The sequence below is a fragment of the Marisediminicola sp. UYEF4 genome, from assembly GCF_040546025.1.
Taxonomy (GTDB): Bacteria; Actinomycetota; Actinomycetes; order Actinomycetales; family Microbacteriaceae; genus Marisediminicola.
The window spans coordinates 1-46,824 of record NZ_JBEPNA010000020.1 but is presented as its reverse complement, the minus strand read 5'-3'; the positions used below and the strand labels follow the sequence as shown (position 1 = coordinate 46,824).

Sequence of the window (46,824 nt, the reverse complement as noted above, 5' to 3'; positions counted from 1 at the left end):
AACGCCCGGTCACATTCCGAACCCGGAAGCTAAGACTCTCAGCGCCGATGGTACTGCAAGGGGGACCTTGTGGGAGAGTAGGACACCGCCGGACTTAACTTAGCAACACGTGAAATGGCCACCCCGATGGGGTGGCCATTTTGCGTTAACGAGCTGGTGCGCGAGCATAGGCGAGATCACATCTATAGCTAAACAGGAGATCCCAGTGAGCGATTCGGGCGACCGCAACAAGCGGCCAGGCGGCAAGCCAGACGGCGCACGTTCCGACCAGAGCGGCCCCCGTCGGGGACAGCCGGCATCCGGCGGTCCGCGGCGTGATGGCGGTCCCGGCCGCGGTTCGGATTCGCCGAGGGCCGGAGCGGGGGACCGCGGTCGCGTCGACCGCTCCGCCGGGAACCCGTTCCAGACACAGCGCGGCGGCCGGGACACCGAGTGGGAGGATCGTGACCCCTACGGCATCAAGGCGGTGCGCAACCGCCACGACGACCCCGAGATCCCGGATGACGTCAAGGCGGGCGACCTCGACCGCGGCGCACGCACGCAGCTCAAGACCCTCAGCAAGGAGAACGCCGAGGAGGTCGCGAGGCACCTCGCTATGGCCGCCCGTCTCATCGAGGAGGACCCCGCGCTGGCCCACCGGCACGCCGTGTCCGCGGCTCGCCGCGCCGGACGCATAGCCGTCGTGCGCGAGACGCTGGCGATCACCGCCTACCTCACCGGCGACTTCGGCCTCGCCCTGCGCGAGCTGCGCACCTACCGCCGCATCTCCGGCAAGAACGACCAGCTGCCGATGATGGTCGACAGCGAGCGCGGGCTCGGCCGTCCAGATAAGGCACTCGAGCTCGGCCGCTCCGTCGAGCGTTCGACCCTCCCGGTCGACGTGCAGGTCGAACTCGCGATCGCTATGTCCGGCGCGCGGCTCGACCTCGGGCAGCTCGACGCCGCCCTGTCGGAACTCGAGATCCCGCAACTCGACGCCAACGTCGCATTCTCGTGGAGCCCCGCCCTGTTCGACGCCTACGCCGCCGTGCTCGAGGATCTCGGGCGCACCGATGAGGCGGAGGAGTGGTACGAGCGCTCCGACCGCGCGCAGGGCGCGCTCAACTCCAGCGAGCTGGGCGACGACGACGAGACGATGGAGGTCGTCGAGGAGGAGCTCGAGTTCGACGACGAGTTCGAGGACGAGGTTCAGGACGACCGCGTGGGTGGCGACGAAGACGAGGCTGATTCCGTTCCGCGCGTCCACGCTGATGAGCCCGCTGAGGGCGATGGGGCAGACGAGGCGCCCGCCGTCGAGCGCGCCCATGCAGACGCGCCGGCCGAGGGGGCCGACGTCGAGTCTGCTGCCGGCACTGCCGAGCCGTCCCCCTCCCGCTCCGACGAGGCGCCCGCGTGAGCGGCGCGACTCCCCTCGAGGGCGTCGACCTTCTGCTCGCCGATCTCGACGGGGTCGTCTACAAGGGCGCCAAGGCGATCCCATATGCCGTCGAGAGCATAAATGCGGCGGCGAGCCGGATGCGGGTGGGCTACATCACCAACAACGCCGCTCGCACACCGGATTCCGTTGCCGAGCACCTGTCTGGTCTCGGGTTGACCGTGCGGCCGGATGACGTCGTGACCTCGCCCCAGGCCGCGGTGCGCCTGCTGGCCGGCACCGTGCCGGCCGGCGCGACCGTTCTGGTTGTCGGCGGCGAGGGACTCATCTCCGAGGTCGTGCGCGCCGGCTTCGTGCCGACGACGAGCGCAGAGGACTCGCCCGCCGCAGTCATCCAGGGCTTCCACCCGTCCGTCGGCTGGACCCAGCTCGCCGAGGCCGCGTTCGCGCTGCACACCGGCATCCCCTGGATCGCGACGAACACCGACTGGACCATCCCCGTCGCGCGCGGCATCGCCCCCGGAAACGGCACTCTCGTGTCTGCGGTGCACACCGCTGTCGGGCGCCTGCCCGTCGTCGCCGGCAAGCCAGAGGTGCCGATCTTCACCGAGGCGATGAGCCGCTTCGGCGGTACCTCCGCGCTCTTCCTCGGCGACCGGCTCGACACCGACATCCTCGGGGCGAACCGCGCCGGCATCCCCTCCGCTCTTGTTCTCACGGGCATCGATCGCGCCAAGCAGGTGCTCGCGGCCGACGCGAAGAGCCGGCCGACATTCCTGCTCGACGACCTTCGGCAGCTGCACGAGCCGTACCCGCCTGTCCTCGATGAGAGGGATGCCGCCGGTCGCACCGTGAGCGTCGGCGAGGCGGTCGTTCGCGTCGCCGGCAATGTCGTCAGCATCCGGGCCTTCGGGCCGCGCCCGATCGACCTGCTTCGCGCGGGCGCCGCGGCGATCTGGGGCTCTGGCCTCGCAATCTACGGACTGGACGTGCCGGCCGCGCTCTACGAGTAGCCGCAGCTGTCGGCGCGCCCGTCCGCCCGCCCTGGTCTGCGCTACCCCTCACGGCACAACCCCGCGGCCGTCACAGTCTGAACCGCACCAGCCATCCCGCGAGTGGCCAAATTGTGTCGGGTTGTGGGCGGGTGAGGCAGCGTTTGTGGGCGGGTCGCGTGGGTGTGCCCGTGCGATGCCCCGCTCGAGTGAGTCCGCGCTACAGGCGCGCGATGGTGTCGATGTCCTCGAGGAACTCCTGCGCCACCTCGGCGCTCACGGTCATGCGCGTCTCGGCGATCGCGTCGAGATAGTCGTCCGTTGCCGGACCGCGCCTCGTCTGTGCCGCGGCGGGCACGTCGTAGACGGCCTTCTCGAGGGCACGCTGCGAGGCGCTGCGTGCGGCGAACTCGATGTCGGCGGGGGAGAACCCTTCCGAGCGCGTAACGAGGAGGTCGACGTCGACCTGATCGACGACCGCCGCGGGGATGAATCGCCGCCACATCGCGGCGCGCGCCTCGGAGTCGGGTAGCCCGATCGGGATCACGTAGTCGAAGCGCCCGTGGCGGAGGAACGCGGAGTCGAGCGCGCGGACGAAATTGGTCGCACAAACGAGCAGCCGGCCCGGTTGGTCGCGGAACGCGGGGATGATCTTGAGCAGCTCATTCGTGACCCCCTGGAGAGGTGACGGGGCGCCGCCCGAGCGCTGCGAGGCAATCTCCTCGACCTCATCGATGAAGACCACCGCGTGCTCCAGCTCCGCGATCTCGAGGAATGTCTCCCGCAGCGCCCCGGCGAGGCCGTTCGGGTCGGCCGCGAGACGGGACGGGAACACCTCGACGAAGGGCCACTCGAGCCGCGACGCGATCGCCTTCGCGAACGTCGTCTTGCCGGTGCCGGGAGGCCCGAAGAGCACGACGGCCCGCGGCGGCACGACGCCAAACTCCTCGGCGAGCTCGGCCTGGGCCAGTGGAAGCACGAGGCGACGCTCCAGCAGCTCCTTCTCCCGCTTCATGCCGGCCACGAGGTCCCACAGGTCACGCGGCATGAGCCGCCCGCCGAGCTCGCTCAGAGGGCCCAGTTCCTGCCGATGCACCCGGATCTGCCGCTCGAAGTACCGCAGGTTCTTCTTCAGCTCGAACCCGTTGTTGAGGAACGCCTCGACCCTGGTCTCGGTCTCGGGCATGAGCGCCGAGAGCTTGGTAAGCCCGTGCGGAGCCATCCGCTTCTCGATGGCGGCGAGCAGCGCCGCACCGATTCCCTGCCCGCGCCATCCCGGCGAGGTGGCGAGAAACACGACCCAGCCCTGATCGTGGGCGGCGCGGGCGACGGCGGCACCGACGACCTCGTCGCCGTGCATCGCGACAACGGCATGGTCCTTCTCGCACGAGGCGAGCACCTCCGAGAGCGCGTAAACGGGCTCGACGCCGGTTGCCTTGACGATCTCCCACAGGTGCAGGATGCCGTCGAGGTCGGCAGTGTGGAAGTCCCTGATGCGCCAGTTCGTCATGCGCGTTCCCCGTTCGTCGTCGTTGCCGCTCGTGTTCCGAGCATCATCCCACGGCCCGCCCGAACGGATGCCCGCACACCAGGGTGCAACTGGGGCGCTACCTTGCCGCGGCTACCGTCGCCGTGTGATGACAACGTCTCACCGAAGGAGTTAAGACATGACAACCCTGACACCCACCGCCGCCGCCGGCGGATCCGAAGCCCACGAGGGTCGAACCCCCTCCTCCATGCAGGCCGCCGTCGTGCGGGAGTTCGGAGCACACCTCGCCGTCGAGGTCGTTCCGCTGCCCGAGCCGGGCCCGGGCCAGGCCCTTGTACGCCTGATCTCGACGGGCGTCTGCCACACCGACCTGCACGCGGTCGAGGGGGACTGGCCGGTCAAGCCGTCGCCGCCGTTCATCCCCGGACACGAGGGTGTCGGTGAGGTAGTTGCGCTCGGCTCCGGCGTGACCGATCTCGCAGTCGGCGACATCGTCGGGAACGCCTGGCTGTGGTCGGCGTGCAGCTCGTGCGAATACTGCCTCACCGGCTGGGAGACGCTGTGCGAGTCCCAGCAGAACGGCGGCTACAGCGTCGACGGCTCGTTCGGGCAGTACATGCTCGTCGACTCGAGATTCGCCGCCCGCATCCCGGCCGGCGCCGACCCGATCGAGGTTGCCCCGGTGTTGTGCGCGGGAGTCACGGTCTACAAGGGGCTCAAGATGACCGAGGCGCAGCCCGGCGAATGGGTCGTCATCTCGGGAATCGGCGGCCTCGGGCACATCGCGGTGCAGTACGCCGTCGCCATGGGCCTGCGCGTCGTCGCCGTCGACGTCGCGGAGGAGAAGCTCGACCTCGCCCGCCAGCACGGTGCCGAGCTCGCCGTCAACGCCAGTGAGGAGGGCCCGGTCGAGGTGATCCGTCGCGTCACGGGCGGCGCGCACGGCGTGCTCGTGACGGCCGTGCATCCGTCCGCTTTCGGGCAGGCGATCGGGATGGCGCGTCGCGGCGGAACGATCGTGTTCAACGGCCTGCCGCCGGGCGACTTCCCCGCGCCGATCTTCGACATCGTGCTCAAGGGTCTCACCGTGCGCGGATCGATCGTCGGCACACGCCAGGACCTCAAGGAGGCGCTCGACTTCTACGCGCGCGGCGTCATCCACCCGACTGTCTCCGAGCGCCGCCTCGATGAGATCAACGAGATATTCGAGGAGATGAAGCACGGCAAGATCGACGGCCGCGTCGTCATCAAGTACTGACCCGAGCGGCCGGCGACCCGGGCCGGGGCGCCGTCCACTCAGGCGTTGGAGATCAGCAGCTCCGACAGCGGCTTGCGGGTGCGCGGCGCCGACTCGCGCTCGAGCAGCGCGGGATCGAGCGTTGCGATGTCAGCGAGCACGCCGAGAGCGATCACCGAGACGATGGCGTGGTTCTCGGCGAGACCAAACGCGCTCGACAGCACAGTGGCGTCGATTCCGCCCATCTGGTGGCTGTGCAGCCCCTCGTGCTGCGCCTGCACCGACAGGTGCGCGACGGCCTGGCCGAGGTCGTAGCGCGCCCACCGGTTCTCCTTGCCGTCAGTTTCGAGCTCCGCGATGTTCACGATGAGAACGGATGCCGCGGAGGCCCAGGCCTGGTTGAAGCCCATCAGTCCGCTCTCGATGGTGGCGAAGTCGTCCGAGCCGCGACGGGCAACGATGAACCGCGAGGGCTGGCTGTTGGAGGCCGACGGTGCCCACCGCGCGGCCTCGAGCACGGTCGTCAGCACGCGCTCGTCGATGACCGCGGCGGCGTCGAAACCGCGCGGGCTCCACCGCTCGGAGAGCGCGGGAATAAGCGTCTGGTCGGTCTCGGCGGAACGGTCCACGGTGTCGGTGATGAGGTTCACGGTCTGTCTTTCTCTCGAGCGGATGATCGGGACGACGCTGACCCTGATCGCTCCAACGCAGCGGGCCGCCGAGTATTCCGTCGTGACGCGGTCGGCGTCGCGCCCCGGTTCTCGGTCGGGCCACGGCGCGGCTCTATGCAGTAGTCCAGATGAGCCGTAGGTTTTACGCCAACGTCATTGTTGGAAACGATTCCGAAATGTGAGCGTCTGACAATGACATCACGCGCTCAGACCAGGAGGCCCACCGTGACCGTTGTACGTGCAGCACTGACCCAGACCACCTGGACCGGCGACAAGGAATCGATGATCGCCAAGCACGAGAAGTTCGCGCGCGACGCGGCGGCCCAGGGCGCACAGGTCATCTGCTTCCAGGAGCTGTTCTACGGGCCCTACTTCGGCATCATCGAGGATGCCAAATACTACGAGTACGCCGAGTCGATCCCCGGTCCCACCACGACCCGTTTTCAAGCGCTCGCGAAGGAACTCGGCATCGTCATCGTGCTCCCCATCTACGAAGAGGCCATGCCGGGCGTGTACTACAACACCGCCGTCGTGATCGACTCCGACGGCGAGAACCTCGGCAGCTACCGCAAGCACCACATCCCCAACCTCGACCGCTTCTGGGAGAAGTTCTACTTCCGCCCCGGCAACCTCGGCTACCCCGTCTTCAACACCCAGGTCGGCAAGGTCGGCGTTTACATCTGCTACGACCGCCACTTCCCCGAAGGGTGGCGTGAGCTCGGGCTGAACGGCGCCGAGATCGTATTCAACCCCTCGGCGACCAAGCCGGGGCTGTCGAACCGCCTATGGGAGCTCGAGCAACCCGCCGCGGCCGCCGCGAACCAGTACTACATCGGGGCGAACAACCGGGTCGGCACCGAGACCGAGGAGTTCGGCGACAAGGCCGTGACCTTCTACGGGTCGAGCTACTTCGTCGACCCGCGCGGCAACTTCGTCGGCGACATCGCCAGCGAGGACCAGACCGAGATCGTCATCCGCGATCTCGACCTCGACGTCATCCGCGAGGTGCGCAACAACTGGCAGTTCTACCGGGACCGCCGCCCGGACTCCTACACCGCCACCGTCGCCCCGTAACCGCCCGCTGCAAGGGAGCAGTCATGACAACCACCCTCATTCGTGGCGGAACCGTGGTCACCGCGACAGGCCGCAGCCAGGCCGACGTGCTCGTCGACGGCGAGAGCATCGTCGCGGTGCTCGCGCCCGGCTCGGTCGTGCTCGGCACCGACCTCAGCCGCTCGGTGCACACCGTGATCGACGCCACCGGCAAGTACGTGATCCCCGGCGGAATCGACGCGCACACCCACATGGAGCTGCCGTTCGGCGGCACCGCGGCATCCGACACCTTCGAGACCGGCACGAGGGCCGCAGCCTGGGGCGGCACCACGACGATCATCGACTTCGCGGTGCAGACCTACGGGCAGCGCGTCATGGACGGCCTCGCCACCTGGCATGAGAAGGCCCGCGGCAACTGCGCGATCGACTACGCCTTCCACCAGATCGTCGGCGACGTCAACGAGGACTCCCTGCAGGCGCTGGAGTCGCTGCCCGACGAGGGCATCACGAGCTTCAAGATGTTCATGGCCTACCCGGGCGTCTTCTACAGCGACGACGCGCAGATCCTGCGCGCCATGCAGGTCTCGGCGCGCACCGGGATGATGACGATGATGCACGCCGAGAACGGCCCCGCGATCGACGTGCTCGTGAGCCAGCTGCTCGCCCAGGGCAAGACCGACCCCTACTACCACGGCGTCGCGCGGGCCTGGCAGATGGAGGAGGAGGCCACCCACCGGGCGATCATGCTCGCGAACCTCACCGGCGCCCCGCTCTACGTCGTGCACGTGAGCGCCAAGCAGGCCGTCGAGCAGCTCGCCGCAGCGCGCGACGTCGGCCAGAACGTGTTCGGGGAGACCTGCCCGCAGTACCTCTACCTGTCGCTCGAGGAGCAGCTCGGCGCACCCGGCTTCGAGGGCGCGAAGTGGGTGTGCTCCACGCCGCTGCGATCGAAGGCCGAGGGGCATCAGGCGCACATGTGGCAGTCGCTGCGCACCAACGACATCCAGATGGTCTCCACCGACCACTGCCCATTCTGCATGAAGGGCCAGAAGGATCTGGGCCTCGGCAACTTCTCGAAGATCCCGAACGGGATCGGCTCGGTCGAGCACCGCATGGACCTGCTCTACCAGGGTGTCGTCGACGGGCAGATCAGCCTCGAGAGGTGGGTGGAGATCACCTCGACCACCCCCGCCCGCATGTTCGGGCTCTACGGCACGAAGGGCGTCATCGCCCCGGGAGCGGATGCCGACATCGTGATCTACGACCCGAACGGCCACACGAGCATCGGCTACGAGAAGACCCACCACATGAACATGGACCACTCCGCGTGGGAGGGCTTCGAGATCGACGGGCACGTCGATACCGTGCTGTCCCGGGGCAAGGTCGTCATCGACGACAACCAGTACCTCGGAGCCAAGGGTGACGGTCACTTCGTCAAGCGCGGCCTCAGCCAGTACCTGATCTAAGGAGCACAGTGGATTTCGGAGCAGTACTTCAGACCACCCCGCCGGCCTCACGCACCGTGCACCTCGCCAAACTCGCGGAGCAGCACGGGTTCAGCCACGTGTGGACCTTCGACTCGCACCTGCTCTGGCAGGAGCCCTACGTGATCTACAGCCGCATCCTGGCCGAGACGAACCGCGTCATCGTCGGCCCGATGGTCACCAACCCGGCGACCCGCGACTGGACCGTCACCGCATCCACCTACGCCACCCTCAACGAGATGTACGGCAACCGCACGGTCTGCGGCATCGGCCGGGGCGACTCCGCCGTGCGCGTCACGGGAGGCGCCCCGACCACTCTCAGGACGCTGCGCGAGTCGATCCACGTCATCCGCGAGCTCGCCAACAGCCGCGCGGTCGAACACAACGGCGCGACCGTGCAGTTTCCGTGGAGCGTCGGGTCGTCGCTCGAGGTGTGGGTCGCCGCCTATGGACCGCTCGCCCTCAAGCTCACGGGGGAGGTCGGCGACGGCTTCATCCTGCAGCTCGCCGACCTCGACATCGCCGCGTGGATGATCGGGACGGTGCGGGATGCCGCGGAGAAGGCCGGCCGCGACCCGATGGCCGTCAAGTTCTGCGTCGCCGCGCCCATGTACATCGGCGACAACATCGAGCACATGCGCAACCAGACGCGCTGGTTCGGCGGCATGGTCGGCAACCACGTGGCCGACATCGTCGCCAAGTACGGCGCCGACGGCTCCGTGCCCAAGGCGCTCACCGATTACATTGCCGCGCGCGAGGGGTACGACTACAACCAGCACGGGCTCGTCGGCAACACGCACGCCGACTTCGTGCCGGACGAGATCGTCGACCGGTTCTGCCTGCTCGGCACCGCCGAGCAGCACATCGAGAAGCTCACAGCACTCAAGGAGCTCGGCGTCGACCAGTTCGCCGGCTACCTGCAGCACGACAACAAGGAGGAGACCCTCCGCGTGTACGGGGAGAGCGTCATCCCCGCACTCAAGGAGCAGATCGTGGCCAAGGCATGACGGGGCCGTGCGCGGGATGACCGGTCTGGCCAGGCGCATCGGGCTGGGCGCGCTCGCGATCGTGCTGCTCGGCGTGATCTGGGAGCTCTACAAGGCCGTGGGCCCCGCAGTGGGGGTCGATGTGGCCGGGCTGCAGCTGCTGCCGCGCACGACCGACCTCGCGATGCCGCACATCTGGGACATGATCTCCCGTGCGCTCGAGCCCGTGAACTCCTCCGAGGGATCGCCGCCCGTGTGGATCTCGGTGCTGCTCGCCGGAGCCTCGAGCCTCGGCACGGCCTCCGTGGGGCTGCTCATCGGCTCCATCGTCGGGTTCGGCCTGGCGCTGCTCATGCAGCGGTTCCGCGTCGCCGAGTCGGCGGTGCTGCCGTGGCTTGTTCTCAGCCAGACCGTGCCGCTCATCGCCCTTGCCCCGCTCATCGTCAGCTGGGGCGGCCGGGTGCAGATCGGCGCCTTCGAGTGGGAGCGGTGGATGTCGGTGGCCGTGATCGCTGCCTACCTCGCGTTCTTCCCCGTGGCAGTCGGTGCGCTTCGCGGCCTCCAGTCGCCCGACGAGATCAACGTGGAGCTGTTCCACGCTTACGCGACCGGGTGGTGGGCGACCCTGCTGTATCTGCGACTGCCCGCGAGCGTGCCGTACCTGCTGCCGGCGCTGCGCCTCGGCGCGGCATCCGCCATCATCGGCACCGTCGTCGCCGAGGTGTCCACGGGCGCCAAAGGCGGTATCGGCCGCCTCATCATCGAATATGCCCAGTCGGGATCGAGCGACCCGGCAAAGGCGTACTCGCCCATCGCCGTCGCCGTGATCATGGGCCTCGCCGCGGCGGGGATCGTGGCGCTCGCCGGACTGACCCTGAAGCGCTATCGCAGAAACGAGGTGACCGCATGAGCCACGCCATGGCGGTTCACGTGAGCCACGCCACGAAGATTTTCCCCGCCAAGAAGGGCGAGGGGGTCACCGCGCTTGACGACGTGAGCCTCACGGTGAATGCGGGTGAGTTCGTGTCGCTGATCGGGCCGTCCGGATGCGGCAAGTCGACACTTCTGCGCCTCATCGCAGACCTCGACCAGCCGACATCCGGGGCCGTCACCGTCTTCGGCAAGCCCGCCCACCAAGCCAGGCTCGACCAGGACTACGGCATCGCCTTCCAGAGCGCCGGGCTCCTGCCGTGGCGCACCGTCGAGGCGAACATCGACCTGCCGCTCCGGCTGCACCGGGTGCCGGCGCCGACGCGGCGCGCGCGCGTCGCAGAGCTCATGAGCCTCGTCGGGCTGTCGGATTTCGCCGCGAACTTTCCCGACCAGCTCTCCGGCGGCATGCAGCAGCGGGTCGCGATCGCACGCTCGCTCGCCGAGAGCCCCGAGCTGCTGCTCATGGACGAGCCGTTCGGCGCGCTCGACGAGATGACGCGCGAGCGCATGCAGACCGAGCTCGTGCGGATCTGCGCCGAGACGGGCGCCGCCGTCGTGTTCGTCACCCACTCGATCCCCGAGGCGGTGTTCCTCTCCGACCGCGTCGTGGTCATGTCGCCGCGGCCGGGCCGCATCCGCGAGATCGTCGACGTCGCCCTCGGCGAGGAGCGCGGTGAGACGCTGCGCGAGGAGGACAGCTTCTTCGAGGGCGTCACGCGGGTGCGCGAGGCGCTGCACGGGGCGCCGACCGAGACGCGGCCGGATGCCGCGGTACGGGGAGTGGACCTGCGATGAGATCGGCGACCCTGCGTTTCGTGCTGCCACCCGTGGCGCTCGGGCTGGTCGTCCTTGTCGCGTGGGAGCTGCTTGTCGCTCTCGGCGACATCCAGCCCTACCTGCTGCCCGCTCCAACGGCGATCCTCACGCAGCTGGGTCTCGTTTCGCCGGTGCTCTGGACGTCGTTCCTCGCAACCGGCGCCAACGCGCTCATCGGACTGATCGCGGGCGCGCTGCTGGCCATCAGCATGGCGCTGCTCGCCTCCCGGCTCAGCTTCATCGACGAGCTGCTGACGCCCGTCGTCGCCGCGATCGCCGTCGTGCCGATCGTGGCGCTGGCCCCCGTGCTCACCACGATGTACGGGGCGACGAGCGAAACGCCGCGCCGGGTGATCGTCGCGATCGTCGTGTTCGTTCCCGTGTTCATCAACACGCTGCGCGGGCTCCGCCAGGTGCTGCCGGTGCACCGCGACCTCATGCGCGCGTACGCGGCATCCAATTGGCAGATCAGCCGCACCGTCACGATCCCCGGCGCCCTGCCCTACGTGTTCACGGGGCTCAACATCGCCTCCTCGCTCGCGGTGATCTCGGCGATCGTCGCCGAGTACTTCGGCGGGCTGCAGAACGGTCTCGGCTCCCGCATCACCTCGGCCGCGGCCAACAGCGCCTACCCGCGCGCCTGGGCCTACGTGTTCGGCGCGATCATCCTCGGCGTCGTGTTCTACGCCGCGACCCTCGCGATCGAGAAAGCCGTCTCGCGCCGCACGGCGTGACCCCCGACGTCCCCCTGCCGACGGTGTCGGGGTGGCCTGAAAGAAGCAGTCACCAGCAAATCCGAACAGCACGAAGGAGAAACACATGAAGCACAGCACGCGCGTGTGGATGGGAATGGCCGCGATGGCCGCTTCCTCGGCACTGGTTCTCAGCGGATGCAGCGGCACCACCGACGAGGCGCCCGACACGGCCGACGGCGACGGCGGGCTCACCCCCGTGACCCTGCAGCTGCAGTGGTTCGCGCAGGCGCAGTTCTCCGGCTACTACGCGGCCCTCGACCAGGGCTACTTCGAAGACGAGGGACTCGACGTCGAGATCGTCGAGGGCGGCGTCGACATCGTGCCGCAGACGGTGCTCGCCGATCAGCAGGCCGACTTCGCGATCGCCTGGGTGCCGAAGGCGCTCGCCTCGATCGAGCAGGGTGCCGGCATCACCGACATCGGCCAGATCTTCCAGCGCTCCGGCACCCTGCAGGTTTCCTTCGCGGATGCCGGCATCGACACCGCCGCCGACCTCGAGGGCAAGAACGTCGGCAACTGGGGCTTCGGCAACGAGTTCGAGCTGTTCGCCGGCATCACCGAGGCGGGCCTGGACCCGACGACCGACGTGACGCTCGTGCAGCAGCAGTTCGACATGGCGGCGCTGCTCGCGGGAGACATCGACGCGGCCCAGGCGATGACCTACAACGAGTACGCGCAGGTTCTGGAGACGATCAACCCCGACACGGGCGAGCTGTACCAGCCGGAGGACTTCACCGTCATCGACTGGAACGACGAGGGCACCGCGATGCTGCAGGACGCGATCTGGGCCAACGCCGAGCGGCTCGAATCCGACGAGGCCTACCAGGAGACCGCGGTCGCCTTCCTCAAGGCCGTCATCAAGGGCTTCGTCTACGCGCGCGACTTCCCGGCGGAGACCGCCGAGATCGTCGTCGGCGCAGGCTCGCAGCTCGGCTCGAGCCACCAGCTGTGGCAGACCAACGAGGTCAACAAGCTCGTCTGGCCCTCGCCCGACGGCATCGGCGTGATCGATGCGGACGCGTGGGAGCAGACCGTCTCGGTCGCCAAGACCGCGAAGAACCTCGAGGGCTCCACGGTCATCACGACCGACCCGCCGGAGAACGCCTACACGAACGAGTACATCGAGCTGGCGCTCGCGGAGCTCACCGAGGAGGGCATCGATGTGACGGGCGAGAGCTTCGAACCGATCGAGGTCACCCTCAATGAAGGCGGCAAGTAGCTCCACCAATTAGGGTGAGCGGAGGCCCCGTCCACGGGGCCCCGCTCACCCCTGTATCTCAGCGAAGGAACGACCATGAGCACGACGATCGACCCGGCAGACGGCACGCTTGCATACGACCTGGACCGTGCCCACGTGTTCCACTCCTGGTCGGCGCAGGCGGCGCTCAAGCCCTTCGTGATCGCCGGGGCGCTCGGGTCGACGCTGTGGGACTACGACGGCAAGGAGTACCTCGACTTCTCGAGCCAGCTCGTCAACATGAACATCGGGCACCAGCATCCGAAGGTCATCCAGGCCATCAAGGACCAGGCCGACACCATCACGATGGTCGCGCCCCCCCACGCGAACCTCGCCCGAGGCCAGGCGGCCCAGCGCATCCTCGCGCGGGCAGGATCGAGCTTCGGGAGTGTGTTCTTCACCAACGGCGGGGCGGATGCTAACGAGAACGCGATCCGTATGGCGAGGCTCACCACGGGCCGTGACAAGGTGCTGTCGACCTACCGCTCGTACCACGGCAACACCGGCGCGGCGGTCGTCGCGACCGGCGACTGGCGCCGCGTGCCCAATGAGTTTGCGCGCGGGCACGTGCACTTCTTCGGGCCGTTCCTCTACCGCTCGGAGTTCTGGGCGCAGACACCCGAGGAGGAGTGCGCCCGCGCGCTGCACCACCTCGAGCGCGTCATCCAGGCGGAGGGCTCATCGTCAATCGCCGCGATCCTGCTCGAGAGCGTCCCCGGCACCGCCGGCGTGCTCGTGCCACCGCCCGGCTACCTCGTCGGTGTGCGCGAGCTGTGCGACAAGTACGGCATCCTGCTCATCCTCGACGAGGTCATGTGCGGCTTCGGCCGAACGGGGGAGTGGTTCGCCTTCCAGGGCTTCGACGTCGTCCCCGACCTCATCACCTTCGCCAAGGGCGTCAACTCCGGCTATGTGCCGGTCGGCGGCGTCGTCATCTCCGATGCGATCGCGCACGAGTTCGACACCAGAGTGTTCCCCGGCGGGCTCACCTACTCCGGACATCCGCTCGCCGCGGCCTCGATCGTCGCGTCGATGGACGCGATGGCAGATGAGGGCATCATCGACAACGCGCGGATGATCGGAACCGACCACCTCGGTCCCGGACTCGCCAAGCTCGCCGCCGCGCATCCGCTTATCGGCGAGGTGCGGGGGATGGGCGTGTTCTGGGCGCTCGACCTCGTCTCCGATCCGGCAACCCGCGCACCCGTCTCTGCGGCGGTCGTCGGCGAGCTCAAGGGCGAGCTCATGAAGCGCGGCCTGCTGCCGTTCGCGGCCGACAACCGTATCCATGTCGTGCCGCCGTGTGTCATCACGCCCGACGAGGTCGCGCGCGCCCTCGCCATCTACGACGAGGCCTTCGCCGCCGTCGAGGCAGGCTGAGCTGCGGGAGTGCCGCGCTGTGGAGCCCTGCGCGGGTGAGGGCGCTCCGCGGGTGACGGCGCTGCCCGGGTGAAGGGCAAGGGCGGCGCTGCGCGGGTGACGGGCGACTGATCGCGTGCTGTCGCCACAGTCGGAACTGGCTGCGGCAGCATCCGCGAGTCGCCCGCTTATGTCGGGTTTTCGGGGTGAGAGGCGACATATTTGGGCGACCCGCGTACGGATTCCGACTTTGGCGACACGGTCACACCGTGACGCGCGGCCGACCCGCCCCAGCGCCCGCGGGTCGGCGGCCACCCCGCGCCAGTGCCCCTGGCTCGGCCGCCACCCGTCAGCACAGCACTGCCCCGGCACGACTTGCTCGCGGGTCGAGTACAATTCCGCAAGTGTCAAACAACGTGAAATCGCCCTACGCCGTTCAGGTGTTCGACCTTCTGCACCGCCCGGGGGAGATGCGCGAGCGAGAACTCGACATCACCGTTCCCGAGGGGTTCGGCAACGCCGTCATCGGCGTTCCGGCGGGTGCGCAGCTGCACATCGACCTGCGCATGGAGTCTCTCCACGACGGCATTCTGGTCAGCGCCGAGGTCGATGGCGAGGCCGTCGGAGAGTGCGTCAGATGCCTCATCGAGGTGCGCATTCCGCTCGAGGTCGAATTGCAGGAGCTTTTCGCGTATTCTCAAGACGAAGCTTTTGACTATGAGGTTCAAGACGACACGATAGATCTTGAACCCGTGGTCAGGGACGCGGTAGTGCTTTCACTACCGTTTCAACCGGTCTGCCAAGAAGATTGCCTCGGCCTGTGCCCCCAGTGCGGGGTGCGGCTTCTTGATAACCCGGGTCACGAGCACGAGGCACCCGTCGATCCCCGATGGGATGCTTTGGCCGGACTCGCGGGTGAGGCCGGGGAATCCGCCGAAGATGTTGATGGTGCCGAGAACAACGGCGCCACCGAAGAAAAGAGATAGTCATGGCCGTACCGAAGCGCAAAATGTCCCGCGCCAGCACCCGCGCGCGCCGCGCCCAGTGGAAGGCCACGCCTCCCACCCTCGTGAAGACGATCGAGAGTGGCAAGGTTGTCTACAGCCTTCCTCACCGCGCCCGCGTGGTCGAGGACTCGACCGGCACGCCCCTGTACATGGAGTACAAGGGCCGCAAGGTCGCCGACGTCTGATCCGGCGATACACGAGTCTCGCGGGGTGAACAGGCCTGTGGGAGAGTGTGTGTCACGCGGTCGCGCGAGCGATCTCGCGTCGCAACTAGCGGTTGATGTCAACGCGGAGCTCCTCGAGCTCGCGCTGACACACCGCTCTTTTGCGTATGAAAACGGCGGTGCGGGCCACAATGAGCGACTCGAGTTCCTCGGCGACTCGATCCTCGGCCAGGCCGTGACCGTGATGCTGTACAGCGACAACCCGACCCTCGACGAGGGCGAACTCGCCAAGAGACGGGCGAGCCTCGTCTCGAGTGTCGCCCTCGCCGAGGTGGCGCGCTCGATCGGGCTCGGCCGCTACATCCGTCTCGGCCGCGGCGAGGAGCTCACCGGCGGACGCGACAAGTCGTCGATCCTCGCCGACACGGTCGAGGCCGTCATCGGCGCCGCCTACCTCTCCGCGGGACCGGAGGAGGCGACCGCGCTCGTGCTGCGCCTCATCGCCCCCCTCCTGCTCGACCCCGACCGGTTCGGGGGCGCCTCGATGGATCCGAAGACGAGCCTGCAGGAGCTCTCCGCCCGGCGCGGACGCGGCATCCCGCGCTACACCGTGACCAACAGCGGGCCCGACCACTCGAAGCGTTTTCTCGCGGCGGTGTCGCTCGGCGACGAGCCGCCCATCGCCACGGGCGAGGGGTCGAGCAAGAAGCACGCCGAGATGGCCGCGGCGCGCGACGCCTGGGCCACCCTCATGAAGGCCTGACGTGCCCGAGCTCCCCGAGGTCGAGGTGGTGCGCGCCGGCCTCGAACCGGCGGTCACCGGCGCCACCGTGAGTGCCGTCACGGTGTTCGACGACCGTTCCCTGCGCCGCCACGCCGGCCCCTCTGAGGAATTCGTCTGGCGGATGACCGGGCGCACGATTCTCGGGGCCGTGCGGCGCGGCAAGTTCCTCTGGCTGCCGCTGGATGCCCACCCGGATGCCGCGGCGCCGGCCGCAGCGCCGGATTCGGATGCTGCGAGGCCGGATTCGGATGCCGCGGTTCCGCCCGCAGCGCCGGGGCACGGCGAGGCCCTCGTCGCCCACCTCGGGATGTCCGGGCAGGTGCTCCTGCGCGACCGCGGCACGGAGGACCCGCTCACCCGCATCCGCCTCGAGCTCGAGCACCCGGTGCACGGGCCGCTGCGGCTCAACTTCGTCGACCAGCGCATCTTCGGTTCGATGGCGATCGACGAGCTCGTCCCCACCGCGGACTCGCGGGCCGGCGGGTATTCGGGCGCCGAGATCGACGGCACGGCGCCGTGGCCCGCGCCGCTCGTGCCCAGCAAGGTCGCGCACATCGCGAGAGACCCGCTCGACCCCGCCTTCGACGACGCGCGCTTCTTCACCGCGCTCGCGCGCCGCAACACCGGCATCAAGCGCGCCCTGCTCGACCAGTCGCTCGTCAGCGGGATCGGCAACATCTATGCTGACGAGTCGCTCTGGGCGGCGCGCATCCACTTCGACCAGCCGACCAACCGCCTGACACGGCCGAGGGCGAAGCTGCTCCTCGCCGAGGTGCGACTCGTGCTCGGGCGGGCGCTGGCCGAGGGAGGCACGAGCTTCGACGCGCAGTACGTCAACGTCAACGGCGCATCCGGCTACTTCTCCCACTCGCTCAACGCCTACGGCCGGCACGGGCGCGACTGCCCGCGCTGCGGACGGCCGATCATCCGCGAGGCGTTCATGAACCGCAACTCGCACTTCTGCGCCTTCTGCCAGCGCCTGCGCTGACGGCCGCCGCGTCAGAGGTCCAGGCGCCAGCTGCCGGGGTAGCCGACCGCGCGGTAGCCGATCTGCTCGTTGACCTGGAGCATGTGCCGGTTCTCCTCCGCGTTCCAGGTGTAGATGCACGGATGCCCTGGCGACAGCTCCTGCAGCCGCGCGAGGTTCGCGATCTTGGCGACGAGGCCGAGCCGGTGCCCGCGGTGCGCCGTGAGCACGATCGTGTCGTTCTGGAACACGGGCCGGTGGGCCTCGGCCGGCGCGGCGAGGTTGGTGAATCCCACGAGGCGGTCGGATGCGTCGTGCCGGACGGCGGTCGTGAGCCAGAGCCGCCCCTCCGTCGCATTGAGGGCGTCTTTTCTGCGCATCCGCTCCTCATCCCACACCTCGGGCTGCCAGTCCGTCTCGCCCAGCGGCGGGTCGGTGCTCATCGCGGCGTTGAGCACCGCGAGGTCGGCCAGGCGGTGTTCGGGCGTCGGACCCGCCCAGGACTCGAGCGAGTACCCCGGGAGAGGGAGAAAGTCGGCCACGACGGCGGGCAGCGTGAGCCGGCTCATCCGTTCGACCTGCGCGAGGCGGAACCCGCGCGCGAGCAGGAAGCGGACGCCGGCGTCCTCGCGCGGCACCGAGCCATACCCGGTGGGGGAGTCCAGCCGTGGGCCGGCGACGTCGGCGCGGTGCAGGGTGAACGCCTGCAGAATGGTCCGGTCCTCATCTGCGGCGATCCCGGCGACCGTGTCGTAGAGGGCGCCGCCGATGCCGCGCCGGCGGTGCGCGGACGCCACCTCGACCTCGAGCCAGGCCGACGTCACGTCGGTGCCAAGTTGTGCCTCGTGCACGGCCCGGCCGACGATGCGGCCGTCGACCTTCGCCACGAACAGCCGCTTCGGCTCGTCGGGGTCCCGCCAGGCCGGCAGCAGCTCCCGTGGGGTGTAGGCAAGGTCGAAGCTGCCGACGGTGTCGGCCTCGATCTCGTTGCGCACCCGGGTCATCTCGATGAAATCGTCCGCGTCCGCGTCGTCGACGGATGCCGGGATCGCCAGCTCCTGGATCGTGAGCCCGCTCATGTCGCACCCTCCTGAGGACGAGGTCTGGCAAATAGCCTACCGAGCCGCCCGTCTGCGGGGGCAGCCGTCGGGTACCGTAGTGCCTGACGGCCCACCGGGCGCAAAGGAGAACGTCGCGTGCACCTGAAAAGCCTCACGCTCAAAGGGTTCAAGTCCTTTGCGCAACCCACGACCTTCGCCTTCGAGACCGGCGTCACCTGCGTTGTGGGGCCCAACGGGTCGGGCAAGTCCAACGTCGTCGACGCCCTCGCCTGGGTCATGGGCGAGCAGGGGGCCAAGACCCTGCGCGGCGGCAAGATGGACGACGTCATCTTCGCCGGCACCGCGACGAAGGGGCCGCTCGGCCGAGCCGAGGTCATCCTCACCATCGACAACGCCGACGGCGCCCTGCCGATCGAGTATTCCGAGGTGACGATCAGCCGCACCCTGTTCCGCAGCGGCGGCAGCGAGTACGCCATCAACGGCCAGTCCTGCCGGCTGCTCGACGTGCAGGAGCTGCTGAGCGACTCCGGCCTCGGCCGCGAGATGCACGTGATCGTCGGGCAGGGGCAGCTCGACGCCGTGCTGCGCGCGAGCCCGGAAGACCGGCGCGGGTTCATCGAGGAGGCCGCGGGAATCCTCAAGCACCGCCGCCGCAAAGAGAAGACGATCCGCAAGCTCGATGCGATGCAGGTCAACCTCACCCGGCTGAGCGACCTCGCGGGGGAGATCCGCCGCCAGCTCAAGCCGCTCGGGCACCAGGCCGAGATCGCCCGAGAGGCGCAGTCCATTGCGAGCATCGTGCGCGACGCCCGTGCACGAATCCTCGCCGATGACGTGGTGACCCTCCGCGCATCGATCACCCTGCAGAGCCGGGGGGAGAGCGAACGCAAGACCGAGCGCATCGTGCTGCAGGAGCAGCTCGACCAGGCGCGCCTGCGCCAGCAGCGGATCGAGCAGGCTCAGGTGGGGGACGCCGTGGACGGCGCACGCCGCATCGCGTTCGGCCTCGAGTCGGAGCAGGCCAGGCTCCGGAGCCTCTACACCCTCGCCAACCAGCGCCTCGCCCTTCTGGGACAGCAGGCCCAGGCGCCGGACTCGACGACGGGGGTGTCGCCGCAGGCGATCGCCGACGCCAGGGACGAGGCGGAGCGCCTGCGGGAGCAGATCCAGGCATCCGAGGCCGCCTGGCGCGACGCCAAGGGGGCGACCGCCGTGGCGCGGGCGAACCTCGACGGGCTCGACGAGCACATCGCCGCGCAGACTGCCCTCGTCTCCCGGCACGACCTTGAGGTCTCGGGGCTCGCCGGACAGGTCGAGGCTGCGGGGTCGCGGCTCGCCGCCGTGCGCGGGGAGGTGCTGCGGCTGCAGAACGGACTCGACGCTTCGCGCACCCGCATCCAGTCCGCAAGCGCGGAGTTCGCGTCTCTCGAGGCGGAGGCCGCTGTCGTCGATTCCGGTGAGACGAACCTTGACACCGAGTACGAGACCGCGCTCGCCGAGGTCGGCCAGGCGGAGGCCGAGATCGACCGCCTGCGCGACGAGCTGCACACACTCGAGCGCGAACGCGACGCGCTCGCGGCCAAGGCGGGAGCATTGTCGAGCGCGCTCGGCCAGAAGGACGGCTCCAGCGACCTCGTCGCGGCGAAGCTCGCCGGCATTCGCGGCCTCGTCGCTGAGCACGTGCAGGTTGCGCCGGGCTACGAGGAGGCCATCACCGCGGCGCTCGGGTCGCTCGCCGATGCCGTGCTCGCCGACGACCGGGAGGCCGCGGAGAACGCCCTCTACCGTGCCCGGGCACGCGAGATGGGGCGGGTCGAGATCCTGCTCGCGGATGCCGGGACCTTCGGCGGCACCGACGACCCGATGCTTGCCGACGGCGCTGTCACGGCCGCGAGCACCGTCACGGCTCCCGACGGAGTGCTCGGAATCCTGTCGCACTTCATCATCGCCGACGACCTGGGGGTCGCCCGCGCCGTCTGGGCGGGGTTCGACGCGGCTAGCAAGGACAGATTCACCGTCATCACGAAGTCGGGCGACGTGCTGAGCCAGTACGTCATGCGCGGCGGGTCGGGATCCAAGCGATCGCGCATCGAGCTCGTCTCCGAGCGGGACGCGGCCGCCGCCCGCCTCGACGAGGTCACCTCACTCATCGAGCGCGCCCGCTTCGCTCTCGCCGAGCAGCGCGGCAGCGTGACCGTGGCCAAGGAGCAGTCGGCCGCGGCGCTGTCCGCGCTGCGCGAGTTCGATTCTCGACTTGCGGCGCGCACGCAGAAGATCAACCGCGCGCGAGTGCAGGTCGAGGCCGCGCAGGCGGAGGCGGAGCGTCTCGACAAGGGCCTCGCGCCCTCCATCGCCGCGGTGGCGGATGCCGAGGCCGCGCTCGCGGCGGCGAAGCACGCCCACGACGAGGTATCTTCGCGCCCCCGCCCGATTCTCGACGTGGCGGCGCGGGACGCGCTCTTCGACGAGCTCGAGGCGGCGAGGGAGAGCGAGGTCGAGGCGAGGCTCCAGGTCGAGACCGCGCGCGAGCGGGTGCGTGCCGAGGAGTTGCGTGCCGAGGCGCTGCAACGCCAGCTTGAGGCGGAGCGCGCGCAGGCCGAGGAGGTCGCGCGGCGCGCCGTCATCCGGCGTCGCCAGGTCGCCTCCGCGGAAGCGGTTCTCGCGGCGCTGCCCGCGGTGCTCGACGCCGTCGACCGCTCTGTCTCCCAGGCCCGTGTCGAACTTGCCGCGCGGGAGGCGGAGAGGTCGGAGCAGAACGAGGAGCTCACCGCGCTCCGCCGTGACGAGTCGGCGCTGCGCGAGCGGCTCCACGCCATCAGTGAGGATGTCCACGGTCTCGAGATGCAGCTCTACGAAAGCAGGCTGCACCTGTCGACGCTGCTCGAACGCGCCGGCAACGAGCTCGGCCTCGTCGAGGAGGTGCTCGTCGACGAGTACGGGCCGCAGCATGCGGTTCCCGCGGATGCCGCTCCGGACCTCGATCAGCCGGAGGGCGTCCCGTTCCTGCGCGGCGAGCAGGAGCAGCGGCTCGTTCGCGCCGAGCGCAAGCTCGCCCAGCTCGGACGCGTCAACCCTCTCGCTCTCGAGGAGTTCGAGGCGCTCGAGCAGCGTCACCGGTTCCTCACCGAGCAGCTGACCGACCTCACCAACACGCGCAAGGACCTGCTCACGATCATCGACGAGATCGACGACAAGATGCAGCACATCTTCGCGTCGGCCTTCGACGACACGAGGGACGCGTTCAACGAGGTCTTCCCGATCCTCTTCCCCGGCGGCACCGGAAGTATCCATTTGACCGACCCCGACAACCTGCTCACGACGGGCATCGAGGTCACCGTGAAGCCGGCTGGCAAGAAGATCGAGCGCCTGTCGCTGCTCAGCGGAGGCGAGCGGTCCCTCGCGGCAGTCGCGCTCCTCATCGCGATCTTCAAGGCGCGCCCCAGCCCGTTCTACATCATGGACGAGGTCGAGGCCGCCCTCGACGACGCCAATCTCGGGCGCCTGCTGAGCATCTTCGAGGACCTGCGGGAGACCTCGCAGCTCATCATCATCACCCACCAGAAGCGCACGATGGAGATTGCGGACGCGCTCTACGGCGTCTCGATGCGCGCCGACGGAATCAGCGCCGTCGTCGGGCAGCGCGTGCACCGCGAACCGGACGATGAGGAGCGCGCCGCAAGCTGACCCCCTCGCACAGAGGAGCCCACGACGCCAGCCCTGGGCCCGCCAGTACCCGGGTGCCTATCGTCGAGCATCGACACGACGGGGCGACGGGGAGGCGGCGATGCGGCGCACGGTGGTTCTGGTCGCGGGGCTCCTGGTGCTGGGGCTGTCGGGCTGCGCGGGCGAGTGGCTCGAGCAGGCGCAGGCCGTGTCGGCGGAGCCCGCCGTGCCTGTGGCTGAACCGTGCGCGCTCTTCTCCGCATCCGATCTCGCGGCGATCTTCGGCACGGCGGTGCGAGCGGGCCGCAACGGCATCAGCCGAATTGATGACGCCGCGATCGAGGCGGATTCGCGGCACTGCCGGTGGAGCGCCGATGGGCTCGACGCGTCCCTCCAGATCGCCGACGCGTCGGATTTCGACTCCGGCGAGTTCGCCTGCCTCGCGCCGGCGGACCCGCTCGCTGTCGAGGCGGACCTCGGCACCCGGGCGTGGTGGTCGGAGCTGACGATAGCGGGAGTGACCGCCGGTCGGTTGCGCGTGTGCACCGACCGTTCGCTCATCGACATCACGATCGTCGGAGACGCGGGCGGCGCATCCTTCGGTGCCCAGGCGGAGTTGATGGGGAAAGTGACGCTGCTCAGGATCGTTCCCTGACCGCCGAGGCCGTTGCGGGTCAGTACCGGTGGGTGTCGTCGGCTCGCACGACGCGGAGCCAGCGGTAGCCGTACCCGTCGAGCGTGATGTTCGCCTTCCCTGTCGAGGGAAGCTCGATGTCATCGCCGCTGATCAGGTCGAGCAGCACTGACTCCCCCTCCACCGTGAGCGTGAGCGGCACCTCGATCGGCTCGGCCGAGAAGTTGTGCACCGCCACGATGTGGCGGTCCTCCCACGTCAGCGAATGGGCGAAGATCGCGCTGTGCGGCTGCTCGAGCACCGCGAAGGTGCCCCAGCCGAACTCGGGCGCATTACGGTAGTGCCGGATGAGGGTCCGGATGAAGTTCAGCAGCGAGTCCGGGTCCCGGCGTTGGTCCTCGACATTCACGTGCGCGGGGCCAAAGCCACCCCCGACGACGGGACTCGCGAGGCGCGACGGAGCGGCATCCGAGAATCCGCCATTCTTGCCGCTGTTCCATTGCATCGGGGTGCGTACCGCGAGGCGGCCCTCCTGCTCGAGGTTCTCGCCCATGCCGATCTCCTCGCCGTAGAAGAGCACGGGAGTGCCCGGCAGCGAGAACAGCAGGCTGTAGACCATCCGTACGCGCCTCGGGTCGCCCTCGAGCATCGGCGGCAGTCGCCGCACGAGGCCGCGACCGTACACCTGCATCCGCTCCTCGGGACCGAAGGCCGCGAACACCTCGCCCCGCTCCTCGTCGGAGAGCTTGTCGAGGGTCAGCTCGTCATGATTGCGCACGAAGTTCGCCCACTGGGAGTCTGGCGAACCGGCGGGCCGGGACAGCAGCGCCTCGATGAGCGGTCGTGCGTCTTGCCGGGCGAGCGAGAGGTACATTTTCTGCATCGAGATGAAATCGAACTGCATTGTGAGCTCGTCGCCGTCGTCGTCGCCGAAGAAGCGCTCCTGGTCCTCCCGTGGCAGGTTGACCTCGCCGAGAAGCATACCGTCGCCCGAGCGGCGTCCGAGGAACGACCGCAGCGACCGCAGGTACTCGTGGGGGTCCGAAAGTGCCTTGTCGCCGCCGACCACGGCCTCGGTTTCAAGCATGAAGGGCACCGCGTCGACACGGAATCCCGACAGCCCGAGCTCGAGCCAGAATCCCATCATCTTCGCGATCTCGTCGCGCACCGCGGGGTTGGTGATGTTGAGGTCGGGCTGGTGCTTGTAGAAGATGTGCTGGTAGTACTGCTCGGTCTTGGCGTCGTACTCCCAGTTGCTGTCCTCCTGGTCGGGGAATACCGGGGCCGCCTGCTCTGCCGGCGGCTCGTCGCGCCACACGTAGAAGTCGCGATAGGGCGAGGTGCGGCTCGAACGGGACTTCACGAACCAGGGATGCTTGTCCGAGGTGTGGTTGGTCACGAGGTCGGCGATCACGCGCATGCCACGGTCGTGGGCCGTGCGGAGGACCTCGACGAGGTCGCCGAGGTGCCCGAGCCGAGGGTCGACCGAGTAGAAGTCGGTGATGTCGTAGCCGTCGTCCCGGTTCGGGGTCGGGTAGAACGGCATGAGCCACAGGCAGGTCACGCCGAGCTCGGAGAGGTAGTCGAGCCGCTGGGCTAGGCCCGCGAAGTCGCCGACCCCGTCGTCGTTCCAGTCGAGGAAGGTCTCGACGTCGAGGCAGTAGACGACCGCGGTCTTCCACCACAGGTCGCTCGTGTCGGTGATCCTCACGCGTTCACTCCTCTCAGTTGGGGCAGCACGCGCTCGCCGAAGACGTCGATGAACCGCGACTGCTCCTGGCCGACGTGATGGATATAGATACGGTCGAACCCGAGCGCGGACCACTCGCGAAGCTGGTGCACGTATTCGGCAGGATCAGACGAGACGAGAACCGACGAGCGCATGTGCTCCGGGGTCACGTGCTTCGATGCCTCGTCGAAGGCCTCAACCGAGTCGAGGTCCCAGCACAGCGGAGGGGAGAACACATTGCTGCGCCACTGGTCGTGGGCGATGGCGAGTGCCTCGGCATCCGTCTCCGCATAGCTCACGTGCACTTGCAGGGCGAGCTCGCCCCTGCCCCCGGCGCCCCGGTAGCCGTCGATCATGTCGCGGAGATGCTCGACCGGCTGGGCGATCGTCGCGAGCCCGTCGGCCCACTCGGCCGCCCACGTCGCCGTCTCCACGCTCACAGCCGCGGCCACGAGCGGAGGCGGGGTCTCCGGCCTGGTCCAGAGGCGCGCGCGATCGACGGTCACGAGGCCGTCGTGGCTGACCTCCTCGCCGTCGAGCAGCGCGCGGATGACGTCGACACACTCCCTCAGGCGGGCGTTGCGCAGCTCCTTGCGCGGCCAGCCCTGGCCAGTGACGTGCTCGTTGGCCGCCTCGCCACTGCCGAGCGCGACCCAGAACCGGCCGGGGTACATGGCCTCGAGGGTGCCGATCGCCTGCGCGATGATCACCGGGTGGTAGCGCTGCCCGGGCGCGTTGACGACGCCGAACGAAAGGGATGTCGCCTGCAGGGCGGCGCCGAGCCACGCCCACGCGAATGCCGACTGCCCCTGCCGCTCGCTCCAGGGCACGAGGTGGTCGGAGCACATGGCGGCGTCGAATCCGGCCTGCTCGGCCCGCTCCACCGCGGCAATCAGGGCGCTCGGATGCACCTGTTCGTGAGAAGCGTGGAAACCAAATTTCGTCATCTTCACGTACCTCCTGCGTCGAGGCTACGCAATTGCCTCGCGTTTGTCCCCCCGAAAAGGGGGGCAGGGCCCGGCGGCTGACCCGGTGCTCCCGGATGGTCCCGCTGTCGCCAAAGTCGGAACTGTCCGCGCCAGCATCCGCGAATCGCCCGCAGGTGCCGGGTTGTCCAGCCGGGTTATCCGGGACTGCAGGCTCTGCAGGCGACACATCCGGGCGACTCGCGGAGCGGTTCCGACTTTGGCGACAGGGTCCCTCTGAAGGCAACCTCGCCCCGCACCACTGCGCGTCCCTCGCGCTTGTCCCCCCGAAAAGGGGGTCAGGCGGCCTCGCCGCCGAGCGGTTCGCCGTTCACGGTGACGACCCGCCAGCTGCCCCCGGAGTGCTCGACGATGCTCGTCGCGGCGTTGAGGATCGAGGGAATCGGCGCGCTCGTGAGGCGACGCAGCACCTCGCGGATAAGAGTGCCGTGCGTGACGACGATGATGGCGGCGTCCGGCAGGTCGCGCGCAATGTCGGCGAGGCTGTCGAGGCCCCGATCGGCGACGTCGTCGCGGGACTCGAGCCCGGGGAACTCGCCGTCTGGCCAGAGCGCAGCCGCCTGGGCGTCGGTGCGGCCCTCCGCCTCGCCGTAGTGGCGCTCCTGGAGACCGGAGTACACGCCGGACACGGCGATGCCGAGTCCGTCGGCGATGATCCGTCCGGTCTCCGCGGCCCGGGACAACGGCGAGGTGACCACGTGTTGCCAGCCGACACCGGCGAAGCGCGCCAACGAGGCGAGCGCCTGCTCCCGGCCGGTGTCGTTGAGCGGGATGTCTGAGGTGCCCTGCATCCGTCCCGCCGCGTTCCAATCGGTCTGCCCGTGGCGGGTCAGGGCGATCGTCAGTGTCGTTCCGGAGTTCTCAGTCACGCCGACAGCCTACGCACCCGCCGGCCGGGGCTGCTCGCGCCGTTAGGCTTGCGATATGGCTGACCGTTCAACCCCGTGGTCCCTCGGCGGTGCCCTGCGCGGCATGTTCGCCAAGGCGACGATCGACGATGAGACGTGGGAGGACCTCGAAGACGCGCTCATCAGGGCGGACTTCGGTTCGACCATCACCGATGAGGTCATCGAGCACCTGCGCGCCCAGGTGAAGCGGTTCAGCACCACCGACCCTGTCGACCTCAAGCGGATGCTGCGGGAGACGCTCGAGGAGAGGCTTGCCCGACTGAACCCCACGCTCACCCTGAGCGCGCGGCCCGCGGTGGTGCTCGTCGTCGGCGTCAACGGCGTCGGCAAGACGACAACGATCGGCAAGTTCGCCAAGTTTCTCACCGGCCACGGACGCACCGTCATCGTCGGTGCCGCCGACACCTTCCGGGCCGCCGCCGTCGAGCAGCTTGCCACCTGGGCCGAGCGCGGGGGAGCGGCCATTCAGCGCCCGCAGCAGCACGGACAGGACCCTGCGTCGGTCGCCTTCCAGACGGTCGAACGGGCACAGCGCGAGGGAATCGACATCGCGCTCATTGACACCGCGGGGCGGCTGCAGACCAAGAGCGGCCTCATGGACGAACTGAGCAAGATCCGCCGGGTCGTCGAGAAGCAAACCGATATCGCCGAGGTGTTACTTGTGCTCGACGCGACGACAGGGCAGAACGGGGTCGCCCAGGCGGAGGCCTTCATCCAGCACGCGGGCGTGACGGGCCTGGTGATCACGAAGCTCGACGGGTCGGCCAAGGGTGGGTTCGTCATCGCGGTGCAGGAGAAGACCGGAATCCCGATCAAGCTCGTCGGCCAGGGCGAGGGCATCGGCGACCTCACCGGTTTCACCCCGCACGTGTTCGTGCAGAAGCTCGTCGGCTGATGGTCAAGCGCGACCCCGACCCGCCCACACCGGTCTCGCGCACCGTCGCCTTTGGGGCCGTGTTCTTTGCGATCGTCGCACCGCTCGTGTTCCTCGTGATCCTCGGGCTCGGCAGCATCGGTGTCGTCGAGGCCGGGCGCACCTTCGCACCCTTCGCGATCACCGCGACGGTGCTGGGCCTCGTCGCCTCGATCTGGGCGATTGCGATGCCGCGCACCCGCGCGACCGGCATCACAACGATTCTCGTCATGGTGCCGTGCGTGTTCCTCGCGGCGATCAACCTCGTGAGCCTGCTCGCCCCCGCGCTCTAGCCAGCGCGCGACGGGTCAGGCGGTGAGGCCGCGGTGCGCCCGGCTGAGCTGGACGTAGTGCGTCGCGTTGTGCCTTACCTTGGCGAGCTCGTCGGGGGTCAGCTCGCGCCTGACCTTCGCCGGGACCCCGGCGACGAGCGACCCCGGGGGGATGATCGTGCCCTCGAGTACGACGGCGCCGGCCGCGATGAGCGAGCCGGTTCCGATGACGGCCCCGTTGAGCACCGTCGCCGACATGCCGATGAGGCAGTCGTCCTCGACCGTGCAGCCGTGCAGCACTGCGGAGTGACCCACGCTGACCCCGGAGCCGACCGTCGTCGGCTTGCCCGAGTCGCAGTGGATCGAGACGTTGTCCTGGATGTTGCTCCTCGCGCCGATCGTGATCGAGTCGACGTCGCCGCGCAGCACCGCGCCGTAGAACACGCTCGCCTCCTCGCCGAGGGTGACGCGCCCGATGAGAGTGCCGTTCGGTGCCACCCAGGCCGTTTCCGGGACGGAGGGGGTAGCGCCATCGAAGCTGAGAATCGTCGTCATCGTTCCAGAGTAGGGGGCGCGGCGCGGCGCCCGGCGATCAGGGCTGCGACATCGTCGAGAACGCCGGTCGAGCCGGCATAGATACCCTCCCGCCGGGGCCAGTGCGCGACGACGTCGGTGAACCCGAGCTCGGCGGCACGGCCGACGGCGTCCTCGAACGCGGCGATGCTGGCGAGCGAGAACGAGCCGCCCGAATCGAGCGAGAGGTATCGGTCGATGCTCGCCGGGTCGCGCGCGGAGGAGTCGGCGGCGTGATCGAGTCGCGAAGCCAGCGCGGCGACCGACTTCCACCACGGCTCGCCGACCTGGCCGTCCGCGCCCGTCGTCACCCAGCCGGCGGCGTGCCGGCAGACAAGGCCGAGGCCCTTCGGTCCATTCGCGGCGAGCACGAACGGCACGCGCGGCTGCTGTACCGGCGCGCCCACCATGCGTGCTCCGGCCGCCGTGAACCAGGCACCGTCGAGGTCGATCCCCGATTCCCCCTCGGCCTCGTGGCGCAGCAGCCGGTCGAGCTGGGTCACGAACTCGGCGAAGCGCTCGTGCCGGTCCCGCGGGCTGAGCTCCCCCTGACACAGCACCGAGGCGTCGAATCCCGTTCCGCCCGATCCGACCCCGAGGACGAACCGGCCGCCGGAGATGTCGTCGACCGTCGCGATCTCCTTCGCGAACGGCACGGGATGCCGGTAATTCGGCGACGAGACGAAGGTGCCGAGTCTGATCCGCTGCGTCACCACGGCCGCGGCGGTGAGGATCGGCACGGTCGCATGCCAGGGCTCGTTCGCGAGCGAGCGCCAGGACAGGTGGTCGTAGGTCCAGGCGTGGTCGAATCCGAGCGACTCCGCTTCCCGCCACACATCCCGGGCCACGGCCCACCGCTCCTGCGGGAGGATCACTATTCCGAAGCGCACGGGCCGAGCCTACGCGCGCGGCGCACCTCGCGTTCGAACACTGCCCGCGCGGGTTAAACTGATCGCACCATGGCCACCTTCGGAAACCTCACTGACCGCCTCGCGGAAACCTTCAAGAATCTCCGCGGCAAGGGCAAGCTCACCCCCGCGGATGTCGACGGCACCGTCCGCGAGATCCGTCGCGCCCTGCTCGACGCCGACGTCGCGCTCGAGGTCGTCAAGGAGTTCACCGGCAAGGTGCGCGATCGTGCCCTCGGCGACGAGGTCTCGAAGGCGCTCAACCCCGCCCAGCAGGTCGTCCAGATCGTCAATGACGAACTCATCTCGATCCTCGGTGGCGAGGCGCGGCGCATCCAGTTCGCCAAGACCGCTCCGACCATCATCATGCTCGCCGGCCTGCAGGGTGCCGGAAAGACCACTCTCGCCGGCAAGCTGGCCAAGTGGCTCGCCGCAGACAACCACACGCCGCTGCTCGTCGCGGCCGACCTCCAGCGCCCGAACGCGGTCACTCAGCTGCAGGTCGTCGCCGAGCAGGCGGGCGTGGCCGTCTACGCGCCCGAGCCCGGCAACACGGGCGGGGAGGACGCGGCGCCGAGCCGGGGCTTGTTCGGCGGCCCCAAGGGTGGCGACCCGGTGAAGGTCGCCAGGGACGCCGTGAAGTTCGCCCGTGATAAGCAGTACGACGTCGTCATCGTCGACACCGCCGGCCGGCTCGGTGTCGATGCCGAGCTGATGAAGCAGGCATCCGATATCCGCCGCGCCATCGACCCCGACGAGGTCTTCTTCGTCATCGACGCCATGATCGGCCAGGACGCCGTCGCCACGGCGAAGGCCTTCCAAGAGGGTGTCGACTTCACCGCCGTCGTGCTCACCAAGCTCGACGGCGACGCGCGCGGTGGTGCAGCTCTCTCGGTGGCGTCCGTCACCGGCCGCCCGATCATCTTCGCGTCCACGGGTGAGGGGCTCGGTGACTTCGAGCCGTTCTATCCCGACCGCATGGCCAGCCGTATCCTCGACCTCGGTGACATCCTCACCCTCATCGAGCAGGCGCAGAAGAACTTCGACGAGGAGGAGTCGCTCAAGATCGCGGAGAAGTTCGCGACCGACACCTTCACCCTCGAGGACTTCCTCAGCCAGATGCAGCAGCTCAAGAACATGGGCTCGATCAAGAGCATGCTCGGGATGCTGCCGGGCGCGAAGGGCATGCGCGAGCAGCTCGACAACTTCGACGAGAGCGAGATCACGCGCACCGAGGCGATCATCCAGTCGATGACCCTGCAGGAGCGGCGCGCGCCCAAGGTTCTCAATGGCTCCCGCCGTGTGCGAATTGCCCGCGGCTCGGGCACGACCGTGACCGAGGTGAACGCGCTCGTCAACCGCTTCGAGCAGGCGGCGAAGATGATGAAGACCGTCGCCAAGGGCCAGATGCCGCAGATGCCGGGTGTCGGCCCTATGCCGGGAGCCGGCTTCGGCGGCGGTCGCGGCAAGCAGCAGCCGAAGAAGAAGGGCTCGAAGTCGGGCAACCCGGCCAAGCGCGCGGCGGAGAATGCCGCGCTCGCCGCCGGCGCGAAGCCCGTCACGCCCGGATCCGGGTCGGGCTTCGGGCTCGGCGGCGCGAAAGAGGGCGGTCCGTCACCCGAGGAGCTCGCCTCGCTGCAGAAGTTCCTCGGCAAGTAGGAGCGGCTGACGAGCCTCTAGGCCTGGTCCTTGAGCAGGGCCACATCGGAAACGACCTCGATGTGGTGGCCCATCGCCGCGGCGGCGCCCGCGGCATCCCCGCGCCGGATTGCGTCGGCGATGGCGCGGTGCGACCTGAGCGACTGCTCGGGCCGCCCGGGCTGGCCGAGGGACTCGATGCGGGACTCGAGAACCATCTCCTGGATCAGTCCCATCATCTTGGCGAGCACCGAGGAGTGCGCGGCGCGGGTCACAGCGTCGTGGAAGTGCTCGTCGCCGCTGACCCCGCGTCCGCCGTCCGCGACCTCGCTCGCCATCAGGTCGAGCGCCTGGTCGATTCGGCCGATGTCCTCGTCGGTGCGCCGTTCGGCGGCGAGTGCGGCGAGCTTGACCTCGAGCGTGCTCCTGGCTTCGATGATGTCGGGAAGCCGGCTGCTGTGCTCGCGGAAGCCCTGCATGACGGCGGCGAGGTTCGGCCTTGCGATGATCGTGGCACCGGTGCCGTGCTGTACGTCGATCACACCGAGAACCTCCAGGGCGACGAGGGCCTGGGACAGGGTTGCCCTCGACACCCCGAGTTGGTCGGCGAGCTCGCGCTCCGGGGGCAGACGATCGCCCTGCGCGAGTTCCTGCACCTCGATGAACTGCACGAGCTGCTCCACGAGCTGCTCGTAGAGCCGCGGCCGTGCCACGCGCTGCAGTCGCGCTGGGGAGCCTGGCGAAGTCATCCGCGTCCTTTCACTCGGTGCGACCCATTATGGTGCCCGAATTGACAAGCGACCCACACTCTCAGAGACTAGGCCACTGAGTCACCGACAGGTTTGGTCTCACCATCTCGTTCCTCGCGGAACGACCATCAACTCAAGGAGGAGTTCGATGTCCCCGGAAATCATCTCGATCATCGCCCTGGCGGTGATGTTCATCGTCGCCACGGTATTCCCCGTCAACATGGGCGCCCTGGCCTTTGTCGCCGCGTTCCTCGTCGGGACGCTCGCGGTCGGCATGGAGGCAGCCGACATTCTCGGCGGCTTCCCCGGCAGCCTGTTCCTCACCATCGTCGGCGTCACCTACCTCTTCGCCATCGCGCAGAACAACGGCACGATCGACCTCCTCGTGCGCGGCGCCGTGCGGCTCGTGCGCGGACGCATCGCCCTCATCCCCTGGGTCATGTTCGTCGTGACCGCTCTCATCACGGCGATGGGCGCCCTGTCGCCCGCGGCCGTCGCGATCATCGCGCCGATCGCGCTCGGCTTCGCGGCGAAGTACCGCATCAACACCCTCATGATGGGCATGATGGTGATCCACGGAGCCCAGGCTGGCGGGTTCTCGCCCATCGCCGTGTACGGCGTCACGGTCAACACGATCATGGCCGACACCCCGCTCGAGCAGAGCCCCACCGCTGTGTTCCTCGCGAGCCTCGGGTTCAACCTGCTTATCGCCATCGTGCTGTTCTTCGTCTTCGGCGGCAGCAAGCTCCTCGGCGCCAAGGCGGGCGACTTCGAGGGAGAGGTTGCCGACTCGCGCAGCGCCAAGGCGCGCGGTGACGACGTGGATTTCAAGGGCTTCGGCTCCGGCATGTACGGGCCGCGTGACCCCGCCGGCGGTGTCGCCGTCCAGGCGAAGGTCGTCACGTCGCGCAAGGATCTCACCGCGCAGGTGCTCACCGTGATCGGGCTCGTCACACTCGGCGTCGTCGCCCTTGGGTTCAAGGTCGATGTGGGCTTCGTGTCGATCACGATCGCCGTGCTCCTCGCGCTCGTCTCGCCGCAGGCCCAGAAGGGTGCGGTCAACAAGATCAGCTGGTCGACCGTGCTCCTGGTCTGCGGAATGCTGACCTTCGTCGGCGTGCTGCAGACCGCCGGCACCATCGAGTACGTCTCCAACGGGGTCGCCGCGATCGGGATGCCGCTCGTCGTCGCGCTGCTCATCTGCTACATCGGCGCCGTCGTGTCGGCCTTCGCCTCGTCCACAGCGATCATCGCCGTGCTCATCCCGCTCGCCGTGCCCTTCCTCATGGACGGCAACATCGGCGCGATCGGGGTCATCTGCGCCCTGGCGGTCTCGGCCACAATCGTCGACGTCTCGCCCTTCTCCACCAACGGCGCGCTCGTGCTCGCCAACGCTCCCGAGGGCGAAAAGGACCGTTTCTACAAGCAGATCCTGAGCTACAGTGGGGTGGTCGTGCTCGCCGGACCCCTGCTGGCCTGGCTCGTCTTCGTCGTTCCCGGCTGGCTGTGAGCGCCGGAGCGCGTACGGCGGGCCCTGCCGGTGGCCCCCTCAGCGGCATCCTCGTCGTCGACCTGAGCCGCGCGCTCGCCGGCCCGCACGCGGCGATGATGCTCGGCGACCTCGGCGCCCGGGTGATCAAGGTCGAGAGCCCCGCCGGCGGCGATGACACGCGAGGGTGGGGCCCGCCGTTCGTCGGCCCGGAGGACGACCCGCAGTCGACGTACTTCCTGTCCTGCAACCGGAACAAGGAGTCGCTCTCCCTCGACCTCAAGTCGGAGGAGGGCAAGCAGACCCTGCGGGAGCTTGTCCGCCGGGCGGATGTCGTCGTCGAGAATTTCCGCGCCGGCGTGATGGCGCGCCTCGGGTTCTCCACCTCCGAACTGCACGAGATCAATCCGGCGCTCGTGATCCTCTCGATCACCGGGTTCGGCCACGACGGGCCGGAGGCCAGCCGGGCCGGCTACGACCAGATCATCCAGGGCGAGGCCGGACTGATGTCGCTCACCGGCTCCGGCCCCGACAACGTGCAGCGGGTCGGAGTGCCCATTGCCGACCTGCTCTCGGGCATGTACGGCGCGTTCGGCACCGTCGCCGCGCTGTTCGAGCGCCAGGCGACGGGCAGGGGCCAGATCGTGCGAACATCACTGCTGGCGTCAGTGGTCGGTGTCCACGCGTTCCAGGGCACCAGGGCCACCGTGGCTCACGAGGTGCCGCACGCCCAGGGAAACCACCACCCGTCGATCGCGCCCTACGGACTCTTCGCCTGCAACGGCGGCTTCGTTCAGATCAGCGTCGGAAACGAGAGCCTGTGGGCGAGGCTGTGCGAGAGGTTCGGGATCGAGTCGCCCGCCGGGCTCGGATCGAACGAGGGGCGGGTGCGGAACCGCGAGGCGACGATCGCGCTCGTCGAGGCCGCCTTCGCGCCGTACGCCTCGGAGGCGCTCTTGGCCGAGCTGGATGCCGCCGGCATTCCCGCCGGCAAGGTGCGCACGCTCGATGAGGTCTACGAGTGGCCCCAGCTCCTCTCGCAGGGGCTCAAGATCTCGGTCGACCACGAGACTCTCGGCACGATCGACCTGCCTGGACCGCCCGTGCGGTTCTTCCAGACCGCTGGCACCGACGAAGTCGAGGTGACCCGCACCGAGCACTCGGCACCGCCACTGCTCGGCCAGCACGCCGCCAGCATCCGCTCCTGGCTCGACGAAGGGCACCAATGACCACGGACCGCCACAGGCCGAGTGCCTCCGAACTCATCGAACTGCTCACCGACCCCGGCACGTTCGTCTCGTGGGACTCAACGCCAGTCGACGTGCGCCCGGATGCGGCATATGCCGCCGCGCTCGCCGCCGCGCGGGTGAAGGCGGGAACCGACGAGGCCGTCGTCACGGGCGAGGGGAGCATCCGCGGGCGTCGTGTCGCGATCATCGCGTGCGAGTTCCGTTTCCTCGCAGGATCGATCGGCATCGCCGCGGCGCAGCGCCTCGTCGAGGCGATCGAGCGGGCGACCCTCGAGGGGCTGCCCCTGCTCGCGGGGCCGGCCTCTGGGGGCACCCGCATGCAGGAGGGGACCCTCGCCTTCCTGTCGATGGTCAAAATCTCCGCGGCGATCTCCAAGCACAAGGCCGCGCGGCTGCCGTATCTCGTCTACCTGCGCCATCCCACGACCGGGGGAGTGATGGCCTCTTGGGGATCGCTCGGGCACGTCACGGTGGCAGAGCCCGGCGCGCTCGTCGGGTTTCTCGGCCCGCGTGTCTACGAGGCCGTCTACGGAGAGCAGTTTCCCGCGGGGGTGCAGACCGCCGAGAACCTCTTCCGGAACGGGCTGATCGACGGGGTCGTGACCGCCGAGCACCTGCCGGAGATCGTCGAGCGGGTGCTCGCGGTTCTCGAGACGCCGAGGCCCGCGACTGCGCTGCCGCTGCCGGAGAAGTGGTCGGGCGAGGTTACTCCGACATGGGAGTCGATCACTATATCGCGGCGGCGTGACCGGCCCGGAATCCGGGCCCTGCTCCACCACGGCGCGCGCAACGTCCTGCCGCTCAACGGAACAGGGCAGGGCGAGAAGGACCCCGGTCTGGTGCTCGCGCTCGCCCAGTTCGGCAGCGCCTCCTGCGTCGTGATGGGTCAGGATCGTCGAGCACAACGCGCCCAGGCTCCGCTCGGCCCGGCAGCGCTGCGCGAGGCACGACGCGGGATGCGACTGTCGCAGGAGCTCGGTCTGCCGCTCGTCACCGTGATCGATACGCCAGGAGCCGCGCTGTCGAAGGAGGCGGAAGAGGGTGGACTGGCCGGGGAAATTGCCCGGTGCCTGGCCGAGCTGGTGATGTTGCCGACGCCCACCGTCTCGCTCATCATGGGCGAGGGGACCGGGGGAGGCGCTCTCGCGCTCCTTCCCGCCGACCGGACCCTCGCGGCCGAGCACGGCTGGCTCTCGCCGCTGCCGCCGGAGGGCGCGAGCGCGATCGTGCACCGGGACACCGCGCACGCCGCGGAGATGGCCGAGGCGCAGGGGGTCGGCTCGGCCGCCCTGCTCGCGAACGGCATCATCGACTGGATTGTGCCGGAGCATCCGGATGCCCAGGCCGAGGCAGCCGCGTTCTGCCGGCGCGCCAGCGGCACGCTCGAGTACTACCTGCAGCAGTTGGTGCCCCAGAATCCGCAGGCGCGACTCGACGCCCGCCTCGAGAAGTATCGGGGGCTGGGCCTGGCCTGACCGCGCCGCAGCGCGGTGCACCAGTCGGCGCGACGCGGCGTGCCCGGTCGATCTAGGCTGAGGTGATGACCGCACCCGCTCCCGCCCAGGCCCGTCCCGTCCGCATTGGGGTGCAGATCGCACCCCAGCACGCGCCCTACGAGGTGATCCGCGACACCGCCGCGGCTCTCGAGGACGCCGGGGTCGACATCCTGTTCAACTGGGATCACTTCTACCCCCTGTCGGGTGAGCCCGACGGGCTGCACTTCGAGTCGTGGACGATGCTCGCGGCGCTCGCCGAGCAGACCAGCAGCGTCGAGCTGGGCGCGCTCGTCAACTGCAACAGCTACCGCAACGCCAACCTCCAGGCCGATATGGCCCGCACGATCGACCACATCAGCGCCAAAGGGGGGACCGGCCGCTTCATCTTCGGCACAGGATCCGGCTGGTTCGAGCGCGACTACGACGAGTACGGTTTCGAGTTCGGCACCGCGGGCACGCGGCTCAACGCCCTCGCCCGCGATCTCCCGGTCATCGAGGACCGCTGGGGCAAGCTCAATCCGCCCCCGACCCGCGACATCCCCGTTCTGATCGGCGGCGGCGGCGAGAAGAAGACGCTCAAGATCGTTGCGACGCACGCCGACATCTGGCACAGCTTCGCCGACGTGCCGACGCTCGAGCACAAGCTCGGGGTGCTCGAGGGCTGGTGCGGCGAGGTCGGCCGCGACTTCGCCGCGATCGAGGTGTCGAACGAGCTCCGCAACCGCACGACTTCGACGGCCGACGAGCTGCTCGCGCTCGGAACGACGCTCTTCACGCTCGGCCTCAGCGGCCCGAACTACGACCTCGCCGCCGTGCACGACTGGCTCGCCTGGCGCGACGAGAAGAACGCCGCCGCCGCGGCCTGATCGACCGTCTCGCCCACAGTGCACTTGCCCCCTAAAGGGGGGCTGTTGGTAGAGTAGGAGTGAGTTCGCCGCCTCCTAGCCCCCGGGGCTCCTCTCGAGGCGATGTCGGACGACATCTCACTTCAACCACCCAAAGGACGAAATGAGTAGTGCAACACGCGACGATACCGGCACGCCCGGATTGGCAGATTCACCTCAAACACCGGCAGCAGACACGAAGACCCGGCTGAACAAACCGGTCTTCTTTGGGTCGTCTATCGGTATCCTCGGCATTCTCCTGTGGGTGATCGTGGCACCCGACAGCGCGACCGACGTCATTGGCACTCTTGTCGGCTGGGTGTCCACCAACCTCGGCTGGTACTACATCCTCCTCGTGACTCTCGTCGTCGTCTTCGTCGTCGTCGCCGCCCTCTCACGGGTGGGTCGCACGCGGCTCGGCCCCGACCATTCCCGCCCCCAGTTCAGCATGTTCACGTGGACCGCGATGCTCTTCGCCGCCGGTATCGGCATCGACCTCATGTTCTTCTCCGTCGCCGAACCGGTCACCCAGTATTTGGCGCCGCCGACCGGTCCCGGCGAGACCGTCGAGGCAGCGCGGCAGGCGATCGTCTGGACGCTCTTCCACTACGGCATCACCGGGTGGGCCCTCTACGCGCTGATGGGCCTGGCATTCGCGTACTTCGCCTACCGTCACAACATGCCGTTGAGCATCCGCTCCGCCCTTTACCCGATCTTCGGGAAGAAAGTCCATGGACCCATCGGCGACACCGTCGACATCGCGGCGATGCTGGGCACGATCTTCGGCATCGCGACGACGCTCGGCATCGGAGTGGCGCAGCTGAACTTCGGGCTGAACTTCATGTTCGGACTGCCCGAGAACCTTGCCTTCCAAGCCGCACTCATCGGACTCGCCGTGGTGATGGCGGCGATCTCCGTCGTGTCTGGTGTCGAAAAGGGCATCCGTAGGCTCGCCGAGCTCAACGTGCTTCTCGCCATCGGCCTCATGCTCTTCGTGCTCGTGGCCGGGGCGACCAGCTTCCTGCTCGACGCGATCGTGCTCAACACGGGAGACATGCTGAGTCGATTCCCGGCGCTGACGCTCGAGACCTTCGCCTACGATCGCCCCGACGCGTGGCTGAGCGGCTGGACGCTGTTCTTCTGGGCTTGGTGGATCGCCTGGGCGCCGTTCGTCGGGCTGTTCCTCGCCCGGATCTCCCGCGGACGCACTATCCGGGAGTTCGTGCTCGGCACGCTCGTCGTTCCCTTCGTTTTCATCCTCGTCTGGATCTCGATCTTCGGGAACAGCGCCCTGGAGATCGTCATGGGCGGCAACTCCGAATTCGGCGAGGTGGCGATGAACACCCCGGAGCGGGCCTTCTACTCGCTGCTCGCCGAATACCCCGGAACCCCGATCACCGCCGCGATCGCGACGTTCACCGGGCTGCTGTTCTATGTGACGTCGGCCGACTCCGGCGCGCTCGTCATGTCGAACTTCACCTCCAGGCTCAAAGGCACAGAGACCGACGGGCCCAAGTGGCTGCGCCTGTTCTGGGCGATCACCACCGGTGCGCTCACCCTCGCGATGCTCGCCGTCGGTGGAATTCCGACACTGCAGAACGCGACGATCATCATGGGGCTGCCGTTCTCGGTGGTCATCATCTTCATCATGCTCGGCCTCTACCGCGCGCTCAAGGTCGAAAAATCCCTCACCGAGAGCTACCAGTCGAGCCTGCCAGGACTCCTGTCGGGTCGCGCGGGGGACTCCGGCCGCGGACGAAACTGGCGCCAGCGACTAGCGAAGGCGATGAGCTACCCCACAGCTCGCCAGGCCGAGCGCTTCGTCGCGAACATCGCCAGCCCGGCCCTGCGAGAGGTCCACGAGGAGCTCGTCGCCCAGGGGGCCGACGTCACCCTCACCGAGGGAATAGTCAACGAGTACAAGATTCCGCACATCGAGCTTCTTGTGTCGATGGGGGAGGAACGCGGCTTCCAGTACGAGATTCGCCCCGTGCGATATGACACCCCATCCTTCGCAGTGCGGGCCGCTTCGGCCGAAGACAGGTACTACCGCATGGAGGTCTTCTCCCTCGAGGGCAGCCGCGGCTACGACCTCCTCGGCTACACCAAAGAACAGGTCATCGCCGATGTGCTCGACCATTACGAGACGCACCTCGAATTCCTGCACCTCAACCGCGAGGAACCGGGAAACACGGCAGTGACGGCCGGCTGAGTGGCACCACATCCACAATTGACGCAGCACCGGAGGCACCAATGAGCACTACATCCACCCTTTTCATCGACGGAGAATGGGTCGCCTCAGCCGATGGCGGCACCCGTGAGATCCACTGCCCGGCAGACGGCGAGCTCGTCGGACTCGTGTCCGAAGCGACAACGGCCGACGTCGAGGCCGCCATCGCCGCCGCGCGCGCTGCGTTCGACCGCGGCGACTGGTCGGCCCTGCCCGCCCCCGAGCGCGGCGACTTCCTGCTGCGCGTCGCGGCGGGGCTGCGCGAACGGAAGGACCAATTCGCGCGCGCCGAAACGCTCGACACCGGGAAGCGCCTCATCGAGAGCGAAATCGACATCGACGACATAACCGCCTGCTTCGCCTATTTCGGCAAGCTTGCGGGGCAGGATGCCGGTCGGATCGTCGACGCGGGCACGAGCGACGTCGTGAGCCGCATCCAGTACGAACCGGTCGGCGTCTGCGGGCTCATCTCGCCGTGGAACTACCCGCTTCTCCAGGCGGCATGGAAGATCGCCCCCGCGCTGGCCGCCGGCAACACGCTCATCCTCAAGCCGAGCGAGCTGACACCCCACACAGCGATCCTTATGATTCAGCTTCTGCACGACCTGGGACTCCCGCGCGGCGTCGCGAACCTCGTGCTCGGCGCGGGCGCCGTCGCGGGGGCGCCCCTGTCGAGCCACCCCGACGTGGACATGGTCTCGTTCACCGGCGGGCTCCAGACCGGAAAGGTCATCGCCGCCTCCGCGGCCGCGACAGTCAAGAAGGTCGCGCTCGAGCTCGGCGGCAAGAACCCCAACGTCATATTCGCCGACGCCGACTTCGACGCGGCCGTCGACAACGCGCTCAACGGCGCATTCGTGCACTCCGGCCAGGTGTGCTCGGCCGGTGCGCGACTGGTCGTCGATGCGGCCATCGCCGATAGATTCGTCGACGAACTCGTGCGGCGTGCCAACCTCATCCGCCTCGGCGGCCCATTCGACTCGGATGCCGAGACCGGACCGCTCATCTCGGCCGCCCACCGCGACAAGGTGACCGCCTACGTCGCGAAGGGTGTCGCAGAGGGGGCGCGCCTCCGCTGTGGCGGCACCTGGGGCGAGGGAGAACTCGCGAAGGGCTTCTACTACACCCCGACCGTTCTCGATCAGGTGCAGCGCGGGATGTCGGTCGTCGTCGACGAGGCGTTCGGGCCCGTCGTCACGGTCGAGACCTTCGAGACCGAAGACGAGGCCGTCGCGATCGCGAACGACACGGTGTACGGTCTCGCGGGCGCCGTCTGGACGCAGGATGCCGGTCGTGCCCAGCGCGTCGCGAATCGCCTCCGTCACGGAACGATCTGGATCAACGACTACCACCCCTACCTGCCGCAGGCCGAGTGGGGCGGCTTCGGTCAGTCCGGAGTCGGTCGCGAACTCGGCCCGACGGGCCTGGCCGAATACCAGGAGGCCAAGCACGTCTACCAGAACATCAACCCCCAGGTCACGGGCTGGTTCTCCGGAACCGATCTGGCCACGAAGGGCACCCCATCGACTCCTCAGCAGTGACCCAGACCGAGTTCGACTATGTCGTGATCGGCGGCGGTTCGGCGGGCGCCGCCGTCGCCGCGCGGCTCAGCGAAGACCCTGCAGTGCAGGTCGCCCTCATCGAGGCGGGTCCCGACGACCGTGGCCTCGATGCCATCCTGCGCCTCGACCGCTGGATGGAACTGCTCGAATCCGGCTACGACTGGGACTACCCGATCGAGCCGCAGGCCAACGGCAACTCGTTTATGCGTCATTCCCGCGCACGGGTGATGGGCGGATGCTCGAGCCACAACTCCTGCATCGCGTTCTGGGCGCCGGCGGAAGACCTCAACGACTGGGCCACGAAGCATGGGGCAGACGGGTGGGACGCGGCAAGCTGCTTCCCCTTTTATCAGCGGCTCGAGACCAACGAAGACCAGGATGAGCACCACGGCCACGATGGACCGGTGCACCTCATGAACATCCCCGCGACCGACCCATCCGGCGTCGCCCTGCTCGACGCGTGCGAGCAGGCGGGTATCCCGCGCACCCGGTTCAACTCGGGGCACACCGTGGTCAACGGCGCAAACTTCTTCCAGATCAACCGGCAGGCCGACGGCACGCGCGCCTCATCATCGGTCTCCTACATCCACCCGATCGCGGACCGGGCGAACTTCACCCTCCTGACCGAAATGCGTGCCCGAGAGTTGCGGTTCGACGCGAACAACCGGTGCACCGGCGTTGACGTCGTCGACTCGGGCTTCGGCAGGACCACCACGATCACCGCGCGCATCGAGGTCATTCTCTCGGCCGGCGCGATCGACTCGCCCAAGCTGCTGATGCTGTCGGGCATCGGGCCGGCGGACCAGCTGCGGGAGCACGGCATCCCCGTTCGCGTGGACGCCCCCGGAGTCGGCGAGAACCTTCAGGACCACCCGGAGGGCGTCATCCAGTGGGAAGCCAAGAAGCCGATGCCGACGACCTCGACCCAGTGGTGGGAGATCGGGATCTTCACCACCACAGAGGAGGGCCTCGACCGCCCTGACCTCATGTTCCACTACGGCAGCGTGCCGTTTGACATGCACACGGCCCGCCAGGGGTACCCGACGACCGAGAACGGCTTCTGCCTGACCCCGAACGTCACCCACGCCCGCTCGCGCGGAACGGTGACGCTCCGCAGCCGGGACTACCGCGACAAGCCCAAGGTCGACCCGCGGTACTTCACCGACCCGCACGACATGCGGGTGATGATCGCCGGCATCCGTACGGCACGGCAGATTGTCGGGCAGAGCGCGATGTCGGAATGGGCGGGGGAGGAGCTCTACCCCGGCGTCGAGGTGCAGACCGAGGAGCAGATCGCCGCGTACATCACGGCAACCCACAACACCGTCTACCACCCCGCGGGGACAGTGCGGATGGGTCCCGTCGACGACGCGATGTCTCCGCTCGACCCGCAGCTGCGGGTCAAGGGCGTGACAGGGCTGCGTGTCGCCGACGCCTCGGTGATGCCGGAGCTCACGACCGTGAACCCCAACATCACGACGATGATGATCGGCGAGCGGTGCGCGGATCTCGTCGCGGCCGACCGCCGGGCCTCCGTCGCGCACTAGCGGGACGGAACGCGCCGAGTGTGCTCCTTCGCGCCGAGAGTGCCGATTCGTTTGGGCACGCTCGGCACGAACAGGCACAGTCGGCGCCGCGGGCCGTGAACGGCCCGCGCTAGCCGAGGCCGTCGCGCAGTTCCTTCACGAGGGAGGCGACGACGGCCTTCAGGCTGCCGCCTGCCTCTTCGGCGACGCGGAGCTGGCGCTGGTAACTCGCGCCGCCCTCGAGGACAACGGTGACGTCGGCGAGCTCCTCGAGGCAGCCCAATCGTGCGGCAACCGGTTCGAGGCGCACGACGAGATCGCGCAGGTCGTCCCTCACCGGACGCTCGTTGCCGGCGGCATCCTCGATCACGATCGCATCCAGCCCGTAGCGCGCGGCGCGCCACTTGTTCTCGCGCACGAACCACGCCGGCATCGTCGCAATCTCCTCGCCGCGGTCGAGTGCCGTCGACAGCTCCTCGACGAGGCACTGGGTCAGGGCCGCGATCGCCCCGACTTCCTGTGTGGTCGCGAGGCCGTCGGAAACCCGCATCTCGAGGGTTCCCCAACGGGCGGAGGGGCGGATGTCCCAGCGGAGCTCGTTGTAGTGGTCGATGACCCCGACGTGGAGCATGTCGTCGACCATGGCCTCGTAGTTCGCCCAGGCCCCGAATTGCGGCGGCAGCCCAGCGGTCGGCAACTGCTGGAACAGCATCGCCCGGCTCGACGCGTAGCCGGTGGCCTCGCCGGCGAAGAACGGGCTTGAGGCCGACAGGGACTGGAAGTGCGGCAGCCACTTCAGCAGTCCGTTCATGATCGGCATGATCTTGTCGCGGTTCTCGATCCCGACGTGAACGTGGACCCCCCAGATCATCATCTGCCGCCCCCACCACTGGGTGCGGTCGATGAGGGTCTGGTAGCGCTCCTTGTCGGTGACCTGCTGCATGAACCACTGGCTGAACGGGTGCGTTCCGGCGCACATCAGCTCGACTCCCATCGGGTCGGCAACCTCCCGCACGGCATCGATCGTGCGCGACAAGTCCGCGACCCCATCGGCGACCGTGCGGTGAACCCCCGTCACGACCTCGACCGTGTTGGTGAGCAGCTCAGCGGTGATGTGCGGGTTCTCGAGGCCGTCGGGCAGCTCGACCGCTCCGAGGATCTCGGGCGCGGCCGGCGCGAGTTCGCCACTAGCGTGGTCGACGAGCGCGAGTTCCCACTCGATGCCGAGCGTCGAGCGTTCGGACTTCGCGAAGTCGATCTGCACGGTTCCACCTCCGTCAGGGGTGCGCCGCTACCGGGCGCGCCTCTCCCTATCTTGCACCGGCGCGAGGACGATGTGTCCGATTTCTGCGCGGGGCCGGACGCGGATGCGGATAGCGTTGCCCCGTGACCCTCCGAGCGCCCGTGCAGCCTGTTCGACCCGTCGGCGGCATCCCCCCGCTCGTGCTCCTCGCCATCCTCGTCACGATCCTCGCCTGGGCGAGCGCCTTCATCGTCATTCGCGGCGTCGGCCCGCACTTCTCGGGCGGGGGACTTGCGCTCGCGCGGCTCCTTGTGGGGTCGCTGCTGCTCGGTCTCCTGCTCATCGGCCGCCGCTGGGTCGCGCCGACCCGCCGGGAGTGGCTGTTGATCACCGGGTTCGGCGTCGCCTGGTTCGGGGTCTATAACGTCGCGCTCAACATCGCCGAGCAGACCCTCGACGCGGGGACGACCGCGATGATCGTCAACATCGGCCCGGTGCTCATTGCGCTCGGCGCGGGGGTGTTCCTCGGCGAGGGCATCGGCAAGTGGCTCGCGATCGGCGCTGGCGTCGCGTTCGCCGGCGTTCTCATGATCGGGTTCGGCTCGGGCGGAGGCCGCCTGGGCGACGGGTCGGGGGTGCTCTGGTGCCTCGCGGCGGCGGTCACCTATTCGATCGGGGTGCTGTTGCAGAAGCCCGCCCTCCGGCGGCTCCCGGCGGCACAGGTCACCTGGCTGGGCTGCACGATTGGCGCGGTCGCGTGCCTGCCGTTCGTTGGGCAGATGGCGGCCGACGTGCGCGATGCTCCAGCATCCGCCATCGCCGGCGCGATCTATCTCGGGGCCGTGCCCACCGCGCTCGCCTTCAGTACCTGGGCTTATGCGCTCTCCCGCATGCCGGCGGGCCAGCTCGGCATCTCGACCTACGTGGTTCCGCCGCTCGTCATCGTGCTCGGGTTCTTCGTGTTCGCAGAGGTGCCGACGGTGCCCGCGATCGTCGGGGGAGCGGTGTGTCTCACCGGAGTCGCCCTGTCGCGGCGCCGCTCGCGCGTGCTCTGACGGCATATTGATCGGCGTGTTCCCGTGCGCGCCGATTCTCTGACAGAATGGTCAGTCGAGTCCTCGCATGCCCGACCCTCTAATCAGGCGGCGAAGGATTCCCTCAGAGCTCGTGTCGAGTGTGCCCCCACGCTCACGCCATCAGTTCAACCACTCAAGAAACCTCAGGAGAATTGTGGCTGTAAAGATTCGTTTGAAGCGCATGGGCAAGATCCGCGCTCCTTACTACCGTATCGTCGTCGCCGATTCGCGCACCAAGCGCGACGGCCGTGCCATCGAAGAGATCGGCATCTACCACCCCACGCAGGAGCCCTCGGTCATCGAGGTCAAGTCCGACCGCGTGCAGTACTGGCTCGGCGTTGGCGCTCAGCCGACCGAGCAGGTCGCCGCGCTGCTGAAGCTCACGGGTGACTGGGGCCGCTTCAAGGGCGACAAGGACGCCGTGAGCACCGTCAAGGTCGCGGAGCCGAAGGCCGTCTTCCAGGTCGACGAGAAGAAGAAGGCGGTGCTCAAGCCCAAGGCCGAAGCTCCCGCCCCGAAGGTCGAAGAAGCGCCCGTCGCCGAAGCCGCCGAGGCTTCCGACGAGACCGCCGCACCCGAGGCTGACGCTGCAGCGTCGGCCGACGCCGACAAGGCGTAGCCAATGCTGGCCGGAGCGCTCGAGCACCTCGTCAAGGGGATCGTCGATCACCCTGACGACGTGCAGGTCGTAGAGAAAAACTCCCCGCGCGGCGACGTCCTCGAGGTGCGAGTGCACCCCGAGGACCTCGGTCGTGTGATCGGGCGCGCCGGCCGCACCGCGAAGGCGCTCCGCACTCTCGTCTCGGCGATCGCCGATGGCAAGCGAGTACGCGTCGATGTGGTGGATACCGATTTCTAGTCAGACCCCCACAGGCCAGACGCAGCTGCGGGTCGGGCGCCTCACAAAGGCGCACGGGCTCAAAGGTGCGATCAAGGTCGAGCTGTACACGGATGACCCGGAGCGAAGGTTCGCTCCGGGATCCGTGTTCCAGTTGCAGGTACCCACCTCGTCGCCCTGGCACGGGAAGACCCTCGAGCTCATCGAGCTCAAGTGGTACAACAGCCACGCTGTCGCATTCTTCAAGGACGTGCCCGACCGCTCAGCGGCCGAGGCGCTCATCAAGGCAATCCTCTGGGTCAACCAGGACGTCGCCGAATCTCCGGCCGAGGACGATGCCTGGTACGACCACCAGCTCGTGGGCCTCGCGGTCATGCGCGATGGCGTCAAGGTCGGCGTCGTGAGCCGCGTCGACCACTTCCCTGCCCAGGACCTGCTTCTCGTCATGACCGAGTCGGGCGCTGAGGTGCTCGTCCCGTTCGTGAAGGCGTTCGTTCCCGCTGTCGATGTCAAGGCTGGAGTCGTGACGGTGACCCCGCCGCCGGGCCTCTTCGAGGAACTGCCCGAGGAGGAACTGCCCGACGTGGAGCTCCCCGACGACGTCTCGACGACCGAGGATGATCAGACCCCCGAGGCGACCCTCTAGGTGGAAGCAATGCGCATCGACATCGTGACGATCTTCCCGGAGTTCTTCTCGGTGCTCGACGTCTCCTTGCTCGGCAAGGCCAGGCAGGCCGGACGTATCGGGCTGGGCGTGCACGATCTGCGCGACTACGCCTACGACCGCCACCGCACAGTCGACGACACCCCGTACGGCGGGGGAGCGGGCATGGTCATGCGGCCGGAGCCGTGGGGTGACGCGCTCGACAACATCCTCTATGCCAGCGAGGCGCGCGGCGTCGCCGAACCCGTCATCATCTTCCCGTCGCCGGCGGGCGAGCTCTTCACGCAGGCGACGGCGCAGGAGCTCGCGGCCGAACGCCAGCTGATCTTCGGATGCGGGCGTTACGAGGGCATCGACCAGCGCGTCGTCGACTACGCGTCCACCCGTGCGCGGGTGCGTTTGGTGAGCATGGGCGACTACGTGCTCAACGGCGGCGAGATCGCGACGATGGCGATGATCGAGGCGATCGGCCGCCTCATCCCCGGTGTCGTCGGCAACCCCGCGAGCCTCGTCGAAGAGAGCCACTCCGATGGGCTGCTTGAGTATCCGAGCTACACCAAGCCAGCCGCCTGGCGTGGCCTGGAGGTGCCCCCGGTGCTGCTGAGTGGCAACCACGGCGCGATCGCGGCATGGCGCCGGGAGCAGCAGCTCGAGCGCACCCGCCGGGTGCGCCCGGATCTGCTTCCGCCGGCTGTGTAGAGGTCGGCCGGGCTGGTTTCTACCGGAGCGGCTCGGTTCTCGGCGGCGTCTGCTCCTCCACAGGCACCTCTCCTCCCCACCTACTGTGGACAAATACTTATCCCCATCAGCCATTTCCCATTTCGAAAGTGTGTTCGAAGTGGGAGAATTGTGGCATGGAACAGCTCCCGAACACGCTCCGCGAGACCGCCGACACGGTCGCCGCGCTCGGGGCGTCCGCCGGGGAGTTCACCGCGCTGGACAACGCGTCGCTGTTCGCCGCCCAACGCTCGGTCACCTCGTTGCGCCGGGCCGCGAATACCTACGCGGCGTGGATCGCGGCGGCGATCGCGAAGCATTCCGACCGGGCCCTGGGCCATGCGGGAATGGCGATCAGTGCCGGGTTCGTCAGTGCGGAGGCGTTGATCCAGTCGATCTCCGGCAGCACCAGGGCCGAGGCCGCGAAACTGGTCCAGGTCGGCACGATGCTCGCCGAGACCGAAGCCGCCGCAGCGTTCGCGGAGACTGCAGCGTTCGCGGAGGCG

The 46,824-nt window shown here is 68.5% G+C and carries 42 protein-coding genes, 1 rRNA gene and 1 pseudogene; 34 read left to right on the top strand and 10 right to left on the bottom strand.

Annotated elements, in window-relative coordinates:
* The 3 genes from rrf to ABIB15_RS13865 form a co-directional block, all read left to right on the top strand.
* A 5S ribosomal RNA gene (gene rrf, locus ABIB15_RS13875) occupies window positions 1–94 on the top strand; the annotation flags it as partial.
* A gap of 111 nt (window positions 95–205) precedes the next feature.
* On the top strand, window positions 206–1,396 hold the full coding sequence (locus tag ABIB15_RS13870; protein WP_354479809.1) for a tetratricopeptide repeat protein: 1,191 nt from the start codon (window positions 206–208) through the stop codon (window positions 1,394–1,396).
* Window positions 1,393–2,388, top strand: coding sequence for an HAD-IIA family hydrolase (locus ABIB15_RS13865; protein ID WP_354479806.1), 996 nt, complete (start codon window positions 1,393–1,395; stop codon window positions 2,386–2,388). Before ABIB15_RS13870 ends, ABIB15_RS13865 begins: the two co-directional genes overlap by 4 nt.
* Window positions 2,389–2,587: 199 nt before the next feature.
* On the opposite strand, the gene ABIB15_RS13860 is transcribed toward ABIB15_RS13865, so the two are convergent.
* Complete coding sequence (locus tag ABIB15_RS13860; RefSeq protein ID WP_354479802.1) at window positions 2,588–3,877, bottom strand: ATP-binding protein; 1,290 nt, start codon at window positions 3,875–3,877, stop codon at window positions 2,588–2,590.
* Window positions 3,878–4,103: 226 nt separating this feature from the next.
* On the opposite strand from ABIB15_RS13860, the gene adhP reads away from it, so the two are divergent.
* The gene (gene adhP / locus ABIB15_RS13855; protein ID WP_354479820.1) at window positions 4,104–5,114 is read left to right on the top strand and encodes an alcohol dehydrogenase AdhP; all 1,011 of its coding nucleotides are present in this window, start codon (window positions 4,104–4,106) and stop codon (window positions 5,112–5,114) included.
* A 38-nt stretch (window positions 5,115–5,152) separates the two neighbouring features.
* Here the strand turns inward: adhP and ABIB15_RS13850 are convergent, their stop codons facing one another.
* A complete protein-coding gene (locus ABIB15_RS13850; RefSeq protein ID WP_354479799.1) occupies window positions 5,153–5,743 on the bottom strand; it encodes a nitroreductase family protein in 591 nt (196 codons plus the stop codon).
* A gap of 246 nt (window positions 5,744–5,989) precedes the next feature.
* Here ABIB15_RS13850 and ABIB15_RS13845 point away from each other — a divergent pair, with 246 nt between their 5' ends.
* The 12 genes from ABIB15_RS13845 (at window position 5,990) to mutM (ending at window position 17,330) form a co-directional block, all read left to right on the top strand.
* Window positions 5,990–6,838, top strand: a complete 849-nt coding sequence (locus tag ABIB15_RS13845) for a nitrilase-related carbon-nitrogen hydrolase (RefSeq protein ID WP_354479796.1) — start codon at window positions 5,990–5,992, stop codon at window positions 6,836–6,838.
* Between the two features lie 23 nt (window positions 6,839–6,861).
* Complete coding sequence (gene hydA / locus ABIB15_RS13840) at window positions 6,862–8,283, top strand: dihydropyrimidinase (protein ID WP_354479793.1); 1,422 nt, start codon at window positions 6,862–6,864, stop codon at window positions 8,281–8,283.
* Between the two features lie 8 nt (window positions 8,284–8,291).
* Window positions 8,292–9,308 carry a TIGR03842 family LLM class F420-dependent oxidoreductase gene (locus tag ABIB15_RS13835; protein ID WP_354479790.1) on the top strand — a complete coding sequence of 339 codons (1,017 nt, stop codon included), beginning with the start codon at window positions 8,292–8,294 and terminating at the stop codon, window positions 9,306–9,308.
* Window positions 9,309–9,324: 16 nt separating this feature from the next.
* Window positions 9,325–10,197: an ABC transporter permease gene (locus ABIB15_RS13830; protein ID WP_354479817.1), complete on the top strand. Its 873-nt coding sequence runs from the start codon at window positions 9,325–9,327 to the stop codon at window positions 10,195–10,197.
* A complete protein-coding gene (locus tag ABIB15_RS13825) occupies window positions 10,194–11,015 on the top strand; it encodes an ABC transporter ATP-binding protein (protein WP_502908986.1) in 822 nt (273 codons plus the stop codon). The genes ABIB15_RS13830 and ABIB15_RS13825 overlap by 4 nt, the downstream gene beginning before the upstream one ends.
* Complete coding sequence (locus tag ABIB15_RS13820) at window positions 11,012–11,770, top strand: ABC transporter permease (RefSeq protein ID WP_354479788.1); 759 nt, start codon at window positions 11,012–11,014, stop codon at window positions 11,768–11,770. Before ABIB15_RS13825 ends, ABIB15_RS13820 begins: the two co-directional genes overlap by 4 nt.
* Window positions 11,771–11,855: 85 nt before the next feature.
* Complete coding sequence (locus ABIB15_RS13815; RefSeq protein WP_354479785.1) at window positions 11,856–13,010, top strand: ABC transporter substrate-binding protein; 1,155 nt, start codon at window positions 11,856–11,858, stop codon at window positions 13,008–13,010.
* Window positions 13,011–13,085: 75 nt separating this feature from the next.
* Window positions 13,086–14,408, top strand: a complete 1,323-nt coding sequence (locus tag ABIB15_RS13810) for an aspartate aminotransferase family protein (RefSeq protein ID WP_354479782.1) — start codon at window positions 13,086–13,088, stop codon at window positions 14,406–14,408.
* A 383-nt stretch (window positions 14,409–14,791) separates the two neighbouring features.
* Window positions 14,792–15,373, top strand: a complete 582-nt coding sequence (locus ABIB15_RS13805) for a YceD family protein (protein ID WP_354479780.1) — start codon at window positions 14,792–14,794, stop codon at window positions 15,371–15,373.
* Window positions 15,374–15,375: 2 nt separating this feature from the next.
* Window positions 15,376–15,579, top strand: coding sequence for a 50S ribosomal protein L32 (rpmF, locus tag ABIB15_RS13800; protein ID WP_161887084.1), 204 nt, complete (start codon window positions 15,376–15,378; stop codon window positions 15,577–15,579).
* 49 nt (window positions 15,580–15,628) lie between these two features.
* A complete protein-coding gene (gene rnc / locus ABIB15_RS13795) occupies window positions 15,629–16,321 on the top strand; it encodes a ribonuclease III (RefSeq protein ID WP_354479777.1) in 693 nt (230 codons plus the stop codon).
* Window position 16,322: 1 nt separating this feature from the next.
* Complete coding sequence (mutM, locus tag ABIB15_RS13790; protein ID WP_354479774.1) at window positions 16,323–17,330, top strand: bifunctional DNA-formamidopyrimidine glycosylase/DNA-(apurinic or apyrimidinic site) lyase; 1,008 nt, start codon at window positions 16,323–16,325, stop codon at window positions 17,328–17,330.
* An 11-nt stretch (window positions 17,331–17,341) separates the two neighbouring features.
* Here mutM and ABIB15_RS13785 read toward each other — a convergent pair whose 3' ends face one another.
* Entirely contained in the window at window positions 17,342–18,388 is a 1,047-nt protein-coding gene (locus ABIB15_RS13785) for a GNAT family N-acetyltransferase (protein WP_354479771.1), read from the bottom strand.
* 117 nt (window positions 18,389–18,505) lie between these two features.
* On the opposite strand from ABIB15_RS13785, the gene smc reads away from it, so the two are divergent.
* Window positions 18,506–22,054 carry a chromosome segregation protein SMC gene (gene smc, locus ABIB15_RS13780; protein ID WP_354479768.1) on the top strand — a complete coding sequence of 1,183 codons (3,549 nt, stop codon included), beginning with the start codon at window positions 18,506–18,508 and terminating at the stop codon, window positions 22,052–22,054.
* 100 nt (window positions 22,055–22,154) lie between these two features.
* Window positions 22,155–22,688 (top strand): hypothetical protein, encoded by a 534-nt coding sequence (locus tag ABIB15_RS13775; protein ID WP_354479766.1) that lies wholly within the window; start codon window positions 22,155–22,157, stop codon window positions 22,686–22,688.
* A gap of 19 nt (window positions 22,689–22,707) precedes the next feature.
* Here ABIB15_RS13775 and ABIB15_RS13770 read toward each other — a convergent pair whose 3' ends face one another.
* From ABIB15_RS13770 to ABIB15_RS13760, 3 genes are all read right to left on the bottom strand, one after another.
* Window positions 22,708–24,378 (bottom strand): alpha-amylase family protein, encoded by a 1,671-nt coding sequence (locus ABIB15_RS13770; protein WP_354479763.1) that lies wholly within the window; start codon window positions 24,376–24,378, stop codon window positions 22,708–22,710.
* Window positions 24,375–25,343 carry a TIGR03885 family FMN-dependent LLM class oxidoreductase gene (locus tag ABIB15_RS13765; protein ID WP_354479760.1) on the bottom strand — a complete coding sequence of 323 codons (969 nt, stop codon included), beginning with the start codon at window positions 25,341–25,343 and terminating at the stop codon, window positions 24,375–24,377. The genes ABIB15_RS13770 and ABIB15_RS13765 overlap by 4 nt, the downstream gene beginning before the upstream one ends.
* A gap of 317 nt (window positions 25,344–25,660) precedes the next feature.
* Complete coding sequence (locus ABIB15_RS13760) at window positions 25,661–26,251, bottom strand: histidine phosphatase family protein (RefSeq protein WP_354479757.1); 591 nt, start codon at window positions 26,249–26,251, stop codon at window positions 25,661–25,663.
* 55 nt (window positions 26,252–26,306) lie between these two features.
* Here ABIB15_RS13760 and ftsY point away from each other — a divergent pair, with 55 nt between their 5' ends.
* Window positions 26,307–27,185, top strand: a complete 879-nt coding sequence (gene ftsY / locus ABIB15_RS13755; RefSeq protein ID WP_354479754.1) for a signal recognition particle-docking protein FtsY — start codon at window positions 26,307–26,309, stop codon at window positions 27,183–27,185.
* Window positions 27,185–27,496, top strand: a complete 312-nt coding sequence (locus ABIB15_RS13750) for a hypothetical protein (RefSeq protein ID WP_354479751.1) — start codon at window positions 27,185–27,187, stop codon at window positions 27,494–27,496. Before ftsY ends, ABIB15_RS13750 begins: the two co-directional genes overlap by 1 nt.
* Before the next feature lie 15 nt (window positions 27,497–27,511).
* Here the strand turns inward: ABIB15_RS13750 and ABIB15_RS13745 are convergent, their stop codons facing one another.
* Complete coding sequence (locus ABIB15_RS13745) at window positions 27,512–28,030, bottom strand: gamma carbonic anhydrase family protein (protein ID WP_354479748.1); 519 nt, start codon at window positions 28,028–28,030, stop codon at window positions 27,512–27,514.
* Complete coding sequence (locus ABIB15_RS13740) at window positions 28,027–28,938, bottom strand: LLM class flavin-dependent oxidoreductase (RefSeq protein ID WP_354479746.1); 912 nt, start codon at window positions 28,936–28,938, stop codon at window positions 28,027–28,029. Before ABIB15_RS13740 ends, ABIB15_RS13745 begins: the two co-directional genes overlap by 4 nt.
* 69 nt (window positions 28,939–29,007) lie before the next feature.
* Here ABIB15_RS13740 and ffh point away from each other — a divergent pair, with 69 nt between their 5' ends.
* Window positions 29,008–30,615 (top strand): signal recognition particle protein, encoded by a 1,608-nt coding sequence (gene ffh / locus ABIB15_RS13735; protein ID WP_354479743.1) that lies wholly within the window; start codon window positions 29,008–29,010, stop codon window positions 30,613–30,615.
* A gap of 17 nt (window positions 30,616–30,632) precedes the next feature.
* Here ffh and ABIB15_RS13730 read toward each other — a convergent pair whose 3' ends face one another.
* Window positions 30,633–31,343 (bottom strand): FadR/GntR family transcriptional regulator, encoded by a 711-nt coding sequence (locus ABIB15_RS13730; protein ID WP_354479740.1) that lies wholly within the window; start codon window positions 31,341–31,343, stop codon window positions 30,633–30,635.
* Window positions 31,344–31,491: 148 nt separating this feature from the next.
* On the opposite strand from ABIB15_RS13730, the gene ABIB15_RS13725 reads away from it, so the two are divergent.
* The 7 genes from ABIB15_RS13725 (at window position 31,492) to ABIB15_RS13695 (ending at window position 41,801) form a co-directional block, all read left to right on the top strand.
* Window positions 31,492–32,853 (top strand): SLC13 family permease, encoded by a 1,362-nt coding sequence (locus ABIB15_RS13725; protein ID WP_354479737.1) that lies wholly within the window; start codon window positions 31,492–31,494, stop codon window positions 32,851–32,853.
* Window positions 32,850–34,061 carry a CaiB/BaiF CoA transferase family protein gene (locus ABIB15_RS13720; RefSeq protein WP_354479734.1) on the top strand — a complete coding sequence of 404 codons (1,212 nt, stop codon included), beginning with the start codon at window positions 32,850–32,852 and terminating at the stop codon, window positions 34,059–34,061. Before ABIB15_RS13725 ends, ABIB15_RS13720 begins: the two co-directional genes overlap by 4 nt.
* A complete protein-coding gene (locus tag ABIB15_RS13715; protein WP_354479731.1) occupies window positions 34,058–35,557 on the top strand; it encodes a carboxyl transferase domain-containing protein in 1,500 nt (499 codons plus the stop codon). The genes ABIB15_RS13720 and ABIB15_RS13715 overlap by 4 nt, the downstream gene beginning before the upstream one ends.
* Before the next feature lie 65 nt (window positions 35,558–35,622).
* Window positions 35,623–36,444, top strand: a complete 822-nt coding sequence (locus tag ABIB15_RS13710) for an LLM class F420-dependent oxidoreductase (RefSeq protein ID WP_354479729.1) — start codon at window positions 35,623–35,625, stop codon at window positions 36,442–36,444.
* A gap of 142 nt (window positions 36,445–36,586) precedes the next feature.
* Entirely contained in the window at window positions 36,587–38,674 is a 2,088-nt protein-coding gene (gene betT / locus ABIB15_RS13705) for a choline BCCT transporter BetT (protein ID WP_354479727.1), read from the top strand.
* Between the two features lie 41 nt (window positions 38,675–38,715).
* Window positions 38,716–40,233 carry an aldehyde dehydrogenase family protein gene (locus ABIB15_RS13700; protein WP_354479725.1) on the top strand — a complete coding sequence of 506 codons (1,518 nt, stop codon included), beginning with the start codon at window positions 38,716–38,718 and terminating at the stop codon, window positions 40,231–40,233.
* On the top strand, window positions 40,230–41,801 hold the full coding sequence (locus ABIB15_RS13695) for a GMC family oxidoreductase (protein WP_354479723.1): 1,572 nt from the start codon (window positions 40,230–40,232) through the stop codon (window positions 41,799–41,801). The genes ABIB15_RS13700 and ABIB15_RS13695 overlap by 4 nt, the downstream gene beginning before the upstream one ends.
* Window positions 41,802–41,910: 109 nt before the next feature.
* On the opposite strand, the gene ABIB15_RS13690 is transcribed toward ABIB15_RS13695, so the two are convergent.
* Complete coding sequence (locus tag ABIB15_RS13690) at window positions 41,911–43,044, bottom strand: glutamate--cysteine ligase (protein WP_354479720.1); 1,134 nt, start codon at window positions 43,042–43,044, stop codon at window positions 41,911–41,913.
* Window positions 43,045–43,166: 122 nt separating this feature from the next.
* Here ABIB15_RS13690 and ABIB15_RS13685 point away from each other — a divergent pair, with 122 nt between their 5' ends.
* From ABIB15_RS13685 to ABIB15_RS13660, 6 genes and pseudogenes are all read left to right on the top strand, one after another.
* Window positions 43,167–44,078, top strand: coding sequence for a DMT family transporter (locus ABIB15_RS13685; protein ID WP_354479717.1), 912 nt, complete (start codon window positions 43,167–43,169; stop codon window positions 44,076–44,078).
* A 175-nt stretch (window positions 44,079–44,253) separates the two neighbouring features.
* Window positions 44,254–44,718 carry a 30S ribosomal protein S16 gene (rpsP, locus tag ABIB15_RS13680; RefSeq protein WP_354479716.1) on the top strand — a complete coding sequence of 155 codons (465 nt, stop codon included), beginning with the start codon at window positions 44,254–44,256 and terminating at the stop codon, window positions 44,716–44,718.
* 3 nt (window positions 44,719–44,721) lie between these two features.
* Window positions 44,722–44,958 carry an RNA-binding protein gene (locus tag ABIB15_RS13675; protein ID WP_354479713.1) on the top strand — a complete coding sequence of 79 codons (237 nt, stop codon included), beginning with the start codon at window positions 44,722–44,724 and terminating at the stop codon, window positions 44,956–44,958.
* Window positions 44,936–45,583 carry a ribosome maturation factor RimM gene (rimM, locus tag ABIB15_RS13670; protein ID WP_354479812.1) on the top strand — a complete coding sequence of 216 codons (648 nt, stop codon included), beginning with the start codon at window positions 44,936–44,938 and terminating at the stop codon, window positions 45,581–45,583. Before ABIB15_RS13675 ends, rimM begins: the two co-directional genes overlap by 23 nt.
* A gap of 9 nt (window positions 45,584–45,592) precedes the next feature.
* A complete protein-coding gene (trmD, locus tag ABIB15_RS13665; protein ID WP_354479711.1) occupies window positions 45,593–46,300 on the top strand; it encodes a tRNA (guanosine(37)-N1)-methyltransferase TrmD in 708 nt (235 codons plus the stop codon).
* Window positions 46,301–46,455: 155 nt separating this feature from the next.
* Window positions 46,456–46,824, top strand: a pseudogene (locus ABIB15_RS13660) (hypothetical protein); the annotation flags it as partial.

Excerpts from the sequence above, each read along its gene's own strand:
- ABIB15_RS13860 (WP_354479802.1), bottom strand. The coding sequence starts at position 3,877 with ATGACGAACTGGCGCATCAGGGACTTCCACACTGCCGACCTCGACGGC.
- adhP (WP_354479820.1), top strand. The coding sequence starts at position 4,104 with ATGCAGGCCGCCGTCGTGCGGGAGTTCGGAGCACACCTCGCCGTCGAG.
- hydA (WP_354479793.1), top strand. The coding sequence starts at position 6,862 with ATGACAACCACCCTCATTCGTGGCGGAACCGTGGTCACCGCGACAGGC.
- ABIB15_RS13830 (WP_354479817.1), top strand. The coding sequence starts at position 9,325 with ATGACCGGTCTGGCCAGGCGCATCGGGCTGGGCGCGCTCGCGATCGTG.
- ABIB15_RS13825 (WP_502908986.1), top strand. The coding sequence starts at position 10,194 with ATGAGCCACGCCATGGCGGTTCACGTGAGCCACGCCACGAAGATTTTC.
- ABIB15_RS13820 (WP_354479788.1), top strand. The coding sequence starts at position 11,012 with ATGAGATCGGCGACCCTGCGTTTCGTGCTGCCACCCGTGGCGCTCGGG.
- ABIB15_RS13815 (WP_354479785.1), top strand. The coding sequence starts at position 11,856 with ATGAAGCACAGCACGCGCGTGTGGATGGGAATGGCCGCGATGGCCGCT.
- ABIB15_RS13810 (WP_354479782.1), top strand. The coding sequence starts at position 13,086 with ATGAGCACGACGATCGACCCGGCAGACGGCACGCTTGCATACGACCTG.
- rpmF (WP_161887084.1), top strand. The coding sequence starts at position 15,376 with ATGGCCGTACCGAAGCGCAAAATGTCCCGCGCCAGCACCCGCGCGCGC.
- ABIB15_RS13785 (WP_354479771.1), bottom strand. The coding sequence starts at position 18,388 with ATGAGCGGGCTCACGATCCAGGAGCTGGCGATCCCGGCATCCGTCGAC.
- ABIB15_RS13775 (WP_354479766.1), top strand. The coding sequence starts at position 22,155 with ATGCGGCGCACGGTGGTTCTGGTCGCGGGGCTCCTGGTGCTGGGGCTG.
- ABIB15_RS13765 (WP_354479760.1), bottom strand. The coding sequence starts at position 25,343 with ATGACGAAATTTGGTTTCCACGCTTCTCACGAACAGGTGCATCCGAGC.
- ftsY (WP_354479754.1), top strand. The coding sequence starts at position 26,307 with ATGGCTGACCGTTCAACCCCGTGGTCCCTCGGCGGTGCCCTGCGCGGC.
- ABIB15_RS13750 (WP_354479751.1), top strand. The coding sequence starts at position 27,185 with ATGGTCAAGCGCGACCCCGACCCGCCCACACCGGTCTCGCGCACCGTC.
- ABIB15_RS13745 (WP_354479748.1), bottom strand. The coding sequence starts at position 28,030 with ATGACGACGATTCTCAGCTTCGATGGCGCTACCCCCTCCGTCCCGGAA.
- ffh (WP_354479743.1), top strand. The coding sequence starts at position 29,008 with ATGGCCACCTTCGGAAACCTCACTGACCGCCTCGCGGAAACCTTCAAG.
- ABIB15_RS13730 (WP_354479740.1), bottom strand. The coding sequence starts at position 31,343 with ATGACTTCGCCAGGCTCCCCAGCGCGACTGCAGCGCGTGGCACGGCCG.
- ABIB15_RS13725 (WP_354479737.1), top strand. The coding sequence starts at position 31,492 with ATGTCCCCGGAAATCATCTCGATCATCGCCCTGGCGGTGATGTTCATC.
- ABIB15_RS13715 (WP_354479731.1), top strand. The coding sequence starts at position 34,058 with ATGACCACGGACCGCCACAGGCCGAGTGCCTCCGAACTCATCGAACTG.
- ABIB15_RS13710 (WP_354479729.1), top strand. The coding sequence starts at position 35,623 with ATGACCGCACCCGCTCCCGCCCAGGCCCGTCCCGTCCGCATTGGGGTG.
- betT (WP_354479727.1), top strand. The coding sequence starts at position 36,587 with ATGAGTAGTGCAACACGCGACGATACCGGCACGCCCGGATTGGCAGAT.
- ABIB15_RS13700 (WP_354479725.1), top strand. The coding sequence starts at position 38,716 with ATGAGCACTACATCCACCCTTTTCATCGACGGAGAATGGGTCGCCTCA.
- ABIB15_RS13675 (WP_354479713.1), top strand. The coding sequence starts at position 44,722 with ATGCTGGCCGGAGCGCTCGAGCACCTCGTCAAGGGGATCGTCGATCAC.
- rimM (WP_354479812.1), top strand. The coding sequence starts at position 44,936 with ATGTGGTGGATACCGATTTCTAGTCAGACCCCCACAGGCCAGACGCAG.
- trmD (WP_354479711.1), top strand. The coding sequence starts at position 45,593 with ATGCGCATCGACATCGTGACGATCTTCCCGGAGTTCTTCTCGGTGCTC.